This is a genomic window from Ureibacillus galli (assembly GCF_014836845.1).
Taxonomy (GTDB): Bacteria; Bacillota; Bacilli; order Bacillales_A; family Planococcaceae; genus Ureibacillus; species Ureibacillus galli.
Window position 1 is genome coordinate 1 of record NZ_JACSQA010000016.1, and the last position, 57,671, is coordinate 57,671.

Here is a 57,671-nt window from a genome sequence, read left to right on the forward strand (position 1 = left end):
GCCGGTGAAATTTTACTTTTCGTAAAATTTCACCGGCTTTTTTTATTTAGAGGAGGGTTTTTGTCCCAGCCTCTTTTCTATTATCGACCCTGGAAAATGTGAATCAGGTCGTTATTTTGCCCTCTGGCAAAGACATCTGTTCGATTTGGCCCCCAAGAAACAGCAGCAGGAGCACTAGTTAACGTCCCACCAATGGATTCCCAACTATCCCAACGAGATCCATTCCATGAACGTTTATAAAGTCGGTTACCAGTACCTCTAACAAAGACATCCAGTCGATTAGGTCTACGGGAAGAAACTGTAGGAGCGCTTGTTAAAGTACCGCCAAGGTTTTCCCAATCACTCCATCTTGAACCGTCCCACCATTTGTGAATTAATTGGTTATTTTGTCCTCTAGCAAAAACATCGATGCGATTTGGCCCCCAAGAAACAGCAGCAGGTTCAGAAGCTAAGTTACCGCCAAGATCTTCCCAATCTTCCCATCGAGTGCCGTTCCACGTTCTCTTATAAAGTCGATTGTTAGTGCCTCTAACGAACACATCGAGCTGATTTGAACGGCGTGATGAAGCAGCTGGACCGCTTGTTAAAGTACCACCAAGGCTTTCCCAATCACTCCAGCGGCTACCGTCCCACCATTTATGGTAAAGTGCATTATCAGTGCCTCTAACAAAGACATCGATACGATTAGGTCCCCAAGAAACAGCACCAGGGGGAGATGTTAATACACCGCCAAGGCTTTCCCAGTTACTCCATCGAGTTCCATCCCACCAAATATGGTAAAGCGCATTATCGGTGCCTCTTGCAAAAACATCTAAACGATTCGGTTGCCAAGAAGCAACAGCAGGAGCCCCTTGAAGCGTCCCACCTAGGCTTTCCCAATTGGACCAACCTTGGCCTGGACCCGGTGATGGACCTGGACCAGGTTGCGCACCTCTTAGAATATAAAGCGTAATTTCTATAACTCTTGTTAATACTTGGTCAATTGTGTTGACAGGTAAATTCATTGATCGAATAAGTAAATTAAACCAAGGTGTTTCCCTTTGGAATAGTGAATAGATTTGACTAGCAGATTGATTAAGATTTGCTTGATTTCTAGTAAAGTTAATGACGAAGAAAAACATTGCTTCTACTAATTGACGGTCTACCCCAGCTTGTGTTAATTGTGTAAAAAGATTGTTGTTTTCGGAGCGAATTCTTTGCAAAATTTGTTGATCAGTTGGTCGTCCCGTTATTTGAACATATTGGACTGGTACTTGGTTATATGGGGATGGGAAAGGGTTTGTTGGTACAGGATTCATTGGAACCTGTTGAACGTAATAATATGGATATCCATAATACATGATGTTAAAAATCCTCCGTTTTTGATTAGTGTATGCACATTCACTAAATTTGGGAATAAAATATCGGAAGTTAGGCAATGGAACAAGGAAGTGAAAATTTAATTACCTTCTTTTTTACTCGAAAACCATGAACGGATGGGACGCTCTAAAGGGGTGATGTTAATAATGAAGTAACAAATAATTAAAATTAAAATAATTAATGAAAAAATAAGTGTATCGATTGCATGCTCATGATCGACGATGATTAATCTTACCATCGCTGTAATGCCGATATATAAAAAGTAACGAAGGGGAAAGTGATAGTCCTCCTTAAAATACTTTACAATCATCGTAATGAATTCAAAGTATAAAAAGAATACGAGAATATTAGCAAGGAAGAGCTTATAATCACTACCACCATCTAGCAACAGAATTTTATAAAAATCCACCAATTTCTTTATAAGAAGAAAAGCTAAAAAGAAGCTTAAGATAATAAGGCAAAAATTTAAAAACCATTGTAAAACTTTAGGGATCATTTTAACCGATAAATTCCATTCTGCCTTTTTTATTTTCATGCCCTCCTTTGTCACATTTTAAAGTGTTTGAAAGTTGAAAATTGCTATTTTGAAAAACCAACTGGTGTCAAACAGTTTATGAGCAGACGAGCTTCAAAATGAAAGATTGTAGTGAATGCATCACTTAAGTGAAAAGCGGACAAACAGAAACCTTTCTACAACACATATTTACTATTAAAATTGAATAACTTGTATAAACAGTCGAATAGAGTAATACGTAATTGGGATGATGATGCCGGTGAAGAAATAACGAGAATATGGATCTTTGGATTTTTTATGACTTTCTGCGAGGAAGTTTGAGTATGCAAAGTGAGTGATTAATAGATGATTATTTTTAAGCTAATCTTCTATCTTTATATTAATAAAGTATAAGGATATACAGTCTATTATACCGATAAAATCATAAAAATCAAAATTTACTAAAAAATCACACTAGACTAAATAAAAAGAATGTTTTACAATCAGGAAGTCAAATAATCAAATAAAGATGTTGAAGTGGCTATATTATTCAGAATATTTCGATTAACTATTGATGTTAAGTATTCTGAATATTATAATTAGTAGAAAAATAGACTACGAAACAATTTTAGGGGGAGAAATAAATGGCAGAAAAGAGAACACTAAAGAGATTTGCATCCGTATTTCTAGCTTCATCTTTAATCGTTGGGGCGCTTGCAGCTTGTAGCGGTAAAGAAGGGACTTCGACAGCTGGAAACACTTCAGGAGAGAGCAGTGATGTGATTAAAATCGGTGCAAACTTAGAACTTTCTGGTTCAGTTGCTTCCTACGGCTCATCAATTGGACAAGGTGCTGAATTGGCAGTAGAAGAGATTAATGCAGCTGGTGGTATTGATGGAAAGAAAATTGAACTAGTAAAAGTAGATAACAAATCTGATAACGCTGAAGCGACAAACGCTGCAGTTAAACTTGCAACACAAGAAAAAGTAGTGGCAATGATTGCGCCAGCTACATCTGGTAACGTAATTGCAACAACTCAAATTGCCAATCAATATAAAATTCCAACAGTTACAGCTTCAGGTACTGCACCAAATGTAACTGAAAATGAAGATGGTTCAATTAATGAATTTGTATTCCGTACGTGCTTTATCGACCCATTCCAAGGAATTGTAGCAGCCAATTTTGCGACGAAAGAATTAGGTGCTAAAAACGTAGCAATTTATGCAGATAACGCATCAGATTATGCAAAAGGGTTAGCTGCATCATTTAAAGAGCAAATTGAAGCGAATGGCGGAACTGTCGTAGCAGAAGAAGCGTATGTAGCTGATGATACGGACTTTAATTCTACTTTAACTCGTATAAAATCTGCAAACCCAGATTTCATCTTTATCCCTGGATATTATGAAGAAGTAGGTTTAATTGTAAAACAAGCTCGTGAATTAGGTATTGAAGCACCACTTATGGGTGCTGATGGTTGGGATTCTCCAACTTTAGTAGAACTAGCTGGTAGCGAAGCTCTAAACAATACATTCATTACAAACCACTATTCATCCCAAGATCCAGATGAAACAATTCAAGGATTCGTAAAAGCATTTGAAGGGAAAAATAATGAATCGCCAAACGCATTCCATGCCCTTGGTTATGACACAGTTTACTTTATTAAAGATGCGATTGAACGTGCAGATTCAACAGATGGCGAAGCAATTCAAAAAGCTTTAGCTGAAACAAAAGATTTAAGTTTAATTACAGGTACATTCTCAGTTGACGAAAAACACAACCCAGTTAAATCCGCAACAGTTCTAGAATATGTAGACGGTGAACAAAAGTTCAACTCTAAAGTTAATCCGTAATATTGCGATTATAACTATAAAACAAAGGGGGGGCGAACTGGCCTCCCTTTTTATCACTTAAGAAATTAAAGGGCCTTTTATAAATTATCCGAATTGGTTTTTATGAACCAATAGAAGCCTTATTTAAATTGAAAAAAGGAGTGAGAACTCATGGAATGGATTCAACAGTTAGTGAATGGTATATCGGTTGGTAGTATCTATGCACTGATCGCATTAGGATATACGATGGTATACGGTATTATTAAGCTCATTAACTTTGCTCATGGCGATGTATTCATGTTAGGGGCTTTTATTGGCTTTTTCGCCATTACAAGATGGGACGTAGGGTTCCTTCCAGCACTTATCATTTCGATGGTACTATGTGCAATTATTGGTGTCATTATTGAACGAGTAGCGTATAAACGATTACGAAGTGCAACACGAATTGCGGCCCTTATTACTGCAATCGGTGTGTCTTTCTTAATTGAATATACAATGATATTCTTCCGAGGACCGGGACTGGAAACTTATCCGGAAGTATTACCGAATACTTCAATTGACGTTTTTGGTGTAAGTGTTAGCTCAAAATCTATTTTAATTTTAATTGTTACCATTATTTTAATGATTCTATTGCAATTTATTGTACATAAAACCAAAATCGGTAAAGCGATGCGAGCCGTTTCTTTGGATGCTGACGCTGCACGATTAATGGGAATTAATGTTGATAACACGATATCAGCAACTTTTGCCATTGGATCGGCTTTAGCTGGGGCAGCAGGTGTTATTTTCGGAGCATATTACACAAGAATTGAACCATTAATGGGGGTATTACCAGGATTAAAAGCCTTTATCGCAGCTGTACTTGGTGGTATCGGAAATATTCCTGGTGCAATGGTTGGCGGTTTAGTTTTAGGTGTAGTTGAAACGGTTGTTAGTGCTTTCGGTTTTTCGTTATGGCGCGATGCAGCAGCTTTCATCATCTTAATTTTAATACTCATTTTAAAACCATCGGGTCTATTCGGTAAAAATACCCGAGAGAAAGTGTAGGTGACTGGTATATGAAAAAATCAAAAGCCTTTTGGGTTTATATCATTTTTGCACTAGTAATCTATACGATTGTACAAGTAATGATTTCAGGTGGCACATTAGATTTATATTATCAAAACATATTAATCCAAATGTGTATAAATATTATGCTAGCTGTAAGTTTGCATATTGTTATCGGGATAACGGGGCAATTTTCCATCGGACATGCGGGTTTTATGGCAGTAGGAGCTTACTTTAGTGCCATTGCAACAATGAACTTAGGGTTACCATTCTTTGTAGCGTTAATTATTGGAGCAGTAGCAGCAGGGTTCGCTGGGTTACTTGTAGGAATTCCGACATTACGTCTTAAAGGAGACTATTTGGCAATTGCAACCCTCGGTTTTGCAGAAATTATTCGAATTGTCTTTTTAAATATTGATTACGTAGGTGGAGCGGCAGGTATGGTCGTGACAAATATGACTACGTGGACATTTGCCTTCGTTGGTGTTGTTCTAACAATATTCGTTATTGCTAATTTTACAAACTCAAGACATGGTCGAGGAGCTATTGCAATTCGTGAAGATGAAATTGCAGCCGATGCGATGGGGATCAATACAACCTATTATAAAGTCGTTGCTTTTACAATTGGAGCTATTTTTGCTGGTCTTGCAGGAGGAATTTACTCCCACAATTTCTTTATTATTCAGCCGACAACATTTAATTTCTTAAAGTCTTTTGATATTTTAATTTACGTTGTATTAGGTGGTTTAGGAAGCCTTTCAGGGTCTGTTATTGCCGCTATCTTTTTAACGATTGTTTCGGCTTATTTATCGAACTTCCCTGAAACGCGGATGATTATTTATTCTTTAGTATTAATTTTAGTGATGTTATATCGTCCTACGGGATTAATGGGTACAAAGGAAATTACGCACTTATTTAAATTTGGTAAAAAGGGAGGTTCTAAAGTATGACGAGTAACCTTCTTTTACAAGTAGAAAATGTAGGGATTCAGTTCGGTGGCCTTAAAGCGGTACAGAATGTAAATATGCATATGAATAAAGGAGAGTTAGTCGGTTTAATAGGTCCTAATGGAGCGGGGAAAACGACAACGTTTAATATGTTAACGGGAGTGTATCAACCGACGGAAGGGGTCATTACCTTTGACGGGAAAAACTTAAAGGGGCTTAAACCTTACCAAGTAACAAAATTAGGTATTAGTCGTACATTCCAAAATATTCGCTTATTTAAAGACTTATCTGTATTAGATAACGTGAAGGTGGCCAACCATAATCTGGCTAAACATTCTATTCTTTCATCGATTTTTCGGCTACCTAACCATTTTAAAGGTGAAGAAAAAATGGATAGAGAATCGATTGAGTTTTTAAAAATATTTGGTTTAGATGTTTATAAAGATGAGTTGGCAAAAAATTTACCTTATGGAATGCAACGCCGACTAGAAATTGCCCGAGCTCTTGCAGCTAAACCACAACTTCTATTATTGGATGAACCAGCAGCAGGGATGAATCCTCAGGAAACCCACCACTTAATGGAATTAATCGCTTTTATCCGAAAGGAATTTGATTTGACAATTTTGTTAATCGAACATGATATGCATTTAGTAATGGGAATTTGTGAGCGTATTTACGTATTAGATCATGGTCAATTAATCGCAGATGGAACACCGGAAGAAATTCGCAACAATCCAAAGGTAATTGAAGCCTATTTGGGAGAGGAGGTCATTGAATAATGCTTAAAGTAAACAACATTGACGTATTTTATGGAAATATTCATGCATTAAAAGATGTCTCCATTGAAGTAAATGAGAGTGAAATCGTAACGTTAATTGGTGCAAATGGTGCTGGTAAATCAACATTATTAAAAACATTATCTGGCCTATTAAAGCCTAAGAGTGGGACAATTTCTTATCTTTCTCAACAAATTAATGGAAAGCAAGCACAAGCCATCGTAAAAAGTGGCATCTCCCATGTACCAGAGGGAAGAAGAGTTTTTTCGAATATGACAGTAGAGGAAAACCTTGAATTAGGTGCGTACTTACGCAAAGATCGTGATGGAATTAAAAAAGACATAGCCAATGTTTATGATTTGTTTCCTATATTAGGAGAGCGACGTAAACAACAGTCGGGAACATTGTCCGGTGGGGAACAACAAATGTTGGCAATGGGTCGAGCTCTAATGGCAAAACCAAAATTGTTATTATTAGATGAACCTTCCATGGGGCTAGCTCCTTTAATTGTGAAACAAATCTTTGAAATTATTCAAATGGTTAATCAGCAAGGAACAACAGTCTTATTGGTTGAACAAAATGCGAATATGGCATTATCGATTGCTGATCGTGCATATGTGATTGAAACAGGAAAAATTGTTTTATCGGGAACAGCAAAAGAACTTCAAGAAAGTGAACAAGTAAAGGCCGCTTATCTTGGAGCATTATAATCATAGAAAAGGCAGGAATGTTCTTAAATATAAAAACATTTCTGCCTTTTTATTTTTACTTTTTAGGTGCGTAGTTTAATAGTTGAAATAGTTCTACCTTTTCTTTTTCTGTTAAGTCTCTCCACTGGCCAACTTTTAAATTACCAAGATGGATATTCATAATCCGAATTCGCTGTAATCTTTTTACGGAATAGCCAAGGGCAGAACACATCCGACGAATTTGGCGGTTTAATCCCTGTTCTAAAATAATTTTAAATACATGAGATGATACTTTTTCTACTTTACAAGGCAACGTTTTTGTATCTAAAATTTCGACTCCTGACGCCATTTGGTTTAAAAATGATGCTGTAATAGGCTTATCAACTTGGACTACATATTCTTTTTCGTGATGGTTTTCTGCACGTAAAATTTCGTTCACGATATCGCCGTCATTTGTTAGAAGTAGCAATCCTTCAGACTCCTTATCTAGACGACCAATATGGAAAATCCGTTTGGAATGACCAACGAAGTCAACTACATTTCCTTTCACATGTTTTTCGGTTGTACTTGTAATGCCAACCGGTTTATTTAATGCGATATAAACGAGTTCCTCTTCTTTTTTGACAGGTTTTCCATCAACGCAAACAATATCTCCATCTTCCACTTGACTGCCGATTGTAGCCAGTTCTCCGTTAATGGTAATTCTACCTTCTTCAATCCATTTATCTGCACCGCGACGAGAAACGACACCTGTTTCGCTTAAAAATTTATTTATTCTCATAAAGTCTCCTATAAATGTAATAACTTAAGTATACAATAATGATATTTTTTTTGAATGAAACTTGTACTACACAAGGACATTATCCTTCCATCCATACTATTTTCGCCAGTTTTTTTGTTTATAAACTTCTCTATTAAACAACATTTTTTGATCCGAAATTTTTTCTAGTTTATTTAATAAAAAATCTATTTTTCTAGTTCTATTTAAGGAATCTCTAACATATATATGAGTAATACCTTTTGATAGATGGGGGAAGTCAGCACGAAGGGGTATTGGCTTTAAAGATATCATAACAAAGGGGAGAAATTAAAAATGAGCGTACTAACATTGGCTTATGCATTTCCAAACACAGAAGGAGCAATCGTAAATTTCAAAGACAAGTATGACAACTTTATCGGAGGAGAATGGACGCCACCAGTCAAAGGTCAATACTTTGAAAATATAACACCTGTTACAGGAAAAGTATTTACACAAGTAGCACGTTCAACAGAAGAAGATATCGAACTCGCAATTGATGCAGCTCATGCAGCGAAGGAAGCTTGGGGCAAAACTTCCGTTGCGGAACGCGCAAAAATTTTAAATAAAATTGCTGACCGTATGGAAGAAAATTTAGAAATGTTAGCTGTTGCTGAAACTTGGGAAAATGGTAAGGCGGTCCGTGAAACGTTAAATGCAGATTTGCCATTAGCTATTGACCACTTCCGTTATTTCGCGGGAGCAATTCGTGCGCAAGAAGGCGGCATTAGCCAAATAAATGATGATACTGTAGCTTATCACTTCCATGAGCCAATTGGAGTAGTAGGTCAAATTATCCCTTGGAACTTCCCACTATTAATGGCTTGTTGGAAACTTGCACCGGCGTTAGCAGCAGGAAACTGTGTCGTATTAAAACCTGCAGAACAAACGCCTGCTTCTATTATGGTATTAATGGAATTAATAGAAGATTTATTACCACCTGGCGTGTTAAATATCGTAAATGGGTTTGGTCTAGAGGCAGGAAAACCTTTAGCATCTAACCCGCGAATCGGGAAAATTGCCTTTACTGGTGAAACGACAACTGGTCGTTTAATTATGCAATACGCTTCCCAAAATATTATTCCGGTGACCCTCGAATTAGGTGGTAAATCTCCGAATATTTTCTTTGAAGATGTGATGGAAGCGGATGATGAATTTTTAGATAAGGCGATTGAAGGTTTTGTATTATTTGCGTTAAACCAAGGGGAAGTATGTACATGTCCTTCCCGCGCATTAATCCAAGAATCGATTTACGATAAATTTATGGAGCGGGCATTAAAACGTGTAGAAGCAATTAAAACAGGAAACCCGTTAGATCCAAATACAATGATGGGTGCTCAGGCTTCTTCTGAACAAATGGAAAAAATCTTATCTTATATTGATATCGGTAAACAAGAAGGGGCAGAAGTATTAATTGGTGGAGATCGTAATCAGCTAGGTGAAGAATTTGCCGATGGTTATTACGTTAAACCTACTGTATTTAAGGGAGATAACAGCATGCGTATTTTCCAAGAAGAAATTTTTGGACCAGTAGTAGCTGTTACAACTTTCAAAACGAAAGAAGAGGCATTAGAAATTGCTAACGATACGCTATACGGTTTAGGTGCAGGTGTTTGGACACGGGATATTAACAACGCTTACCGTTTTGGTCGCGCAATCGAAGCAGGCCGTGTATGGACGAACTGCTACCACGATTACCCTGCCCACGCAGCATTCGGTGGTTATAAAATGTCTGGTGTAGGACGTGAAAATCACTTAATGATGTTAGAGCATTATCAACAAACGAAAAACTTACTTGTTAGCTATAGCCCGAATAAGCTAGGCTTCTTCTAAACCATCCAACTTTGAAAGGGGTTTTCATGTGGTTGAACGTGTCATCGCTACAGATGCTGCCCTTGAATTAATTGAAAAGTTAAAAGAAAAACATGGGCCGATTATGTTTCATCAATCGGGTGGTTGCTGTGATGGTTCTTCCCCTATGTGTTATCCTGAAGGTGACTTAATCATTGGGAATGCCGATGTATTACTCGGCGAAATTGGTGGAGTGAAGTTTTACATGCATAAAAACCAATTCGATTATTGGAAACATACACAACTCATCATTGATGTTGTGGATGGTCGTGGAGGTATGTTTTCGTTAGAAGGAGTCGAAGGGAAACGTTTTTTAACTAAGTCTAGAGCATTTAATGCTGAGGAATTAGCCCAATTAAAATAATGGATAGGTCTTTTGCTAGAGATTTCTAGTAAAGGGCCTTTTCTTTTTGAAACGATTTCCCCCTTCATATCGTACTAAATGTAAGGAGTGATAAATAATGAATGACGAGCAATTTATAAAGGCATTTATAGACAATTATAATCGGGTTTTTAATTATACAGGCGGTCAGGATCCACAACTTACTATGTTTCTTGCAAGTACATATACATTTTCAAAAAAACAGTTTAGTGGCGTAATCCTTCAAAAGATCATTGACCAAATAGAGGAAAAAACACGATCCTCTTCAATACGACTTGATTTGAAAATGAAGTATAAAATAGCCTTTCAATTTTTACAACAAAGTAATATTGATGAAGGGGTTCAATCATTAATAAAAAAGATCAAATGTTAAAGGAGGCTAAATTCAGAAATACCTCCCACCGCGCTTTAGGTGCTCTTTTTTTACAGGAAGATGAGAGGGAACATGCCATTAGAGCAAGGCAACTTTTTGATGAAATGAATCGCAATCAACGAATTTTGACATCCAATGAGGACATTCCTTTTGTAGTTTATTTAACTTCAAATCATTCAGAACAACCGAAAGCACAAGCAGATACGATTGTAAAATACTATAACGAATTAAGAAAATATCATTTTACGATGGGGAATCCACTTCAGGCTTTAGCACAAATTATGACTGCTTATAGTTCCGACTATAATGAAGTTTTGTTACAATATGTCGTTCAATTACGGGAAGAATTATTGAAACGGGAAATTAAAGTAAAGAGAATGCATTACCCGTATTTAGGTGTATTAGCGCTCGCTGCTACCAATGAAATGAAAGTGGACGCAATTGTTTCATTATATAATCAGTTAAAAGAGGATAAAGATATTAAACCGTACGCCCTTATTATCGCGATCAAAAAGGTGATCCAAGATGTCCTTGAAATACAAGAATTAATCGAAATGACGCCATTATCGGATCTTTCTGGACTGTTAGATATCGCAGACATTCTTGTAGATTTGGTTGGAATTTTCCCCCCTGGCATATCAGATGTAGTGGATTTTTTTAATTAACTACAAACTATAGAAGAAGTGGATATTACTGAACAGTGTTACAATGGGATTATAACGATGGGGAGAGTGGTATCTATGGAAAAAACAAAATTATGGATCAATGGTGTTTGGACAGATGCTCAAGATGTTTATACATTAACAGCTCCTTATTCAGGAGAACCTATTGCAAAAGTGGCGAAAGCTTCTGTAGAGGATGTAGAACGAGCAATCGATGGTGCTCATAAAGCATTTCAATCTTTTAAAAAGACAACTGCTTATGAGAGAGCAGAAATTTTATATAAAGTGGTAGACATAATGCGAGGTCGTAAAGAGGAGCTTGCAAAAATTTTAGCTTCCGAAGCCGGAAAGCCTTTAACGACGGCTTTAACTGAAATTGACCGAACAATTTCGACGTATCAATTTTCAGCAGAAGCAGCAAAACAATCAATGGGTGAAACTGTCCCCCTTGATGCTGCACCAGGTACAAAGGATCGAATTGGCTATACAAAACGGGTTCCGATTGGTGTTGTTTCGGCGATTACGCCCTTTAATTTCCCTTTCAACTTAGTTTCTCATAAATTAGGACCTGCCTTTGCTGTAGGGAATACAGTAGTGTTAAAGCCTGCTACTCAAACACCTTTAAGTGCATTAGTCATGGCAGAGATTTTTAAAGATGCTGGGTTACCAGATGGGGCTTTACAAATAGTTACAGGGTCAGGAGGAGAATTAAGTGATGCATTAGTTACTCATCCCCTTGTGAAAAAAGTGACGTTTACTGGTAGTAGTGCTGTAGGACTTAAAATAAAGGAAAAAGTTGGATTGCGTAAAGTGACATTAGAACTTGGTTCAAATTCAGCACTTATTGTTGAACCTAGTACGCCAATTGAAAAGGTTGTTTCTCGATGTGTCGGAGGAGCCTTTGGATTTTCAGGGCAAGTTTGTATTTCGCTACAAAGAGTATATGTACATGAGTCTATATATGAACCATTTACGAAAGCATTTGTGGAAGAAACGAAGAAGTTGAAATTAGGAGATCCTTTAGATCCAGCAACAGATGTGAGTGCAATGATCAATCCTTACGAAGTAGAACGTATCAAACAATGGATTGAGGAGGCAAAAGCAGCAGGAGCTGTTGTAGCAACAGGTGGAGAATTTACAGAACGTACGTTAACACCAACAGTTATGACGAGCGTTCAACCAGATATGAAAATCGTCTGTCAAGAAACCTTTGCACCAATCGTTTCCATTGTACCTTATCAAACATTAGATGAGGCGATTGCATTAGTGAATGAATCCGATTTTGGCCTAAACGCTGGGATTTATACGAATGTTTTAACGGATGCGATGAAAGCTGCTGATGAAATAGAAGCTGGTACAGTTGTAATCAATGATATCCCAACTTTCCGGGTTGATAATATGCCTTATGGTGGTGTGAAAAGTAGCGGTTATGGTAGAGAAGGGGTCAAATATGCCATTGAGGAAATGACCGAATTGAAATTCATTACAATTAAAACGACTATTTAATTAAAAGTACGCCACTATCGTTTTTTTAGGGTAAAATGAAAAAGGTTATCGAAAAAATAAACATCAAGAGAGTAGTAACTATGGAGGTTTTATCATGAGCAATGCAGTGCCGATGAGTCATTCTCGTTCTTTTCAAACACACTTAGTTTTACCACCTGATACAAATCATCATCAATCTATTTTTGGCGGAAGAGTATTAGCTTATATCGATGAAATAGCAGCGATTACCTCTATGAAACATGCAAGATCTGAAGTAGTAACAGCATCCTTTGATTCGGTTGATTTTATCTCTCCAGCTTATGCAGGGGATATTTTAGAACTGGAAGCAATGGTTACTTCCACAGGGCGGTCATCAATGGAAGTTTACGTTCGAGTAATGTCACGAAACATTAAAACAGGAGTAGAAAAATTAACGACTGAATCCTTTGTGACAATGGTTGCTGTTAATAAGGAAGGGAAACCAATCCCGGTACCAAGCGTTTACCCGGAAACGGAAAGGGAGAAGCAACTGTTTGAAACAGGTCTTACTCGCAGACAATTACGACAAGCGAAAAAAGAAAGTACAAAAAAGCGCCGCTCCCTTTTTGAAAGTGAATAAAAATAAGGACCTTCTCAAGAAGGTCCTTTTTCTATTTAATCTGTTAATTCGTGAACGATATTCAGTAATGAATCGGAAGAGGCGGACACTTGATCAACACTTTCGGTTAATTCATGAATTAGTCTTGAAATTTCAGTGATGTCCTTTGTTGTGTTTGTATATTGCTCTTTAATCCCTGACACAGCTTTGGCAATAGAATTAAAGGATTCCTCAAGACTACGTTGGGTTTGTACACTCCTTTGTACTTGTTCATCAACGTTTCCTACAGAGGAAGTCATATTTTCGATATTTTCTTCTGTTTCGCGAATTAAGTGAGAAACATTTTGAACTGCGCTTTTCGTCTCTTCGGCTAGTTTTCGAACCTCTTCAGCAACTACCGCAAAGCCTTTTCCATGCTCACCAGCCCGTGCTGCTTCAATGGAAGCATTTAATGCTAGTAAGTTTGTTTGATCGGCGATTCCTGTTACTAAACCAACGATTTCTGTTATTTTCTGAGAAGAAGCTCGTAAGTTAATCATCGATTTTTCTAACATATTGACTCGTTCTAAAATAACATTCATTAACTCTGTTTGTGTTTCAATATGCGCTTTACCATAATTTGATTTTTCTTCTGTATCCGCTACAAAATCTAGTCCTTGTTTTGTTGCTGTAGCAATACTTCCAGATTCCGAAGAAATGGCATGTAATGAAGCAGTCGTTTCTTGGCTAATAGCATGTAATTCTTCAGCAGTATTTTGTACTGTGTTTAATAAGGAATGTTTCATATCTTCCACAATCTGACGAATTCGTTGTTGTTCAGCATCATAGGCTTGAATAACTAATTGTTGTTCTAAGTTAATGATTTTTGAAAAGGCGTTAATGGCCTTCGTCGTATCTTCTTTTGAAATCTCTAAACCATTTACAAATTGGATAAATGTCGTCATTAAAGATTGGAATGAACTAATATACCATTGGGATTCTAACCCAATACGGACATGGGTAGCGGCAATTTTTTTCCGTTCTTCTATATAGTTGCTATTAATACGACTTTCAAAAATATCGGTAATATGTTTTGTAAGGGTTACTTTTAATCGTTCAATTTTTGAATGTTGGTTAATAATACCCATCAAATGATCACTTTGCATAATTGCTTCATAAAATTGATTTACCATCTCGGGTATAAATTGAGAAGTAAAAGGCTTTAGTTGTCTTAATATCGCTAACTCTTCTTTTGTTAAATGAATTAATTGTATTTGTTTTGTTAAATCTGGATAGTTAGAAACATTTAATTCGACTTCATTTATGTATTTTTCTACATCAAAATAGTTAGTTACTACTTTTTGTGAATTACTTCTGAAAATAGCCATACTTTTCTCCAATCCATTTTGTATTTACTTATATTATCGTTCTAAATTCATAGATTATAACTATAACATATTGAAAATATTATGAAATTTTACATAGATTGTTAATGAATATAAATTAGGCGAAAGTATTATATAAACACTCATTTGTATTTTGTTTTCATCCCATGTAAAATACGAGTAGTTTAAGAACGGAAAATTAGTGGGAAAATCGAGTAAATATTTTAGTAAAGGAAGTTTAAAATGGAAAAACGCCGCTTTAAATTTGTTATCCCGACAATGGTTATAGTTGCTGTAGGTTCTATATTCATGTTAAGAAACTATTTTGAAGAAGTTTCAACTCGTGATAGTGTGTTGCTTGTTGTGATAGCAACTATTTTTTCGGGAATGATTGCTTATTTATTATTTCCGCATAATGATGAAGAAAAACCGGATCCAAAGCCGGAAAATCGTAAGAAAAAGGCTTTGAAGTAATAGATAAATGGATAAACCGCTAGTTATTGTACTAGCGGTTTTATTTTTTTAATGGGGATTATTCATTTGAAAAAAGTGAAACTATTTAGTACGAACACCGTAAATAAACTATATAAATAAAAATCGAAAACGAAAGGTTGATCTATAAATGGATAATAAATGGGCAAAGGTAATTATACATGCAAGTGCCTTTATAATGCCTGTACTTATTCCAGTTTTATTCTGGTTATTAAGTTCAGAACAGGAAATCAAAAGAATTTCGATTCAAGCTTTACTATTCCAAGGAGTTATGTGGATTTTAATTACCATTTCAATAATCTTTAGCTTTTTAATTATTGGAATTCCGTTTTTAATCGTCTTCGGAATTATGACATTCGTTGTTCCGATCATTGGAATCGTGAAAGCGTTAATGGATGAAAATTGGAATTACCCGATTGTTGGTCGTTGGGTATAAAAAAAGGTTTAGTTTAAGTGAATAAAAGGAATACTAAGAAATAAATCCAAAATTACCCAAATTGGTATGGAGACTATTTCTTTATCCTGCTTAATATGAAGCCTCGAGCTGAAATTAAGGTGGTCTCAAGTACAAATGAGGCCGCCTTTTTTTTGACATAAAAAAATAGGGTCAATATACAAATGCAAATTTTGAAATTCAATAGCACTAAAAAGTATGGGCGTTTAATTTGCATTTTGATATTGATGTTAATATAATATAGTCAAAGATAGTCAAAGTCAGAAATGGATGGGGTGAGGTATAAAAATGAGAAATATATCTGACATCATTGAAGGGTATTTGAAACAAGTTATCGAATTAGGTGGTCAAGGACATATTGAGATCAAACGAAGTGAATTGGCGGATAAATTTCAATGTGTACCCTCACAAATCAATTACGTTATTAATACAAGATTTACCGCCGAAAGAGGCTACTTAGTTGAAAGTAAACGTGGTGGTGGGGGATATATTCGAATTTTACGAGTAAGAGCTCATTCTAAAATTGATTTGATTGAAGATATGATAGACCAAATTGATAACGGTGCTACCCAAGCAATGGCAGAAGGTATTATTTATCGTTTAATCGATGAAGAAGTTATTTCTAAACGGGAAGCGAAATTAATGCTTGCTGCAATAGACCGGTCTACCCTTCGAATACAATTACCGACAAGGGACCAATTGAGGTCATTAATTTTAAAGTCAATGTTAACAACATTAAAATATGATAAATAGGAACAATAAGGAATTCCATTACTTATTTTTACTTTCTAATACTTATTTGATAAAAGAGGTGAGGTCATGAATTGTGAACACTGTAAGGAACGTCAGGCTACAGTAACGGTTACACAAGTAATTAATGGCCAAAAAAGTGAAAAACATTATTGTGAGGTATGTGCACAAAATTTTCATCCTTTCAATTTAGATTTTCATAAGGAAGAACAAATTCCAATTCATCAACTCGTTTCCAATTTATTTGGTTTACCAGTATGGAATAACGGGGTAGAAAAAGTACAATCAACAAGCCAGAAAGCAACCCAATGTCCAAAATGCGGTTTTACTTTTCGTAAATTTTTGAATGAAGGGAAGCTTGGTTGTCCACAATGTTATGAAACTTTCAGTACACAGCTTCCACAAGTATTAACGAAAATTCAAGCTGGGACCAAACATAGCGGTAAAGCCCCGGGCACACCAAGTCATCATAACGAATGGATAAAAAAACAAATCGAATCGACTCGGGAACAATTACAATTAGCGATTGCAGACGAACGATTCGAAGATGCTGCCAAGCTGCGGGATGAAATCAGGGAAATGGAACGCAAGCTTGACCGTGGAGGTGTGGATACACCATGAATTTAGAACATTTTTTGAAAAGTGAGGCGCCAGGCTGGATGGATGTTAAAGGTCTTGATGCAGATATTGTATTAAGTACACGCATTCGATTAGCAAGAAACTTAGATGGTTATCGTTTCCCTTTAAGTTTTACAGATGGGGAAGCACAACAAATTGATGATGTTGTCACACAAGCTTTAATGGCAATCAATAACGAGCATAAATTTTCCCACTTTATGATAAAAGAAATGCCATCGTTACAACGTCAAGTATTAGTTGAAAAACATTTAATTAGCCCTCTTTTAGCTAAAAAAGAAAAGTCGGCTTCCGTTCTTATTTCAAATGATGAAACAATCAGCATTATGGTGAACGAAGAAGATCATTTGCGAATCCAATGTTTAGCTCCAGGATTACAGCTTTTAGAAACATATGCAGAAGCTTCAAAGCTGGATCATCAATTGGAAAAACATTTACCATATGCGTTTAATGATACTTTTGGTTATTTAACAAGTTGTCCTACTAATGTGGGAACAGGACTTCGTGCGTCCGTCATGATGCATCTTCCAGCCCTTACAATGTCTAAACAAATTAAAGTTGTTACCCAAATGCTAGCCCGCTTGGGAATGGTTGTAAGGGGGATATATGGAGAAGGTAGTGAAAATCTAGGAAACATTTATCAAATCTCCAACCAAGTAACCCTTGGAAAATCGGAAGAAGAAATTTTAGAAGACTTACAAAATGTGGTCGTCCAAATTATTAAAAATGAACGAGGCGCACGTGAGGCATTATTCAAAAATTCTCGAATAGTATTAGAAGACCGATTTAATCGCTCATTAGGTATTTTAAAATATGCGCGTATTATGACGAGCGAAGAAGCAGCTGCTTGTTTATCAAATGTTCGTCTTGGAGTGGATTTAGGAATCATTAAAGAAGTTCCTTTACATGTTTTGAATGAGTGTATGATCCTAATACAACCAGGCTTTGTACAACAATATGCAGGTACAACTCTTCAAGCAAGTGAACGCGATATGTATAGAGCAAAACTTTTACGTGAAAAGCTTAATACGAATAATCAAAAGTTAATGGGAAAAGGAGAGGAAAGATATGATGTTTAACCGTTTTACTCAACGTGCACAAAAAGTATTACAATTAGCACAAGAAGAAGCTATTCGCTGGAAACACGAATCAATAGGTACAGAGCATATTTTACTGGGCCTAATTCGTGAAGGCGGTGGAATTGCAGCGAAAGCATTAGAAGCAATCGATGTCAGCCCACAAATTATCGAATCCGGCATTGAAGAATTAGTTGGTAAAGGTTCCAAAGATGTCGGTCCAATCGTTCATTATACACCAAGAGCTAAAAAAGTAATTGAGTTATCCGTTGATGAGTCTAGAAAATTAGGTCATGCATATATCGGAACAGAACATATATTACTTGCTTTAATCCGTGAAGGTGAAGGGGTAGCAGCTCGAGTATTAGCAAACGCAGGGGTTAGCTTAAACAAAGCTCGTCAACAAGTTCTTTTATTACTTGGCAACAACGATGCAGCTCAAAATTCAACAAATCCAACTCAATCTGTAAATACGCCAACTTTAGATGGATTAGCGCGTGACTTAACGGCAATTGCCCGTGAAGGTTCATTAGATCCTGTAATTGGGCGAAGCAAAGAAATTACACGAGTAATTGAAGTATTATCCCGTCGTACGAAAAACAACCCTGTATTAATTGGTGAACCAGGGGTAGGGAAAACGGCAATTGCAGAAGGTCTAGCACAACAAATCGTCAATAATGAAGTGCCACAAACTCTTCGTGACAAACGAGTCATGACATTAGATATGGGTACTGTTGTTGCGGGTACTAAATATCGTGGTGAATTTGAAGATCGTTTGAAAAAGGTAATGGATGAAATACGCCAAGCTGGTAACGTTATTCTTTTCATCGATGAATTACACACATTAATCGGTGCTGGCGGTGCAGAAGGTGCTATTGATGCATCGAATATTTTAAAACCTTCTTTAGCACGTGGTGAACTGCAATGTATTGGTGCTACAACATTAGATGAATACCGTAAATACATTGAAAAGGATGCAGCGTTAGAACGTCGTTTCCAACCAATTCAAGTAGATGAACCAACTGTAGATGAAACAATTCAAATTATTAAAGGTTTAAGAGATCGTTATGAAGCGCATCACCGTGTGAAAATTACGGATGAAGCAGTAGAAGCGGCAGCAAAATTATCTGATCGATATATTTCCGATCGTTTCTTACCAGATAAAGCGATTGACTTGATTGATGAAGCAGGTTCAAAAGTACGCTTACGTTCTTTCACAGTGCCACCAAATTTAAAAGCTTTGGAAGATAAATTAGAAAATGTTCGTAACGAAAAAAATGCGGCAGTTTCAAGCCAAGAGTTTGAAAAGGCAGCAGCCCTTCGCGATACAGAACAAAAAATTAAAGATGAATTAGAGCAAACAAAGAAAACATGGAAAGAAAAACAAGGTAAAGAAGAGTCTAAAGTGACTGTTGAAGACATTGCAATGGTTGTTTCCATGTGGACTGGAATTCCTGTTTCAAAAATTGCCCAAGAAGAATCAGCAAAATTACTAAACTTAGAAGAAGAATTACACAAACGTGTCGTTGGTCAAGGAGAAGCGGTTGAAGCGATTTCTCGTGCTATCCGCCGTGCTCGTGCAGGCTTAAAAGATCCAAAACGTCCAATCGGTTCATTCATCTTCTTAGGTCCTACTGGTGTTGGTAAAACAGAACTTGCCCGTGCCCTTGCAGAAGTAATGTTCGGCGATGAAGATGCAATGATTCGAATTGATATGTCTGAATACATGGAGAAACATTCGACTTCCCGTCTTGTAGGTTCACCTCCAGGTTACGTTGGATTCGATGAAGGCGGACAGTTAACGGAAAAAGTTCGTCGTAAACCATACTCTGTTGTATTACTGGATGAGATTGAAAAAGCTCACCCAGATGTGTTCAACATTTTACTTCAAGTATTAGACGATGGTCGTTTAACGGATTCAAAAGGTCGTACAGTAGATTTCCGTAACACAGTGGTCATTATGACTTCTAACGTCGGTGCAGATGCCCTTAAATATCAAAAATCTTTAGGTTTTGGATTTGGGGACAACTCTGCTAACAAATATAAAGATATGAAAGGCACAATGCTGGAAGAATTGAAAAAAGCATTCCGTCCTGAATTCTTAAACCGTATCGATGAAATGATTGTGTTCCACTCTCTAGAAAAAGACGAGTTAAAACAAATTATTTCATTAATGGCAAACTCTTTAACAACTCGTTTAAAAGAGCAAAACATCGAGCTTGAGTTAACAGATGCTGCCTTAGAGAAAATTGCCGAAGAAGGATACGATCCACAATATGGAGCACGTCCATTACGTCGTGCCCTTCAAAAACATGTGGAAGACCGATTATCTGAAGAATTATTAAAAGGTACAATTTCAACAGGTCAAAGTGTAGTGATTGACTATGTTGATAATGAATTTATCGTGCTGCCAAAAAGTGAAGTTCTTTCAAACTAATGTATAGTCGAAAGTGGTTGACTTGTTTTACTAGTCAACCACTTTTTTATATGGAAGGATATACGTAGGGAAATATAAGGAACTTTCAAAGGTTGTCATGTACAATGAACATAAGATTACTAATGAAGGAGAGACGATATGGTAAAAAAGAAAACAAAATTCTGTTGTAACTCCTGCGGTTATGAATCTCCAAAATGGATGGGGCGTTGTCCAGGTTGTGGTGGATGGAATACGATGACAGAGGAAGTAGAAGTCATAACGAAAGGTCCTCGGGGAGCCTTTCAACATTCCCATTCTGTGTCGCAAAAAGCCACACCTATTATTAATGTAGAGACTTCGGATGAACCGCGGGTAGAAACGGGAATGGAAGAGTTAAATCGCGTATTAGGGGGAGGAATTGTTCCTGGTTCCCTTGTATTGATTGGTGGAGATCCTGGAATAGGGAAATCAACATTACTGCTTCAAGTATCAGCCCTCCTATCCAATAAAGGTCATCGTTTACTGTACATATCAGGGGAAGAATCGATGCGACAAACAAAGTTGAGAGCAGCGAGAATTGGCGTAAAATCTCCTGAGCTTTTTATACTTTCCGAAACGAATTTAGAATTAATTAATCAGTCGATTGAGGAAGTACAACCGAAATTTGTCATAGTCGATTCTATTCAAACGATCCATCATCCAGAAGTCACAAGTGCTGCTGGTAGTGTCTCTCAAGTTCGTGAATGTACGTCAGAGTTAATGCGTATTGCAAAAACGAAAGGGATCGCGATATTTCTAGTTGGTCACGTAACGAAGGAAGGGCAAATTGCCGGCCCAAGGTTACTAGAACATATGGTAGATACTGTTCTATATTTCGAAGGGGAACGTCATCATACGTATCGAATATTACGCAGTGTAAAAAATCGTTTTGGCTCTACGAATGAAATCGCTATTTTTGAAATGGTGCATGCAGGTTTAAAAGAAGTATCTAACCCTTCTGAGTTATTTTTAGAGGAACGTTCCCATGATGTAGCAGGTTCAACTATTGTTGCTTCTATGGAAGGAACACGACCGATTCTAGTCGAGATTCAATCGCTAATTACTCCAACTAGTTTTAATTACCCAAAACGGATGGCTACAGGGGTAGAGCAAAATCGGGTGCAATTACTCATGGCCGTTCTAGAAAAACGTATGGGAATGCTTTTACAAGCCCAAGACGCCTATATAAAAGTAGCGGGCGGAGTTAAGCTAGATGAGCCAGCGATTGATTTAGCTGTCTTAACTTCCATTGTGTCCAGTTTTAAAGATCAACCAGTTAAAGGAACAGATTGCTTTGTTGGAGAAGTTGGGCTGACAGGTGAAGTAAGACGCGTATCAAGAATTGAACAACGGGTTCAAGAAGCAGCAAGACTTGGCTTTAAACGCGCCTTTATTCCTGCATCGAATTTAGGGGGATGGGATTATCCGAGTGGTATTCAAGTCGTTGGAGTAGAAACAATCAATGAAGCTTTAAGAGCGTGTTTCCAAGACTTGTAATCAATCCCTTTCGTAAAATCATATAAATGGCGTATGCCTATACAATCATTTTTGATGTATAGGCATTTTTCCGTTTGATTTTGGTTAGAAATAAACATAACTTAACATATAAGTAAAACAGTAGCTATTTTTTTCCAAAATGAAAATTAGCTGAAGTATTTATAGGGCAAACTATATTGGAACTATGTATAATTGTTATTAAGAAAAGGAGGTGGAAGTATGTTAAAAAGAGTAATACAAATTGCTTTCCTATTAATTGGAGGGGCGTTAGGCTTTGTTTTTTTACCGCCATTATACGAATTCATTAATTTATCATCTAATCCTTGGCTTAACAATCCATATGTTTCCATATTGTTAGGGGCAGTCTTATTATTCCTTTTATCATTCTCGTTATCTGACTACTTTGTCAAGTTGATTGAGTGGATGGAAAACGTGTTATTTAAAATCCCGGCTGCGGATTTATTGTTCGGGACATTCGGACTTATTATTGGGTTAATCGTTGCGTATTTAGTTGGATTTGCTATTGAACGTATTAAAATTCCAATTATTACGGAGTTTATACCAGTATTATTATCGATTATCCTTGGTTATTTAGGTTTCCGTGTAGGGTTTACCAAACGTGATGAACTAACACAAATGTTTTCGAAATCAAGCTCACTTCCTAGGAAGAAACAACTGGACGCATCGGCATCCCAAGCAAATGAAGTGAAGGTCATGTATAAATTGCTCGATACAAGCGTCATTATCGATGGGAGAATTGCTGATATTTCATCAACGGGATTTATTGAAGGTGTGCTTGTTGTACCCCAGTTCGTTTTAACTGAACTACAGCATATTGCTGATTCTTCTGATACGTTAAAGCGTACTCGCGGTCGAAGGGGTCTCGATATATTGAAAAAACTTCAAGATGAACGGGCAACAACGGTACAAATTTCAGAGGAAGATTTTGAGGATGTCCAGGAAGTGGATTTAAAACTAGTACGTTTAGCGAAAAAGATGGGAGCACAAATTTTAACGAACGATTTTAATCTTAATAAAGTTTGTGAGTTACATCATGTGGAAGTACTCAATATAAATGATTTAGCAAATGCCGTAAAACCGGTTGTCATTCCTGGAGAAGAAATGAAGGTTGTTGTTATTAAAGACGGTAAAGAGCACAATCAAGGTGTTGCATACTTAGATGATGGTACGATGATTGTCGTAGAAGGTGGCCGTAGTTACATTGGCCAATCGATTACTGTTACGGTAACGAGTGTCCTGCAAACTTCTGCAGGGCGTATGATATTTGCAAAACCTAAGGACGAACAAGTGGCATAAAGATAACTTCGGTTTTTGAAGATTAGGAAGTGAGTATGTGGATTATGAAGTAGTACTCCCTGCAGCTGGTAGTGGAAAACGAATGGGCGCAGGACAAAATAAATTATTTTTATCCCTTGGGGGTAAGCCAATCTTAATTCACACTTTGGAAGTATTTCAAAGTGATGAAAATTGTACAGGTATTTGGCTAGCGGTAAAGGACGAGGAACGGCAATATATTCAACAATTGTTAGAGAAATACGGCATTACAAAGGTAAAAGGATTACCGAATGGAGGCGAGGAGCGACAACATTCTGTTTACGCGTGCATTAAAGAAATGCAACAAGTGGATATTGTACTCGTACATGATGCTGCTAGACCATTTATTACAAAACCAATTATTTCTCGTCTCGTTAAGGAGGCCTATGAAAAAGGGGCAGTAATTGCTGGGGTAAAGGCAAAAGATACGATGAAAAAAGTAAACGATGGTGTTATCGTTGAAACTGTTGATCGTGAAAGTTTATGGATGATTCAAACACCGCAAGCTTTTCGTTTTGACTTATTAAAGCAAGCAGAAGAAGCTGCTGAAGAAGTCGGCTTTTTAGGAACAGATGAGGCAATGCTAGTTGAGCGTTTAAATCATCAAGTATATATTGTAGAAAGCACTTATGAAAATGTAAAAATAACTACAAAAGAAGACTTAGTTTTCGGAGAAGCGATATTAAAGCACCGTAACGAGCTAGGAGGACAATGATGTTTAGAGTAGGACAAGGATTTGACGTTCATGCATTTGCAGAAGGGCGACCATTAATTTTAGGTGGGATTACAATTCCCCATGATCGAGGATTATTAGGGCATTCTGATGCGGATGTTTTGTTACATACTGTAACAGATGCAGCTTTAGGAGCAATTGGAGAAGGAGATATCGGACATCATTTCCCTGATACAGATCCGGCGTTTAAAGATGCGGATAGTGCGAAATTGTTACAGTATATTTGGAAAATCGTTGAGGACAAAGGTTATGTTTTAGGTAACGTGGACTGTACCATTATGGCTCAACGTCCGAAGCTTGCACCATATATTGAGCAAATGCGGAATCGAATTGCCGAACTGTTAAAAGCTGAACCTTCACAAGTAAACGTAAAAGCAACAACAACTGAAAAATTAGGGTTTACTGGGCGTGAAGAAGGAATTGCAGCGATGGCAACGATTTTATTAATTAAAAAGTAAAAGTTTGACGTGGCTAGTTTGGAGATAGATCCCTATCATGTTTAATCTTAATGACTAGATATAACTTTCCAACTGACTTCCTTTTCATTCTTATTTTAGAGTGGTAAAATGTACAAGATTAATCAAGGACGTTCAGTTTTTCAAATGGTATCGTTTTATAAAAAATGGTTATAACTGAACCAATTTAGGAGGCACTTATTTTATGACGAAGGAAGTTCGCGTTCGTTATGCGCCAAGTCCAACGGGTTTTTTACACATTGGTGGGGCACGTACAGCGCTATTTAACTATTTATATGCAAAACACCATAACGGTAAATTTATTGTACGTATTGAAGATACAGATATTGAACGTAATGTAGAAGGTGGGGAAGCATCCCAATTAGATAACTTACGTTGGTTAGGAATTACTCCAGATGAGTCGATTGACATTGGTGGGCCTTATGCACCTTATCGTCAAATGGAACGTTTAGACATTTATAAAAAACATGCTGAAGAATTGTTAGAGCGCGGCATTGCTTATAAATGTTTCTGTACATCTGAGGAATTAGAAGCTTCCCGTGAAGCACAACGAGCAAAAGGGGTTGCTGCACCTACTTATGATGGGAAATGCCGTCACTTAACAAAAGAAGAAGTAGCTGCAAAAGAAGCGGAAGGTATTCCTTATACAATTCGTATGCGTGTACCTGAAAACACGACTTATCGTTTTACGGATTTAGTACGTGGTGATGTTACATTTGAATCAAAGGATATTGGTGATTGGGTTATTGTAAAAGCGAATGGTATTCCAACATACAACTACGCTGTTGTGTTAGATGACCACTTTATGGATATTACCCATGTATTCCGTGGGGAAGAACATTTATCGAATACACCAAAACAGATGATGATTTTTGATGCCTTTGATTGGGAATACCCACAATATGGTCATATGACATTAATTGTTAACGAAGATCATAAAAAATTATCTAAACGTGATGAATCCATTATTCAATTCGTTTCCCAATATAAAGAACTTGGGTATTTACCAGAAGCGATGTTCAACTTCTTTGCCCTTTTAGGTTGGTCACCTGAGGGAGAAGATGAAATCTTTACAAAAGAACAATTCATCGAAATTTTTGATGAAAAACGCCTTTCGAAATCACCATCTATGTTCGACAAAAATAAACTAACATGGATGAACAACCAATATATTAAAAAGCTTTCCCTTGAGGAAGTAGTAGAATTATGTTTACCACATCTTCAAAAAGCAGGTTTACTTCCAGAACAATTAACAGAAGAACAACAAGCTTGGGCTACTGCATTAATCTCTCTATATCATAACCAAATGAGCTTTGGTGCTGAAATTGTAGAATTATCTAGCCTATTCTTTACTGATGAAATTGAATATGATGAAGCTGCGAAGGAAGTTTTAGCGGGTGAACAAGTTCCTGAAGTGATGACGGCATTTAAAGCGCAACTTGAATCATTGGAAAGTTTTGACGCACCATCCATTAAAGCGGCAATTAAAGCTGTCCAAAAAGAAACAGGTCATAAAGGGAAAAACTTATTTATGCCAATCCGTGTTGTAACGACTGGTCAAACTCACGGGCCTGAACTTCCAGATTCAATTGCTTTAATTGGTAAGGAAAAAGCGATTGCCCGTATTGGAAAATTCGTTAAGTAATCGTTTTGCATTTTAGTTGACTTTTCAATCACCTATTGTAAAATGTATTTAACTTTGTACGAAGAAACTTACGTTAGAAGATATACATTATATTTATTAAAGCGTTGATAAGGAGAAGTACGTAAAAGATGTTTTAAAGAGAGGGTCATCACCGGCTGAAAGTGACCTAGACCGCTTTTTTACGGAAATGCACCTTTGAGCACTTAGCTGAATTGTAGTAGGCTAGTCGGTTCGTCACCGTTAATGGACTTTTGAGCGGAAAGTAGGGACTTCTATTATGGGTATCTTGCTTTCAATCAGAGTGGAACCGCGCAGTAGCGTCTCTGTCTTTCTTATGGAAAGATAGGGGCGTTTTTATTTTGGGGGAAATATCAAAACTATAAAATGAGAATGGTAAGGGGTGTTCATCGTGTTTAAAAGAATTAAAGAAGATATTGATAACGTATTTGAAAACGATCCAGCAGCTCGTAGTGTGTTAGAGGTTGTATTAACTTATTCAGGTCTCCATGCAACTTGGGCTCACCGCATTGCCCATTGGTTTTATAAAAGAAGATTTTTCTTTATTGCACGTGCTATTTCACAAATTAGTAAATTTTTCACCGGCATTGAAATTCACCCTGGTGCAAAAATTGGTCGCCGTTTCTTTATTGACCATGGAACAGGTGTCGTTATTGGTGAAACATGCGAAATAGGTGATAATGTTATTTTATATCAAGGTGTAACATTAGGTGGTACAGGGAAAGAAAAAGGAAAACGGCACCCAACTTTAAAAGATAATGTATTAGTTGCTTCAGGTGCTAAAGTACTGGGATCGATTACAATTGGTGAAAATAGTAAGGTGGGAGCAGGTTCGGTTGTGTTAAAGGATGTGCCTCCAAATGCTACTGTTGTTGGAATTCCAGGGAAAGTCGTTATACAAGATGGTGTGAAAACAACAACAAATAAAAAGCTTGATCATCAAAATGTCCCTGACCCAATAAATGATCGTTTTGTGAAGCTTGAAAAGGAATTAGAAGTATTAAAACAACAGCTAGTGGAATCTCAAAAGGAGAGATAGAATTGACTATTCAAATATTTAACTCTTTAACGAGACAAAAAGAACCTTTTGTCCCGCTTGAAGAAGGAAAAGTGAAAATGTACGTATGTGGTCCAACAGTATATAACTTTATTCATATTGGGAATGCTCGTCCTGTTATTGTATATGATACTGTTCGCCGTTATTTCCAATACAAAGGATATGATGTGAAATATGTTTCCAACTTTACAGATGTAGATGACAAAATCATTAAAGCAGCAAATGAATTGGGCGAGGATGTTTTTGAACTAACAAATCGTTTTATTAATGCTTACTTTGAAGATATTTCAGCTCTTGGTTGCCAAAAGGCAGATGTCCATCCTCGTGTAACAAATCATATGGATGACATTATTTCGTTCATCGGTGTTTTGATTGAAAAAGGATTCGCTTATGAATCTCAAGGGGATGTATATTACCGTACACGAAAATTTGATGGCTATGGTAAACTGTCCCATCAATCTATTGACGATTTAAAAGTTGGTGCGCGTATTGAAGCGGGAGAGAAAAAAGAAGATCCGCTTGATTTTGCATTATGGAAAGCCGCAAAACCAGGTGAAATTAAATGGGAAAGCCCTTGGGGAGCAGGTCGACCAGGTTGGCATATTGAATGTTCTGTCATGGCTCGTGAACATTTAGGCGACACAATTGATATCCACGCAGGTGGTCAAGATTTAACATTCCCGCACCACGAAAATGAAATCGCCCAATCGGAAGCTTTTACAGGGAAAACATTTGCGCGTTATTGGATGCATAATGGGTACATTAATATCGACAATGAAAAAATGTCGAAATCACTAGGTAACTTCGTATTAGTCAATGACATTCGCCAACAAATTGACCCGCAAGTTTTACGTTTCTTTATGTTATCTGTACATTATCGTCATCCCATTAATTTTGCTCAAGATTTAGTAGAGTCAGCCCGTTCTGGTCTAGAACGTCTACGTACAGCCTATTCCAATGTACAATATAGACTGACATCTTCAACAAACTTGTCCGATAATGGTGATGCCTATATCGAGAAAATTAATGAAGTGAAAAAACAATTTGAATTGGCGATGGATGATGATTTTAATACTGCCAATGCAATTTCTGCATTATTTGAACTTGCTCGTATTGCCAATACTTATTTAAACGAAAACAATACAGAGGAACGCATTTTAACTGCATTTATTGAAACCTTTGATGCACTAGGTGGCGTCCTAGGTATTAAATTCTCTACAGAAAACGAACTATTAGATGAAGAAATCGAGGCATTAATTGAAGAACGAAATATGGCACGTAAAAATCGTGACTTTGCCCGTTCTGATGAAATTCGAGACCAACTGCTAGAGATGAATATTATTCTAGAAGATACTCGTCAAGGTACACGTTGGAAACGAGGTTTGTAGTATGACGCAACTTCGGATAGCGGATGTAAAGCAATTAAATGCATTAGCATTAGCTTATATGGGAGATGCTGTTCTTGAACAACGAGTTCGAGAACATCTTCTCTTAAATGGGAGAGCAAAACCAAATCGATTGCATAAAGAAGCAACGAACTATGTTTCTGCTAAAGCCCAATCAATGGTTGTTCATCGTTTAATCGAAGAGCAATATTTAACAGAAGAAGAGGTAGCTGTATTTAAGCGAGGACGCAATGCGAAATCAGGATCTGTTCCAAAAAATACAGATGTTCAAACGTACCGTAATAGTTCTGGTTTTGAAGCGGTTTTAGGAAGTCTTTATTTAACGAAGCAATATGAAAGAGTAAATGAAATCATTGATTATGCCATAACAATCGTTGAGCAATCGAAGGGAGCATCTTAACATGAGTGAACACAACGGCGAAATGATTGCTGGGAAAAATCCAGTTCTTGAAGCGCTTCGGTCTGGACGTGAAATTAATAAATTATGGATAGCTGAGGGAGTCAAAAAAACTGGAGTCAATGAACTGTTAGACTTAGCCCGCGAGCGCGGTGTATTAGTTCAATTTGTTCCAAAGAAAAAGGTAGACCAATTATCGGATGCGAATCACCAAGGGATAGTAGCTTCTGTAGCAGCTTATAAGTATGCAGAAATTGAAGATTTATTTAATGCAGCTAAAGCAAAAAATGAAGATCCGTTTTTTCTCATTCTCGATGAATTGGAAGATCCCCATAATTTAGGTTCGATTATGCGTACAGCCGATGCAATAGGGGTTCACGGTATTATTATTCCGAAAAGACGTGCAGTTGGTTTAACTGCAGTTGTTGCAAAAGCTTCGACTGGCGCAATTGAACATGTACCAGTTGTTCGTGTAACGAATTTGGCTCAAACAGTAGATGAGTTGAAAGACCGTGGTGTTTGGATTGCGGGAACGGATGCGAAAGGGTCTGTAGATTATCGCAAGATGGATGCAACATTACCGTTAGCTGTCATTATAGGTAGTGAAGGCAGAGGGATGAGTCGATTACTGAAAGAAAAATGTGATTTCTTATATCACTTGCCGATGATCGGTCATGTAAATTCATTAAATGCTTCTGTTGCTGCTGCCCTATTAATGTATGAAGTATACCGTAAGCGACAAGAAAAGAATGGATAAGACTTATGCAAACGATTTTGATTGTTGATGGTTACAATATGATTGGAGCGTGGAAAGAATTGCGGCCTCTTCGGGAAACAAACTTTGAAGAAGCCCGCAATCACTTGCTCGATCTTATGGCAGAATACAAAGCTGCCCTTGGCTGTCGAGTGATAGTTGTATTTGATGCCCATCTAGTTCCAGGTGCTCAACAAAACTATGTAAAAAATGCAGTTGAAATAATTTATACTAGAAAAAACGAAACTGCCGATGAATGTATTGAAAAGTTAACGAATGAATTAAAGGGAAGAAAAGTTCAAATTTATGTTGCCACTTCCGATTTAACAGAGCAAAATGTTATTTTCGGAAATGGCGCTTTACGTAAATCGGCCCGTGAATTAGAAATTGAAATGGCTATTATTAAATCGAACATCTCTCAAGAAGTAAAAAAAATGACCCATGAAGAAAAACCGAAATCTAGAATTCAATTATCAGAAGAAGTAGAATTAGCTTTTGAAAAATGGCGACGGGGTTTGAAATAACTGATTGACCTATATTTTCCAATTCCGTTATACTGTTCCTATGACAATACAGAACGTTCTGGGGTGAGGCCAATGCTAAAGAGTAATCAGACACAGGTGTTGCAACGATTTGAAGACCTTTCAGATGAACAGCTGATTGAAGAAGTGCATCAAGGTAATACAGAAGCGTTAGATTATTTAATTACGAAATATCGTATGTTTGTCAAAGCGAAGGCACGCTCTTATTTTTTAATTGGAGCAGATAAGGAAGATATCATTCAAGAAGGAATGATAGGTTTATATAAAGCGATAAGAGATTTTAAAGGGGACAAGTTATCGTCATTTAGAGCTTTTGCGGAACTTTGTATTACTCGTCAAATTATTACCGCTATAAAAACAGCAACGAGACAAAAACATATTCCGCTAAATTCCTATGTATCTCTCGATAAACCAATCTATGACGAAGAGTCAGATCGTACGTTAATGGATATTATTACAAGCTCTGAATCGGATGATCCAGAACATTTAATGATTAATCGTGAGGAATATTCCCATCTTGAAGAAAAAATTGGCGAAATATTAAGTGAATTAGAACAACAAGTATTATCCCTATACTTAGATGGACAATCCTACTTTGAAATATCAGAAGAGTTAAATCGTCATGTGAAGTCGATCGATAATGCTCTTCAACGTGTAAAACGCAAATTAGAGCGTCATCTTGAAATAGGGGAAATAAGCTAACAGTACAGTACCGCTTGTTGACAGCAAAACTTTTAGGTGGTAGTCTTTAAAGGACAAAATGCCGAAATAGGTGAATTTTCAAAATGGCAAAGAAAATAGTTTTATGTTGTGAAAAATGTAGCTCTCGAAACTATTCGGTTCCTGAAAGAGTTGGCTCAACTGAACGACTAGAATTGAAAAAGTTTTGCTCACATTGCAACGAACACACTGTACACAAACAAACGCGATAATTATGTAGTAAATTCAATTGAAACATAGAATAGATGATTTGTTCGGAGGTTAAGCTAAAATGGGCAAGATTAAACAGTTTTTTCAAAATGTAACGTCTGAAATGAGAAAGACAAGCTGGCCAAAAGGTAAGGAGCTTACAAAATATACAATTGTCGTAGTTTCAACAGTAATCTTTATGGCAATATTTTTTGTGTTAGTTGACTTAGGCGTTTCAGAATTATTCCGTTGGTATATAGATCTATAATAATACGATGTTAATATTTCGAAAATAGCCCGTCTTTCAATGTTAACGGGTTTTTTTCATTTGTTTTGTTAATTGTATTTATTTGTGGTAAACCATTTATAAGACTTCGTCAGTGTATATGCGATAAATGAAGGAGGGACGGACGACTAGTCCGAAAACGTTATGGAGAAAAGATGGTATGTAGTTCATACTTATTCAGGATATGAAAATCGTGTAAAGGCAAACCTTGAAAAACGTGTAGAAACAATGGGGATGCAAGATAATATTTTCCGTGTAATCGTTCCTGAACATGAAGAAACAGATTTAAAAGATGGTAAAAAAAGAACAGTAATGCGTAAAGTTTTCCCAGGTTATGTATTAGTAGAGATGATTTTAACGGACGAATCGTGGTATGTAGTGCGTAATACACCAGGTGTAACAGGCTTTATCGGTTCTTCTGGTGGTGGCGCAAAACCAACGCCGTTATTACCTGAAGAAGTAGACCGTTTATTACGCCAAATGGGGATTACGAAGAAAACGGTTGGCGAGCTAGACGTTACTGTTGGTGAAGTGGTCGAAGTTTTAGATGGACCGTTTGCGCACTTCCAAGGTAAAGTGGAAGAAATCGACGCGGATAAAGGTAAAATTAAAGTAACAATTGATATGTTCGGTCGTGAAACGAAAATGGAACTTGACTTCGAACAAATCCAAAAAATTTAGGTTGGAAACTAAAGTTGGCAACTTACTTTATGCTATAGAAAATCGCCATAATAATTGGGATGTTAAACTATTGAAAAGTAACGTTGCCGAAATTGCTTTATAATTTCACTTGCTTATATAAATTAAAAGTGGTATCATTTCATAGGTCAGACCGTCTAAATGATAGTTTGTCATATTAAAGTTAATCTTTTAATGTTATCGGCAATTAGCTGACAGACAGATATTTGAGTGGGAGGGGCAACCCAATTACCACATCACGGACTTAAGGAGGTGTGTCTCGTGGCTAAAAAAGTTATTAAAATTGTAAAACTTCAAATCCCTGCTGGTAAAGCTAACCCAGCTCCACCGGTTGGTCCTGCATTAGGTCAAGCAGGTGTAAATATCATGGGATTCTGTAAGGAGTTCAACGCTCGTACTGCTGATCAAGCTGGTTTAATCATTCCAGTTGAAATCACAGTTTTCGAAGACCGTTCTTTCACTTTCATTACAAAAACTCCACCTGCAGCAGTATTACTTAAAGTTGCAGCAGGTATCCAATCTGGATCAGGTGAACCAAACCGTAAAAAAGTTGCAACGGTTAAACGTGATAAAGTTCGCGAAATCGCTGAACAAAAAATGCCAGACCTAAACGCTGCATCAGTTGAAGCAGCTATGGCGATGGTTGAAGGTACAGCACGAAGCATGGGTATTGTTATCGAAGACTAATCGTTAACAAGTCCTGGTTACTTGATGATGAAGGCTTTTGTTTTGGAGGTTGCGGTATGTTCTTTTTTGAACTCGCAACCTCTATTCGTGGGAGGAATATCCGCTAAAACCACAATCAAGGAGGAAAATATAATGGTAAAAAAAGGTAAAAGACTGCAAGAAGCAGCTAAATTAGTTGACCGTTCTAAATTATATAACGCTGAAGAAGCTATCGCTTTAGCAAAACAAACAAGCACAGTAAACTTCGACGCTACAGTTGAAGTTGCTTTCAAACTTGGTATCGATACTCGTAAAAATGACCAACAAATCCGTGGTGCAGTAGTACTTCCAAACGGAACTGGTAAAACTCAACGTGTATTAGTATTCGCTAAAGGTGAAAAACTTAAAGAAGCTGAAGCTGCAGGCGCAGACTATGTAGGCGATGCAGAATATATCAATAAAATCCAACAAGGTTGGTTCGATTTCGATGTAATCGTGGCAACTCCAGATATGATGGGTGAAGTTGGTAAACTTGGTCGTGTATTAGGACCTAAAGGTTTAATGCCAAACCCTAAAACTGGTACAGTTACTTTTGATGTAACAAAAGCGATTCAAGAAATTAAAGCTGGTAAAGTTGAATACCGTGCTGACAAGGCTGGTATCATCCATGCTCCAATCGGTAAAGTTTCTTTCGATACAGAAAAATTAGTAGAAAACTTCTTAGCTGTATTTGATGTTGTTCAAAAAGCTAAACCAGCTGCAGCTAAAGGTACTTACATGAAGTCTGTTAATGTAACAACTACAATGGGACCATCTGTAAAAGTTGATACTGCTAGTGTAACTGTACGATAATATAAATCGTTTTAAATAAAAATTATATAGGTTGACAACGTTCCTCTTTCTTGGTAAGATGGATGACGTTGTGAATATCCATTTGTACCGTAGACAGTAGGGGTGCTTGCACTTAATTATCCTACCGAGGACATCGAAATCGGATTCTTTTTAGATGATGAATTTTCCGCCTCTAGTCTACTTTTCGACTAGAGGCTTTTCTTTTGTCGGTATAAATGACCCATTCTAATAGGAGGTGTCAATCATGGGCAATGCAATTGAAACAAAAAAAGTTCAAGTACAAGAAATCGCTGAAAAATTCCAAGCTGCTTCTTCTGTAGTAGTAGTGGATTACCGTGGTTTAACTGTTGCTCAAGTTACAGAACTTCGTAAACAACTTCGCGAATCAGGTGTTGAGTTCAAAGTTTACAAAAACACTTTAACTCGTCGTGCAGCTGAAATCGCTGGTGTTGATGGAATCAACGAATTCTTAACTGGTCCAAACGCTGTTGCGTTCTCTAACGAAGACGTAGTAGCTCCAGCGAAAATCATTAATGAATTCGCTAAAAAGAACGAAGCGCTTGAAATTAAAGCTGGTATTATCGAAGGTAACGTTTCTTCTGCTGATGACGTTAAAGCACTTGCAGAACTTCCATCACGCGAAGGTTTACTTTCAATGCTTTTATCAGTACTTCAAGCTCCAGTGCGCAACTTCGCACTTGCAACAAAAGCTGTTGCAGAACAAAAAGAAGAGCAAGGCGCTTAATAGTAGCCTAAACTTCGAACAAATCATTTTCGGGCAAGTAGCCTAATAAAATAACCATATCCATATAGGAGGAAAATAAAATGAACAAAGATCAAATCTTAGAAGCTATCAAAGCTATGACAGTTCTTGAGTTAAACGATTTAGTAAAAGCAATCGAAGAAGAATTCGGTGTAACAGCTGCTGCTCCTGTAGCAGTAGTAGGTGGCGCTGGTGCAGCTGCTGCTGAAGAAAAAACTGAATTTGATGTAGTACTAGCTAGCGCTGGTGACCAAAAAATCAAAGTTATCAAAGTGGTTCGTGAAATCACTGGTCTTGGCTTAAAAGAAGCTAAAGAAGTTGTAGATAACGCTCCAAAACCATTAAAAGAAGGCGTATCTAAAGAAGAAGCTGAAGAAATTAAAGCTAAACTTGAAGAAGTTGGCGCTTCAATCGAAGTTAAATAATTTCTCCACTTACCTATTTTCAATAAATAAAGAAAGCTCGTCTATATTGACGGGCTTTCTTCATTTTCTTTGAGGAGGGCACGGTTCGATGTCTGAACATTATTATTCAAAAAAGCCTCAAACTGAAAGTAAACCACGCCAATGGAAATTTACATTACTCGGACATACTTTCTTATTTGAAACTGATTCGGGTGTTTTTAGTAAAAGCGAAGTAGATTTTGGATCCCGTGTTTTAATAGAAACTTTTCAACTTCCTGAAGTAGAGGGTGCTGTTTTGGATGTTGGCTGTGGATATGGCCCAATCGGGTTATCAATTGCCAAACAAAATCCGGAACGTCCAATTTATATGATGGATATTAATGAAAGGGCAGTTGCGCTAGCAAATAAAAATGCGCAAATAAACGGAGTTCAAAATGTACGTATTTTTGAAAGTGATGGTCTTGCTGCTGTTGAAGAAGGATTACCTATTGCCGCAATTTTAACTAACCCACCGATTCGAGCTGGTAAGAATACAGTCTTTAAATTTTATGACGGTGCTTATGGGAAATTATCAGTTGGTGGAGAATTATGGGTCGTAATTCAAAAGAAACAGGGAGCTCCATCTACAGTAAATCATTTAGAAGAAAAATTTGCGGAAGTAGAAATAGTCGAAAAGAAAAAAGGCTATTGGATTATTCGGGCAAAAAAATAGACCATTCTTAAGAAGAATGGAAATAAATGAGTATCAGATATAAAATATTGACTTGACAAAATGGCTATGATAACATAATAAAATGCAAAATTATTATTTTGTGGGAGTTTGCCCTTTTGTATGCAATTTATTTTATGTGGGTATACTTACCATGAATAAGTTTAGTTTAACCGAAAATGAGATCTAAGAAAAGACTCGTTTTCTTTTTGTCTTTCGAAATCATACACTATTTAGTTGATTTTGCAAAGACCTATTATCGCTTTAATGAGGGGTGAATGAGTTGACAGGTCAACTAGTTCAGTACGGACAACACCGCCAGCGTAGAAGCTTTGCGCGTATTAAAGAGGTGCTGGAGCTTCCGAATTTAATTGAGATTCAAACAGCATCTTACGAGTGGTTCCTTGAAGAAGGGTTGCGTGAGATGTTCCGCGACATTTCTCCAATCGAAGATTTTACAGGCAATCTTTCACTTGAATTCATCGATTATAGTTTAGGTGAACCTAAATATGATGTAGATGAATGTAAAGAACGCGACGTTACTTATGCTGCACCATTGCGCGTAAAAGTACGTCTCCACAACAAAGAAACAGACGAAGTAAAAGAGCAAGACGTCTTCATGGGTGATTTCCCATTGATGACAGAAACGGGCACATTTGTAATCAATGGTGCCGAACGTGTTATTGTTTCACAATTAGTTCGTTCTCCAAGCGTTTACTTCCACGATAAAACTGATAAAAATGGTAAAAAAGGCTTTGGTGCAACTGTTATTCCAAACCGCGGTGCTTGGTTAGAGTACGAAACTGATGCTAAAGATGTAGTTTATGTACGTATCGATCGTACACGTAAACTTCCAGTAACAGTATTATTACGTGCTTTAGGGTTCGGTTCAGATCAAGAAATCATCGATATTCTTGGTGATAACGAGTATTTACGAAACACGCTTGAAAAAGATAACACTGATAGCACTGAAAAAGCGTTATTAGAAATCTATGAGCGTCTTCGTCCGGGTGAACCACCAACAGTTGAAAGTGCAAAAAGCTTATTATATTCACGTTTCTTCGATGCTAAGCGTTATGATTTAGCAAACGTTGGACGTTATAAAATGAACAAAAAGCTTCACATTAAAAATCGTTTATTCAATCAAACGGTTGCAGAAACTCTTGTTGATCCAGAAACAGGAGAAATTTTAGTTGAAAAAGGTACTACACTTGATCGTCGTACGTTAGACCGTATTATTCCTTATCTTGAAAATGGAATTGGTTTCCGTACACTATCCCAAGTTGGTGGGGTACTTGAAGAAGATGTAACAGTTCAATCAATTAAAATTTTCGCGCCAAATGATGAAGCGCAAAAAGAAATCAATGTTATTTCAAACGCTTATGTTGATGAAGAAGTAAAAAATATCACACCAGCTGATGTGATCGCTTCAATGTCTTACTTCTTCAACTTATTACATGGTGTAGGAAATACAGATGATATCGACCACTTAGGTAACCGTCGCTTACGCTCAGTAGGTGAATTGTTACAAAACCAATTCCGTATCGGTTTATCCCGTATGGAACGTGTTGTACGTGAACGTATGTCTATCAATGACACTGCGTCTATCGTACCTCAACAATTAATTAATATTCGTCCAGTAATTGCATCAATTAAAGAGTTCTTTGGTAGCTCTCAATTATCGCAATTTATGGACCAAACAAACCCGTTAGCTGAGTTAACTCACAAACGCCGTCTTTCTGCTTTAGGACCTGGTGGTTTAACACGTGAACGTGCAGGAATGGAAGTACGTGACGTTCACTACTCTCACTATGGCCGTATGTGTCCGATTGAGACTCCAGAGGGGCCGAACATCGGGTTAATTAACTCACTTTCTTCTTTTGCAAAAGTCAATAAATTTGGTTTCATTGAAACTCCATACCGTCGTGTTGATCCAGAAACTGGTCAAGTAACGGATCAAATTGACTACTTAACTGCTGACGAAGAAGATAATTATATTGTTGCGCAAGCGAACTCTAAGTTAAATCCAGATGGAACTTTCGCAAATGATGAAGTTTTAGGTCGTTTCCGTGGGGATAACACAGTGTTCAAAAAAGACCGTGTTGACTATATGGACGTTTCACCTAAACAAGTAGTATCTGCTGCCACAGCGTGTATTCCGTTCTTAGAAAACGATGACTCTAACCGTGCACTTATGGGTGCGAACATGCAACGTCAAGCTGTTCCTTTATTAAACCCAGAAGCACCATTTGTTGGTACTGGAATGGAACACGTTAACGCTCGTGACTCAGGGGCTGCTGTAGTAAACAAATACCACGGTATTGTAGAACACGTGGAAGCACGTTCTATTCATGTACGTCGTATTGAAGAAATTGATGGTAAAGAAGTAAAAGGTGAATTAACGAAATACAAACTTCAAAAATTCACTCGTTCCAACCATGGTACTTCAATTAACCAACGCCCAATCGTAAAAGTTGGCGATCGTGTTAAACCGAAGGACATTTTAGCTGATGGTCCATCAATGGAAAAAGGTGAACTTGCCCTTGGACGTAACGTTTTAGTTGCCTTCATGACATGGGAAGGGTTCAACTATGAAGATGCCGTTATTATGAATGAACGCTTAGTAAAAGACGATGTTTATACTTCTGTTCATATTGAAGAATATGAATCAGAATCTCGTGATACAAAATTAGGACCTGAAGAAATCACTCGTGATATTCCGAATGTCGGGGAAGATGCACTTCGCAACTTAGACGACCGTGGAATTATCCGTATTGGTGCTGAGGTTCGTGATGGCGATATTCTAGTAGGTAAAGTTACACCTAAAGGGGTAACGGAGTTAACTGCTGAAGAGCGTTTATTACATGCTATCTTCGGTGAGAAAGCTCGTGAAGTTCGTGATACTTCATTACGTGTGCCTCATGGTGCTGGCGGTATCGTTCTAGATGTTAAAGTCTTCAACCGTGAAGATGGCGATGAGTTACCACCAGGTGTTAACCAATTAGTTCGTGTTTATATTGTTCAAAAACGTAAAATCCGCGTTGGGGACAAAATGGCCGGACGTCACGGTAACAAAGGGGTAATTTCACGTATTTTACCTGAAGAAGATATGCCGTTTATGCCAGACGGAACTCCTGTTGATATCATGTTAAACCCACTTGGTGTACCATCTCGTATGAACATCGGACAAGTTTTAGAGCTTCACTTAGGTATGGCTGCTCGTTACTTAGGTCTTCATATGGCTACTCCAGTATTTGATGGAGCGAACGAAGAAGATGTATGGGAAACAATGGAAGAAGCAGGTATGAACCGTGACGGTAAAACAATTCTTTATGATGGTCGTTCGGGTGAACCATTCGACAACCGAGTTTCAGTTGGTATCATGTACATGATCAAATTAGCTCACATGGTTGACGATAAACTTCATGCTCGTTCAACTGGACCTTACTCACTCGTTACGCAACAACCACTTGGTGGTAAAGCGCAATTTGGTGGTCAACGTTTCGGTGAGATGGAAGTATGGGCACTTGAAGCTTACGGTGCTGCTTACACACTTCAAGAAATCTTAACGATTAAATCCGATGACGTTGTTGGTCGTGTGAAAACTTATGAAGCAATTGTAAAAGGTGAAAGTGTTCCAGAACCAGGCGTTCCAGAGTCTTTCAAAGTATTAATTAAAGAGCTTCAATCATTAGGCTTAGATGTAAAAATGTTAACAGTTAATGACGAAGAAGTTGAACTACGTGATTTAGATGATGAAGATGAACTTCAACCAACAGATGCATTAAACATCTTACCAGCTAGTGAAAAAGAAGATGCAGTAGAATCAATGGAATAATTATAATAATCGGGCAGGAGAAATCATTTCTGCCTGCCCATTATTTAAATACATTATTAATTTTTAAAATTAATGTTGAGCTTCGGAAAGTCTCAGAGGACTTATACTAAAGGGAGGTAGGCTCCTTGATAGATGTTAATGAATTTGAATATATGAAAATCGGTTTAGCTTCACCGGATAAGATTCGTTCATGGTCATATGGAGAAGTAAAAAAACCTGAAACTATTAACTATCGTACTTTAAAACCAGAAAAAGATGGTCTGTTCTGTGAACGTATTTTCGGACCTACAAAAGACTGGGAATGTCACTGTGGTAAATACAAACGTGTTCGCTATAAAGGCGTAGTTTGTGACCGTTGTGGTGTAGAAGTTACTCGTGCAAAAGTTCGCCGTGAACGTATGGGGCATATTGAACTTGCAGCACCTGTATCTCATATTTGGTACTTCAAAGGAATTCCAAGCCGTATGGGACTTATCCTTGATATGTCTCCACGTGCATTGGAAGAAGTGATTTACTTTGCATCATACGTTGTAATCGAAGCTGGTGATTCTAGCTTAGATAAAAAACAACTTTTATCTGAAAAGGAATACCGTGCATACCGTGAAAAATTCGGTAATAGCTTCGAAGCAGCAATGGGTGCAGAAGCAATTAAAAAACTTCTTGAACAAATCGACTTAGAAGAAGAAACAACTTCTTTAAAAGAAGAGTTGAAAACTGCTCAAGGTCAACGTCGCACTCGTGCAATCAAACGCCTTGAAGTAATCGAATCATTCCGTAACTCTGGTAACAAGCCAGAATGGATGATTTTAGACGTACTTCCAGTAATTCCACCAGAGCTTCGTCCGATGGTGCAATTAGATGGTGGCCGTTTTGCTACTTCTGACTTGAACGATTTATATCGTCGAGTAATTAACCGTAACAACCGTTTAAAACGTCTACTTGACCTTGGTGCTCCAAGCATTATTGTTCAAAACGAAAAACGTATGTTACAAGAAGCGGTTGACGCATTAATTGATAATGGTCGTCGTGGTCGTCCTGTTACAGGACCTGGTAACCGTCCTTTAAAATCCCTATCACATATGTTAAAGGGGAAACAAGGTCGTTTCCGTCAAAACTTACTTGGTAAACGTGTAGACTATTCTGGTCGTTCCGTTATCGTAGTAGGTCCAAACTTAAAAATGTACCAATGTGGTCTTCCAAAAGAAATGGCGATCGAGTTATTCAAGCCTTTCGTTATGAAAGAACTTGTTGAACGTGGTCTAGCTCATAACATTAAAAGTGCAAAACGTAAAATTGAGCGTATGCACAATGAAGTATGGGACGTTTTAGAAGATGTCATCCGTGAACATCCAGTGTTACTTAACCGTGCACCGACTCTTCACAGACTTGGTATTCAAGCATTCGAGCCTACATTAGTAGAAGGTCGTGCGATTCGTTTACACCCATTAGTATGTACAGCATACAATGCTGACTTCGATGGTGACCAAATGGCGGTCCACGTTCCATTATCAGCTGAAGCACAAGCAGAAGCTCGTTTACTTATGTTAGCAGCTCAAAACATCTTAAACCCGAAAGATGGTAAACCAGTTGTTACTCCATCTCAAGATATGGTATTAGGTAACTATTACTTAACGCTTGAGCGTGCAGGTGCTCGCGGTGAAGGTTCTGTATTCTATGGTACTGACGAAGTATTAATTGCATACCAAACTGGTAATGTACATTTACACACTCGTATTGCTGTAAAGGCAAGTTCATTAAATAACCCTACGTTTACAGAAGAACAAAATAAACAGTTCTTATTAACAACAGTAGGTAAGGTAATTTTCAACGAAATTCTTCCTGAATCATTCCCTTATATTAATGAACCGACAGCTGTGAATTTAGAACAAAAAACACCTGAGAAATACTTCACAACGTTAACAATTGATGAAGAAACATTAAAAGAACTAGAGGCAACGGAAGGTTACAATGATCTTTCAGAAAGTGAAAAAGTAGAAGCGCAACGTCAAGCTGTGTTACAAAAACACTTTGCTTCTGTTAAAACAATTAGCCCATTCCGTAAAAAATTCTTAGGAAATATCATTGCGGAAGTATTTAAACGATTCCATATTACAGAAACGTCTAAAATGCTTGACCGTATGAAAGACTTAGGATTTAAATATTCAACTAAAGCTGGTATTACGGTTGCTATCTCAGATATCGTTGTATTACCTGAAAAAGTTGAAATTTTAGAAGAAGCACAGAAAAAAGTAGATAAAGTAATGGTTCAATTCCGCCGTGGTTTAATTACGGAAGAAGAACGTTATGATCGTGTTATCTCAAGTTGGTCTGCTGCCAAAGATGAAATTCAGTCTAAACTGATGGACTCTTTACCGGATACAAACCCAATCTTCATGATGAGTGACTCCGGTGCCCGTGGTAACGCATCTAACTTTACGCAACTTGCGGGTATGCGTGGATTAATGGCCAACCCAGCTGGACGTATCATTGAACTTCCAATCAAATCTTCATTCCGTGAAGGTTTAACAGTATTGGAATACTTCATCTCTACTCACGGTGCTCGTAAAGGTTTAGCCGATACAGCATTAAAAACTGCGGACTCAGGTTACTTAACTCGTCGTTTAGTAGACGTTGCCCAAGATGTCATCGTACGTGAAGACGATTGTGGTACTGACCGTGGCTTAACAATCGGTGCTTTAATGGAAGGTACTGAAGTAATTGAAACTTTAGAAGAGCGTATTATTGGTCGTCATACGAAGAAAACAATTCGTCACCCAGAAACAGGTGCGGTTATTTTAGAGCGTGATCAATTAATTACTCAAGATGCAGCTCGTGAAATTGAAGATGCTGGCATTAAAGAAGTGACAATTCGTTCTGCATTCACATGTAATACAAAACATGGCGTATGTAAAAAATGTTATGGTATCAACTTAGCAACTGGTGAAGAGGTTGAAGTAGGTGAAGCGGTAGGTATTATCGCTGCTCAATCAATCGGTGAACCAGGTACACAGTTAACAATGCGTACATTCCATACAGGTGGGGTTGCTGGTAACGATATTACACAAGGTCTTCCACGTATTCAGGAGATTTTCGAAGCTCGTAATCCTAAAGGGCAATCTGTTATCTCTGAAATTTCAGGTACTGTTTCTGAGATTGAAGAAATTCGTGAAGGCTTAAAAGAAATTACAATCCAAGGTGAAATCGAAACACGTAAGTACCAAGCGCCGTACAACGCTCGCTTAAAAGTACAATTAGGTGATGCGATTAAACCTGGTCAAGTTTTAACTGAAGGTTCTATCGATCCAAAACAATTATTAAAAGTTAAGGACGTAGCAACTGTTCAAGAATATTTATTAAAAGAAGTGCAAAAAGTATACCGTATGCAAGGGGTAGAAATTGGAGACAAACATATCGAAGTAATGGTACGACAAATGCTTCGTAAAGTTCGTGTTATTGAAGCGGGTGATACGGAGTTATTACCAGGTTCATTACTTGATATCCACCAATTCACTGAAGCAAATAAGGATGCGATTATTAACGGTAAAGTTCCTGCAACTTGTCGTCCTGTCATCCTTGGTATTACAAAAGCATCTCTTGAAACAGAATCATTCTTATCCGCTGCATCGTTCCAAGAAACAACTCGTGTATTAACGGATGCTGCTATTAAAGGTAAACGTGATGAGCTTCTTGGTCTGAAAGAAAATGTTATTATCGGTAAACTAGTTCCGGCTGGTACTGGTATGCAACGTTATCGTCAGATTCGTATTGAGGAAACAGAAGCGGTAGAAGAATTGACATCTGCAGAATAAATATACAATTCAAATGTATATTGATATAAAAATCCCCCGGGAGAAGACAATTCTCCCGGAAGGATTTTATAAAAATATTTGACAGTTTAAATTGATAGTGTTAATATACTTAAGGTTGATAGTTAACTGTCTGTACTTTGGAGGATATGAAAATGTCTTATGAAAGAGTAGAACAGGCTAGTAAAACAATCATAGGTACAAAGCAAGCAGTGAAAGCAATCCGCGCTGGTCAAGTTATAGAGCTTTTTGTAGCACTTGATGCAGACAGTTGGGTAACCGATCCAGTAATTGTTCTTGCGAAAGAAGTCGGCGTACCAGTGAGTCTCGTCGAGTCTAAAAAAGAACTTGGCAAAGCTTGTGGTATTCATGTTGGAGCTGCGGTTGTTGCAATTACTGCAAGATAGTTTTTGTGTAAAAAACACAAAGACTTTGTTTTTACCCTAAAAATGAACCACCTGGATGTGTGGTATTAAGGAATAAATGAAGGGAGGAAAAACCGATGCCTACAATTAACCAATTGGTACGTAAGCCTCGTAAATCCAAAGTAACGAAATCAAATTCACCAGCGTTAAACAAGGGATATAACAGCTTTAAAAAATCTTTAACAGATGTTAATTCTCCTCAAAAACGTGGGGTTTGTACTCGTGTTGGTACTATGACACCTAAAAAACCAAACTCAGCGTTACGTAAATATGCTCGTGTACGCTTAACTAACCAAATCGAAGTTACAGCTTACATTCCTGGTGAAGGTCACAACTTACAAGAACACAGCGTAGTATTAATCCGCGGTGGACGTGTAAAAGACTTACCAGGGGTACGTTACCATATCGTACGTGGTGCTCTTGATACTGCTGGTGTAAACGGCCGTATGCAATCTCGTTCTCTATATGGTACAAAACGTCCAAAAGAGAAAAAATAATTTAATTGCTTGAAATAAATGTATGCCTTTTTCGTCGTAATGGGTTTTGAATTATTTAACGTGCGCACGGTTCATAATCCAAACGAAATAAAAGAGCGACTTGATACTATAAAAATAGATAATCGTTGAAAGGAGGAAAACACATGCCTCGTAAAGGTCCTGTTTCCAAACGTGACGTGTTACCAGATCCAATTTATAATTCAAAACTAGTAACTCGTTTAATCAATAAAATGATGATTGATGGTAAAAGAGGTACTTCTCAAAAGATCTTATACGGTGCGTTCGAATTAGTAAAAGAACGTTCTGGTAAAGATCCAATCGAAGTATTTGAAGCTGCATTAAATAACGTAATGCCAGTTCTTGAAGTACGTGCTCGCCGTGTTGGTGGTTCTAACTACCAAGTACCGGTTGAAGTTCGTCCAGAACGTCGTATTACTTTAGGTCTTCGTTATTTAGTTAACTATTCTCGTCTTCGTGGTGAAAAAACGATGGAAGAACGTTTAGCTAACGAAATTCTTGATGCATCTAACAACACTGGTGCTTCAGTGAAAAAACGCGAAGATATGCATAAAATGGCAGAAGCAAACAAAGCATTCGCACACTATCGTTGGTAATTTAGACTACGTGCTAGCTGTTAGCTAGTACGTAGGTTTAAATATATATTCAACAATTAGTCGAAACCCAATATGGAAGGAGAAAATTTCCTATGAAACGCGAATTCTCACTAGAGAATACACGTAATATTGGGATCATGGCTCATATTGATGCTGGTAAAACAACAACAACTGAGCGTATCCTTTATTACACTGGTAAGATTCACAAAATCGGTGAAACTCACGAAGGTGCTTCTCAAATGGACTGGATGGAGCAAGAACAAGAACGTGGTATTACAATCACTTCTGCTGCGACAACAGCTCAATGGAAAGGTAACCGCGTAAACATCATCGACACACCAGGACACGTAGACTTCACTGTAGAAGTTGAACGTTCATTACGTGTACTTGATGGTGCAGTAACAGTACTTGATGCTCAATCTGGTGTTGAGCCACAAACTGAAACTGTATGGCGTCAAGCTACAACTTATGGTGTTCCTCGTATCGTTTTTGTTAACAAAATGGATAAAATCGGTGCGGATTTCTTGTACTCAGTGAATACTCTTCACGATCGTTTACAAGCAAACGCTCACCCAATTCAATTACCAATCGGTGCTGAGGATGAATTCGAAGCAATTATCGATTTAGTTGAAATGAAAGCTACATTCTATGGAGACGACCTTGGTACTAGTATCGAGGAACGTGAAATTCCTGAAGAATATAAAGCACAAGCTGAAGAATACCGTGAAAAATTAATTGAAGCGGTAGCTGAACTTGATGAAGAGCTTATGGAGAAATACTTCGCAGGTGAAGAAATCACTAAAGAAGAGCTTAAAGCTGGTATCCGTAAAGCAACTTTATCAGTAGAGTTCTACCCAGTTCTTTGTGGTACTGCATTCAAAAACAAAGGTGTTCAATTAATGCTTGATGCTGTAATTGATTACTTACCAGCTCCAACTGACGTTGAAGCGATTAAAGGTGTAGACCCTGATACTGGTGAAGAAATCGTTCGTCATTCAAGTGATGATGAGCCATTCTCTGCATTAGCATTTAAAGTTATGACTGACCCTTATGTTGGTAAATTAACTTTCTTCCGTGTGTACTCTGGTATTTTAGAATCAGGTTCATACGTACAAAACTCTACAAAAGGTAAGCGTGAACGTGTTGGACGTATCCTTCAAATGCACGCTAACTCTCGTGAAGAAATTTCAAAAGTTTACGCGGGAGATATCGCAGCTGCTGTAGGTCTTAAAGATACAACAACTGGTGACACTTTATGTGACGAGAAAAATCTTGTTATCTTAGAGTCTATGGAATTCCCAGAACCAGTTATTGATTTATCATTAGAACCAAAATCAAAAGCTGACCAAGATAAAATGAGCCAAGCTTTACAAAAGCTTCAAGAAGAAGATCCAACATTCCGTGCATACACAAACCAAGAAACTGGCCAAACAATTATTTCTGGTATGGGTGAACTTCACCTTGATATCATTGTTGACCGTATGAAACGTGAATTCAAAGTTGAAGCTAACGTAGGTGCTCCACAAGTTTCTTACCGTGAAACATTCCGTGGTTCAGCTCAAGTTGAAGGTAAATTCGTTCGCCAATCTGGTGGTCGTGGTCAATTCGGTCACGTTTGGATTGAATTCTCTCCAAACGAAGAAGGTAAAGGATTCGAATTCGAAAACGCAATCGTTGGTGGGGTAGTTCCTCGTGAATATATCCCAGCAGTAGAAGCTGGTTTAAGAGACGCTCTTGAAAATGGTGTACTTGCTGGTTTCCCATTAATCGATATTAAAGCGAAATTATTCGATGGATCTTACCATGACGTTGACTCCAACGAGATGGCGTTCAAAATCGCTGCTTCTATGGCACTTAAAAACGCAGTTTCTAAATGTAACCCAGTTCTTTTAGAGCCTGTAATGAAAGTAGAAGTAGTAATTCCTGAAGAATATCTTGGGGATATCATGGGTAACATTACTTCTCGCCGTGGACGTGTAGAAGGTATGGAAGCTCGTGGTAATGCTCAAGTTGTTCGTGCAATGGTTCCACTTTCTGAAATGTTCGGATATGCGACTACTTTACGTTCTGCTACTCAAGGTCGTGGTGTATTCTCAATGGTATTCGATCACTATGAAGAAGTGCCAAAATCAATTGCTGAAGATATCATCAAAAAAAATAAAGGTGAATAATTGAAATTTCATCTTGTATCAAGTATAAATAATTTGTAAGCTATGATTGACTGGCTGAGAAGGGCCCTTATCAGCCAGCAGTTATAACATAAAAAAATAATAAAAACACATATTAGGAGGCTAACTCTAATGGCTAAAGAAAAATTTGACCGTTCGAAAACGCATGCTAACATTGGTACAATCGGACACGTTGACCATGGTAAAACTACATTAACTGCTGCAATCGCTACTGTTCTTTCTAAAAAAATGGGTGGGGAAGCAAAATCATACGCTGATATCGATAACGCTCCAGAAGAAAAAGAACGTGGTATCACAATCAACACTTCTCACGTAGAATATGAAACTGAAACTCGTCACTATGCACACGTTGACTGCCCAGGACACGCTGACTATGTTAAAAACATGATCACTGGTGCTGCTCAAATGGACGGCGGTATCTTAGTAGTATCTGCTGCTGATGGCCCAATGCCACAAACTCGTGAACACATCCTTTTATCACGTCAAGTAGGTGTACCTTACTTAGTAGTATTCTTAAACAAATGTGATATGGTTGACGACGAAGAACTATTAGAATTAGTTGAAATGGAAGTACGTGACTTATTATCTGAGTACGATTTCCCTGGAGACGATCTTCCAGTAATCAAAGGTTCTGCTCTTAAAGCTCTTGAAGGTGAACCAGAATGGGAAGAAAAAATCATCGAATTAATGGACGCTGTAGATAACTACATCCCAACTCCAGAACGTCAAACTGACAAACCATTCATGATGCCTGTTGAGGACGTATTCTCAATTACAGGTCGTGGTACAGTTGCTACTGGTCGTGTAGAACGCGGACAAGTAAAAGTTGGTGACGTTGTAGACATCATCGGTTTAGTTGAAGAACCAAAATCAACTACTGTAACTGGTGTTGAAATGTTCCGTAAATTATTAGACTATGCTGAAGCTGGTGACAACATCGGTGCTTTACTTCGTGGTGTTGCTCGTGAAGAAGTACAACGTGGTCAAGTATTAGCTAAACCAGGCTCAATCACTCCACACACTACTTTCAAAGCTGAAGTTTATGTATTATCAAAAGAAGAAGGTGGACGTCACACTCCATTCTTCTCAAACTACCGTCCTCAGTTCTACTTCCGTACAACTGACGTAACTGGTGTTATTAACTTACCTGAAGGCGTAGAAATGGTAATGCCTGGTGACAACATCGAAATGAACGTTGAATTAATCTCTCCAATCGCTCTTGAAGAAGGTACTAAATTCTCTATCCGTGAGGGTGGACGTACTGTTGGAGCTGGAGTAGTAGCTTCAATCCAAAAATAATTTTAGCCTAGCTAAATCCTTTGACCAATTCGTGGGGACGCCTACGAATTGGTTTTTTTTAACCTTTTATAAATGAAAGGGGTGTAGTAGGTTCAAACTAGGCCGAACAAATGTTACAATGATGGAAAAGGAGGATGATTATGGTATTAAAAGTGTTGTTAATAGAAGATGATCCATCAATTTTTGAAATGATACAGGAACGGTTTGAAGGATGGCAAATGCAAGTCATTGGTCCTCCTGACTTTCAAAAAGTGATGGATTATTTTATAGAAGAGCGACCACATTTAGTGATTATTGATATTCAATTACCTGCTTACGATGGTTTTCACTGGTGTAGAGAAATTCGCGATGTTTCTAAAGTTCCGATTGTATTTTTGTCCTCCAGGGACCATCCAATGGATATGGTAATGGCAATGCAAATGGGTGCCGATGATTTTGTACAAAAACCATTTAATATGGATGTATTATTAGCCAAAGTACAAGCTATCTTACGACGTACATATGACTATGTGGAGGAACAATCAGAGCTTACTCGATGGAATGGGGCAACAGTTGACTATGCAAAAGGTGTAGTCCGTTTTGGTGAGAAGGAATGTAGCTTAACGAAAAATGAATTGTTTATTTTACGGGGACTTCTTCAACATGTTGATAAAGTCGTTTCAAGAGATGATTTAATGCGAATGTTGTGGGATGATGAACGTTTTGTAAATGACAATACGCTTTCCGTAAATGTCAACAGACTTCGGTTAAAGCTTGAAGAGATTGGGTTAGACGATGTAATTATTACGAAAAAAGGGCTTGGCTATATGGCCGTTACTATATGAGGGGGATTATGTTTTTATTATTTTTACGAGAGAAAATGGCATGGATTCTGTTCTTAGCCATACTCATTCTTTGTATTAACTTTCTGTTCTATTTAGACTTTGGTTTTTCAGGGATAAGTGTCTCCTATTTTAATATTGTTATCATATCTCTTATTATCATTTTCTTAATTTGGCGTTATTTAAAAGAGACTCGGGAGTTTAAGAATTTCCTGGGAAATTTGTCGAATTCATCGGATCTAGCATCTTTAGAGAATGTTCACTTATCTCCATTCCAAGAACGGTTCAAGAAACAAGTTTTAGAGGTGTATGAACAAAAGGATTTATTTATAAATGAATCAAAGATTCAACTTCAAGAAAATGTCGATGACCTATTAGCATGGGTTCATGAAGTAAAAACACCTTTAACTGCTATGAAACTAATGATCGAGCAAACAAATGATGAAAAATTACGTAAAAGACTTGAAAGTGAGTGGGTAAGGATTCATCTATTATTAGATCAACAACTTCATCATACAAGGCTTGCGACCATCGAGAAGGATAATCGCTTAGAAAAGATAACTTTGCGGGATATTGTATATAAAGAAATACGGGAATTCCAATCTTGGTGCTTAGAAAAAGGAATCGGTTTTCAAATTGAAGAATTGGAACAAGAAATTACAACGGATAAGAAATGGCTTGCCTTTATTGTTCGTCAAGTTTTATCAAATGCCATAAAGTATAGTCGGGAAAATGAAGAAGTCATTATTTTTACGGAAACAGATGCAAGCGGGCATTTATTACTTCATATTAAAGACTTTGGCATCGGTATCCAACAAGAAGATCTTCCTCGAATTTTTCAAAAGTCATATACGGGGACAATTGGAAGAGAGTCTGTTCAATCGACGGGAATGGGTCTCTATTTAGCAAAAAATGCAGCACTAAAATTAGGCATCCATATTTCTGTGAAATCGCAAATAAATAAAGGTACAACCTTTACACTAAAATTTCCACAACAAAATGAATACCAAAATACGTGGTAGATGACAAAAATGTCACCTACCCTTTTATTTTGTCATCTAGAACGAAGGCAGAAAAACAGTAGGGCAAGTAAAATGATAATAGATAATGAAAGGGGAGAAAAAAATGACAGTTTTAGTTGGTAGAAAAATTAAAAAAACTTATGGAAAAAAATCGACAGCACAAGAAGTGCTGAAAGGTATAGATATAGAAGTAAATAAAGGTGAGTTTGTTGGGATTATGGGTCCATCTGGTTCAGGGAAAACAACATTACTAAATGTTTTATGTTCTATTGATCATCCAACTGAAGGTGTAGTAGAAATCAATGGGAAAAATTTACGTAATATGAAGGAAAAACAACTGGCCAACTTCAGACGGGAACAGCTTGGGTTTGTCTTTCAAGATTATAATTTGCTTGATACATTGACGGTAAAGGAAAATATTTTACTACCGTTATCAATCAGTAAGCTTCCAAGGGCTGTTGCAGAAAGTCGTTTAAAAGAACTAGTAAAGTTATTAGGAATTACAGATATTTTAAATAAATACCCAAATGAAATATCTGGGGGACAAAAGCAACGGACATCTGCTGCAAGAGCTCTAATTTCTTCGCCAACATTAGTTTTTGCTGATGAACCTACAGGAGCACTCGACTCGAAATCTGCAACGTCATTACTAACGAATTTAGAAAATATTAATAAGCAAAAATCGGTTACGATCATGATGGTAACGCATGATTCTGTCGCTGCAAGTTTTTGCTCACGAGTGTTATTTTTAAAAGATGGTGCAATTTATACGGAGTTATATCGAGGAGATAAAACGAGACAACAATTTTTCCAACAAATTTTAAATACGCAAAGTATTCTAGGCGGTGATGGATATGACGCTTAGCCGTCTCGTATTGCGAAGTATGAGGAAAAACGTAAAACATTATTATTTATATTTCTTTGCCTTAATATTTAGTGTTACCCTATGTTATTCTTTTACGACCCTGCACCATAACCCAACGGTTGTAGAAGCTTTAAAAGAAAGTGGTACAGCTGCTGCGGGATTCCAATCAGCAACTTTTGTGTTGTATTTTATCATTACATTTTTTGTGCTCTATGCAAATCATTTATTTATGAAACGTCGAAGTAAAGAGATTGGTCTTTATCAATTAATTGGGATGACGAAAGGGTTAATTGTAAGATTAATTGCTCTTGAAAATATAATTTTATTCATTTTTGCGGTTGCCCTTGGGATGGTTATTGGATTCTTTAGTTCAAGACTATTTGCGATGATCTTAATTAAACTATTGAAACTAGATTTAGTCATTGAATTAGTATTTTCACCTAAAGCATTTACGCAATCTGTCATTATATTTTCAATTCTACTATTAGTTATTTTATTCCAAATGACTTGGATGGTATATCGCGTTACATTACTATCTTTATTCCATGCCTCAAAAAAAGCAGACGAACGCATAAAACGTTTTAATTTTTTCCAAATGACCTTTGGTTTACTTGGTTTGTTGCTCATCGTTTACGGCTACTATGAGTCTTCCATATTATTTGATGCGGAAAAAAGTCTTTTTAAAGATATATTTTTACACATGCTTGTTATTTTAGCATCTACGATTCTTGGAACATTTTTATTCTTTAGATATTCCGTATCCTTTATTATGAATATTTTCAGAGCGAGTAAAAAAGGACATTTAAAGATTCGAGACGTTATGGCAGTTACGCAGATTATGCATCGAATGAAAGGAAATGCGAAGTCGTTAACGTTAATTACCGTATTAACAGGATTAGCCGTTGGGATTATGAGTTTATCGTATATTTCATATTACTCATCCGAAACAAGGGCTCGTCAATTTTCTCCATATGATTATACTTTAGTAAACGATAAAGGAATTAGTTTTTTAGATCGTTTACATCAAGAAGGAATTGAATTTAAAAAGGATACGTATCGTGTGGCGGAAGTTACATTTAACTTTCAAGATTTAGTCGGTGATATTACGAATGAAAATTTAACCTTTTCTACTGAATCATCAATGTATGTGATTTCATTAAGTGATTATAAGCAAGTAGTCCCTGATGCTCAAATAAATGAAGGAGAGACTATTATTACGAGCTACCAGAATATGTTTTCAGAAGTGGTACCTCTTGAAGAAGGAGGAGATTTTTCTGTTCAGTATCATAATGAAGAGGCTAAGTTTGTATTAAAAGAAGTACAAGAAAAATTTATGCTTTCAGGTACAATAACAATGGCAAGTCCAGTACTTGTTGTTACAGATACTGCATTTGAAAATATATCAGCAAATCAAACTTCGGAAAGTTCCTTCAATTACCAGGTCGGAGTGAACTTAGTGAACAGTGAAGATATTCCAAAAGCAGAAGAAATCTATACTGATATACAAGAGGAAAGAAAATTAGTTGTAAATGGACAAGAATATTTACCGCTATCTTACGAAGAAGAGAAGCAAGGTTACTTATCAATCTATGGTACAACGATTTTCATTACCGCTTTCCTTGGACTAGCATTTTTATTAACAACAGGTAGCATTCTTTACTTCAAACAAATGTCAGAAGCTGAAATGGAGAAAGAATCCTACACGACATTAAGAAAGATTGGCTTTTCAACTTCTGACTTAATGAGAGGGATTTATGCAAAACAAGCATTTAACTTTGGGGTACCGCTCGTAATAGGGTTGTTGCACAGTTATTTTGCTGTAAAATCCGGCTGGTTCTTATTTGGAACAGAAATGTTTACCCCGCTTGTCGTAACAATGGTTCTATACGTAGTCATGTATGCAATCTTTGCCGTCATTTCAACACAATATTATAAACGAATAATCAAAGCATCATTATAATAGAAGAAAGCCATTATATTTTCCGAAAATTTCAGGAATATATAGTGGCTTTTTCTTATATTGACTTTTCGTTAAGAAGAGGTTAGACTTTAATACGTTACTAGTTTAATAATTTAGCAGACGAAAGTAAGAGGGATATATAAATGAATGCTGTAATAGTCGCGGTCGTTGTAATGCTCATATTGAGTGTTCTTCGGATCAACGTTGTATTTTCATTAGTTATTGGGGCTGTTGCTGGAGGGATAACAGCAGGGATGTCCCTTGACGATACATTAATGGCTTTTGTAGAAGGTTTAGGCGGTGGAGCAGAAGTTGCGTTAAGTTATGGAATGCTTGGTGGTTTAGCCATTGCCATTTCAAAAACAGGAATATCAGAATTGCTTGTTGTAACGATATTAAAGTTAGTTCAACGTAAAGGGGATTCTCAAAAAAGAGGGTTAATAAAAGCGTTACTATTTTTCGTTATTTTATTAATGTCTATTTTTTCACAAAACCTAATTCCAATTCATATTGCGTTTATCCCATTATTAATTCCGCCGATTATTAAAATATTAAATATGCTAGAAATTGATCGTCGTTTAATTGCATGTATTTTAGCATTCGGCTTAATTACACCATATATGAGTTTGCCTTTTGGTTTTGGACTAGTTTATCAAGGAATTGTAGCAGATAATATTTCAGCTGCTGGTCTTGAAATTACAAAATCCGATGTTTATGGTCCAATGTTAATTCCAGCGCTTGGAATGGTTGTCGGATTAGTAGTCGCGTTCTTTATATTCCGTAAACCAAGGAAGTATGAAGATCGGGAAGTGGAAACTGAAATCAAAGTTACGATTAAAAAGAGAAATGTCGTTTTCACTATTATTGCTCTTATAGCTGCGGTAATCGTTCAAATACCTAGTATTGTACCTTTAACGTCAGGTTCTATGTTTTTCGGAGCCCTTGTCGGAGTTTTAATATTATACATTACAGGTGCATTAAAATGGAGTGAAGCAGATCAAGTACTTACAGATGGTATGCGCTTAATGGCATTTATCGGATTAGTAATGATTGCGTCAAGTGGTTTTGCTTCTGTAGTAACCGCAACAGGCGATGTAGAACAGTTAGTAGAAGCTGCTAATTATATATTAGGTGACAATAAAGGGTTAGCAGTATTAATGATGCTATTGATTGGTTTGCTAATTGATATGGGTATCGGTTCATCTTTTGCAACGATACCGATTATTGCTGCGATATTTGTACCGATTGGTTTAGAGTTCGGTTTGAGCACTGCTGCTATTATTACTTTAATAGGTACAGCAGGAGCTTTAGGGGATGCAGGATCACCAGCATCAGATTCTACATTAGGACCTACTGCTGGGTTAAATGTAGATGGACAACATGATCATATTCGTGATACATGTATACCAACTTTCTTCATATTTAATATCCCATTGATTATTTTTGGATGGGCGGCAGTCATGTTCTTTTCATAAGTAACTTAAAGGGTGTCCCGATTGTGGGGCACCTTTTTTGTATAAAAGAAACAAAAACAAACGGAACCATATATAACCATACATAATTGGTTGATATTGATGAATAGATTCATTATACTTAAAAAGGCTTTGAAACAAGTTGTTGAAAAGCAATGTATAAAAGAATTACAATTTCAAAGAATTTAGCAGAAAATACTTGCTTATTCTTAGTAAATTGTATATACTGTTGAATGTTGGTCTTTGACTGCGATGAAGCGGGAGGTTGCCGACACACCCGGCCGCTTTGCCATGGCGCGTGTGTGGGAAATTTCCGTGGAGAATGTCTAGTAAATAGGCGAAAAAGGAGGGAAAATAATGGCAAAACAAAAGATTCGTATCCGTTTAAAAGCGTATGATCACCGTGTTCTAGATCAATCCGCTGAGAAAATTGTGGAAACTGCTAAACGTTCAGGTGCAAGTGTATCAGGTCCGATTCCGTTACCAACTGAGAAGTCTGTGTACACAATTCTTCGTGCGGTTCACAAGTACAAAGATTCTCGTGAACAATTCGAAATGCGTACGCATAAACGTTTAATCGACATCATTAACCCAACACCACAAACTGTTGATGCGTTAATGAAACTTGATTTACCATCTGGCGTTGATATTGAAATCAAACTTTAATGGTAAAAACAAATAGAACTTTTTTAATAATCACAGGAGGTGTGACAAAATGGCTAAAGGAATCTTAGGTAGAAAAGTTGGTATGACACAAGTTTTCGCTGAAAATGGAGATTTAATCCCTGTAACAGTTATCGAAGCTGCTCCAAACGTAGTTCTTCAAAAGAAAACTGTTGAAACAGATGGTTACGAAGCAATCCAAGTTGGTTTCGAAGATAAGCGTGTGAAGCTTTCAAACAAACCAGAACAAGGTCACGTAGCTAAAGCGAATACTGCTCCTAAGCGCTTCATTCGTGAATTCCGCAACGTTAACGTGGAAGAGTACGAGGTTGGTCAAGAAGTCAAAGTAGAAATTTTCGCAGAAGGCGATGTAGTAGACGTAACAGGTGTTACGAAAGGTAAAGGTTTCCAAGGTGTTATTAAACGTCACGGACAATCTCGTGGTCCTATGGCCCACGGTTCTCGTTACCACCGTCGTCCTGGTTCAATGGGTCCAGTTGCTCCGAACCGCGTATTTAAACAAAAGAAATTACCAGGTCAAACTGGTGGTGTTGTAGTTACGATCCAAAACTTAGAAATCGTTAAAGTTGATGCAGAACGTAACTTATTACTAGTTAAAGGTAATGTTCCTGGTTCTAAAAAAGCATTAGTTACAGTAAAAACAGCTGTAAAATCTAAATAATTTCCCGAAGAAAGGAGGAAACAGGAATGACAAAGGTATCTGTACTTAGTCAAACAGGCGCTTCTGTTGGTGAAATTGAGTTAAACGATGCAGTTTTTGCAATTGAGCCTAACGAAGCAGTATTATTCGACGCAGTAATCGCTCAACGCGCTTCTCTACGTCAAGGTAATCATAAAGTAAAAAACCGCTCTGAAGTCGCTGGTGGTGGTCGTAAACCATGGCGTCAAAAGGGAACTGGTCGTGCTCGTCAAGGTTCTATCCGTTCTCCACAATGGCGTGGCGGTGGTACTGTATTCGGTCCTACACCACGTAGCTACAGCTATAAATTACCGAAGAAAGTTCGTCGCTTAGCTCTTAAATCTGCTTTATCAGCTAAAGTTGGAGAACAAAACTTCGTAGTTCTTGATGCATTACAATTAGATGCACCAAAAACTAAAGATTTCAAAGCAATTTTAGGTAACCTAAACATTGATACAAAAGCATTGTTCGTTACAGCTGAGTTAGATGAAAACGTAGCATTATCTGCTCGTAACATCCCTGGTGTAACTGTTTTAACAGCTGCTGGAATCAACGTTCTTGATCTTGTAGGTCATGACAAAGTTGTTTTCACGAAAGCTGCAGTAGAAAAAGTTGAGGAGGTGCTTGGATAATGGAAGCACGTGATATTCTAAAACGTCCGGTCATTACTGAGCGTTCTTCTGAGCTTATGGCTGAGAAAAAATACACTTTTGAAGTTGATGTTCGCGCAAACAAAACTCAAGTTAAAGATGCAGTAGAAGCAATCTTTGATGTAAAAGTTGAAAAAGTAAACATCATGAACTACAAAGGTAAATTTAAACGTGTTGGTAAATTCGGCGGATACACAAACAAACGTCGTAAAGCAATCGTTAAATTAGCTGCTGATAGCAAAGAAATCGAAATTTTTGATATCTAATTCCGATAAGGAAAGAATCGAAGAATAAAGAAGGAGGGAAAACAAATGGCGATTAAAAAGTATAAACCAACCTCAAATGGTCGTCGTAACATGACGTCATCTGACTTTGCTGAAATTACAACTAATAAGCCTGAAAAGTCTTTATTAGAACCAATTAAACGCAAAGCTGGTCGTAACAACCAAGGTAAAATTACTGTTCGTCATCATGGTGGTGGTCATAAGAAGCAATACCGCGTAATCGACTTCAAACGTCTTAAAGACGGAATTCCAGGACGCGTTGCTACTATTGAATATGATCCAAACCGCTCTGCGAATATCGCATTAATCAATTACGCTGACGGTGAAAAACGTTACATCTTAGCTCCAAAAGGATTAGAAGTTGGTCAAACAATCGAATCTGGTCCAGATGCAGACATTAAAGTAGGTAACTCTTTACCATTAGCAAACATCCCAATGGGTACTACAATTCATAACATCGAGTTAAAACCTGGTAAAGGTGGACAATTGGTACGTTCTGCTGGTACTTCTGCTCAAGTACTTGGTCGTGAAGGTAAATACGTAATCGTTCGTCTACAATCTGGTGAAGTTCGTTTAGTACTTGCAACTTGCCGTGCTACTATCGGTCAAGTAGGTAACGAACAACATGAACTTATCCACATTGGTAAAGCAGGTCGTTCTCGTTGGTTAGGTAAACGCCCAACTGTTCGTGGTTCTGTAATGAACCCTAACGATCACCCACACGGTGGTGGTGAAGGACGTTCTCCAATCGGACGTAAATCTCCAATGACACCATGGGGTAAACCAGCTCTTGGTTACAAAACTCGTAAGAAGAAAAACAAAACTAATAAGTTAATCATTCGTTCTCGTAAAAAATAATGTGATTGTACTACGGTTCGCTAGTCGTACCGTGGTGGAGTCACGG

General features: G+C 37.3%; 57 protein-coding genes and 2 other annotated features. Of the genes, 53 read left to right on the forward strand and 4 right to left on the reverse strand.

Annotation, left to right across the window (positions count from 1 at the left end):
• Positions 1–80: 80 nt before the first annotated feature.
• Positions 81–1,340 carry a sialidase gene (locus H9636_RS11110; RefSeq protein ID WP_191707682.1) on the reverse strand — a complete coding sequence of 420 codons (1,260 nt, stop codon included), beginning with the start codon at positions 1,338–1,340 and terminating at the stop codon, positions 81–83.
• Between the two features lie 98 nt (positions 1,341–1,438).
• Positions 1,439–1,894 (reverse strand): phosphate-starvation-inducible protein PsiE, encoded by a 456-nt coding sequence (psiE, locus tag H9636_RS11115; RefSeq protein ID WP_191707683.1) that lies wholly within the window; start codon positions 1,892–1,894, stop codon positions 1,439–1,441.
• Between the two features lie 602 nt (positions 1,895–2,496).
• On the opposite strand from psiE, the gene H9636_RS11120 reads away from it, so the two are divergent.
• The 5 genes from H9636_RS11120 to H9636_RS11140 all read left to right on the forward strand — a co-directional run bounded on the left by H9636_RS11120 (position 2,497) and on the right by H9636_RS11140 (position 7,161).
• Entirely contained in the window at positions 2,497–3,702 is a 1,206-nt protein-coding gene (locus H9636_RS11120) for an ABC transporter substrate-binding protein (protein ID WP_191707684.1), read from the forward strand.
• 150 nt (positions 3,703–3,852) lie between these two features.
• Positions 3,853–4,728, forward strand: a complete 876-nt coding sequence (locus tag H9636_RS11125; protein ID WP_191707685.1) for a branched-chain amino acid ABC transporter permease — start codon at positions 3,853–3,855, stop codon at positions 4,726–4,728.
• Positions 4,729–4,739: 11 nt separating this feature from the next.
• Positions 4,740–5,678: a branched-chain amino acid ABC transporter permease gene (locus H9636_RS11130; protein ID WP_191707686.1), complete on the forward strand. Its 939-nt coding sequence runs from the start codon at positions 4,740–4,742 to the stop codon at positions 5,676–5,678.
• The gene (locus H9636_RS11135) at positions 5,675–6,454 is read left to right on the forward strand and encodes an ABC transporter ATP-binding protein (protein ID WP_191707687.1); all 780 of its coding nucleotides are present in this window, start codon (positions 5,675–5,677) and stop codon (positions 6,452–6,454) included. The genes H9636_RS11130 and H9636_RS11135 overlap by 4 nt, the downstream gene beginning before the upstream one ends.
• The gene (locus H9636_RS11140; protein WP_191707688.1) at positions 6,454–7,161 is read left to right on the forward strand and encodes an ABC transporter ATP-binding protein; all 708 of its coding nucleotides are present in this window, start codon (positions 6,454–6,456) and stop codon (positions 7,159–7,161) included. The genes H9636_RS11135 and H9636_RS11140 overlap by 1 nt, the downstream gene beginning before the upstream one ends.
• Before the next feature lie 55 nt (positions 7,162–7,216).
• On the opposite strand, the gene rluF is transcribed toward H9636_RS11140, so the two are convergent.
• Positions 7,217–7,921 carry a 23S rRNA pseudouridine(2604) synthase RluF gene (rluF, locus tag H9636_RS11145; protein WP_191707689.1) on the reverse strand — a complete coding sequence of 235 codons (705 nt, stop codon included), beginning with the start codon at positions 7,919–7,921 and terminating at the stop codon, positions 7,217–7,219.
• A gap of 327 nt (positions 7,922–8,248) precedes the next feature.
• Here rluF and adh point away from each other — a divergent pair, with 327 nt between their 5' ends.
• The 6 genes from adh to H9636_RS11175 all read left to right on the forward strand — a co-directional run bounded on the left by adh (position 8,249) and on the right by H9636_RS11175 (position 13,308).
• A complete protein-coding gene (adh, locus tag H9636_RS11150; RefSeq protein WP_318241017.1) occupies positions 8,249–9,769 on the forward strand; it encodes an aldehyde dehydrogenase in 1,521 nt (506 codons plus the stop codon).
• Between the two features lie 28 nt (positions 9,770–9,797).
• Complete coding sequence (locus tag H9636_RS11155; RefSeq protein ID WP_191707691.1) at positions 9,798–10,151, forward strand: DUF779 domain-containing protein; 354 nt, start codon at positions 9,798–9,800, stop codon at positions 10,149–10,151.
• A gap of 97 nt (positions 10,152–10,248) precedes the next feature.
• Complete coding sequence (locus tag H9636_RS11160) at positions 10,249–10,542, forward strand: hypothetical protein (RefSeq protein ID WP_191707692.1); 294 nt, start codon at positions 10,249–10,251, stop codon at positions 10,540–10,542.
• On the forward strand, positions 10,536–11,207 hold the full coding sequence (locus tag H9636_RS11165; protein WP_191707693.1) for a DUF4003 family protein: 672 nt from the start codon (positions 10,536–10,538) through the stop codon (positions 11,205–11,207). The genes H9636_RS11160 and H9636_RS11165 overlap by 7 nt, the downstream gene beginning before the upstream one ends.
• A 75-nt stretch (positions 11,208–11,282) precedes the next feature.
• Positions 11,283–12,710, forward strand: a complete 1,428-nt coding sequence (locus H9636_RS11170; protein ID WP_191707694.1) for an aldehyde dehydrogenase family protein — start codon at positions 11,283–11,285, stop codon at positions 12,708–12,710.
• A gap of 94 nt (positions 12,711–12,804) precedes the next feature.
• Complete coding sequence (locus H9636_RS11175) at positions 12,805–13,308, forward strand: acyl-CoA thioesterase (RefSeq protein WP_191707695.1); 504 nt, start codon at positions 12,805–12,807, stop codon at positions 13,306–13,308.
• A 35-nt stretch (positions 13,309–13,343) separates the two neighbouring features.
• Here the strand turns inward: H9636_RS11175 and H9636_RS11180 are convergent, their stop codons facing one another.
• Positions 13,344–14,654, reverse strand: coding sequence for a globin-coupled sensor protein (locus tag H9636_RS11180; RefSeq protein ID WP_191707696.1), 1,311 nt, complete (start codon positions 14,652–14,654; stop codon positions 13,344–13,346).
• A 240-nt stretch (positions 14,655–14,894) separates the two neighbouring features.
• Here H9636_RS11180 and H9636_RS11185 point away from each other — a divergent pair, with 240 nt between their 5' ends.
• The 42 genes from H9636_RS11185 to rplB all read left to right on the forward strand — a co-directional run bounded on the left by H9636_RS11185 (position 14,895) and on the right by rplB (position 57,625).
• Positions 14,895–15,125 carry a hypothetical protein gene (locus H9636_RS11185; protein WP_191707743.1) on the forward strand — a complete coding sequence of 77 codons (231 nt, stop codon included), beginning with the start codon at positions 14,895–14,897 and terminating at the stop codon, positions 15,123–15,125.
• A 148-nt stretch (positions 15,126–15,273) separates the two neighbouring features.
• Entirely contained in the window at positions 15,274–15,579 is a 306-nt protein-coding gene (locus H9636_RS11190) for a DUF4870 domain-containing protein (RefSeq protein ID WP_191707697.1), read from the forward strand.
• 306 nt (positions 15,580–15,885) lie between these two features.
• Complete coding sequence (locus H9636_RS11195) at positions 15,886–16,350, forward strand: CtsR family transcriptional regulator (protein WP_191707698.1); 465 nt, start codon at positions 15,886–15,888, stop codon at positions 16,348–16,350.
• Between the two features lie 66 nt (positions 16,351–16,416).
• Complete coding sequence (locus H9636_RS11200; RefSeq protein WP_191707699.1) at positions 16,417–16,968, forward strand: UvrB/UvrC motif-containing protein; 552 nt, start codon at positions 16,417–16,419, stop codon at positions 16,966–16,968.
• Complete coding sequence (locus H9636_RS11205; protein WP_191707700.1) at positions 16,965–18,062, forward strand: protein arginine kinase; 1,098 nt, start codon at positions 16,965–16,967, stop codon at positions 18,060–18,062. The genes H9636_RS11200 and H9636_RS11205 overlap by 4 nt, the downstream gene beginning before the upstream one ends.
• Positions 18,052–20,496, forward strand: coding sequence for an ATP-dependent Clp protease ATP-binding subunit (locus tag H9636_RS11210; RefSeq protein WP_191707701.1), 2,445 nt, complete (start codon positions 18,052–18,054; stop codon positions 20,494–20,496). The genes H9636_RS11205 and H9636_RS11210 overlap by 11 nt, the downstream gene beginning before the upstream one ends.
• A 138-nt stretch (positions 20,497–20,634) precedes the next feature.
• Positions 20,635–22,011 carry a DNA repair protein RadA gene (gene radA / locus H9636_RS11215; RefSeq protein WP_191707702.1) on the forward strand — a complete coding sequence of 459 codons (1,377 nt, stop codon included), beginning with the start codon at positions 20,635–20,637 and terminating at the stop codon, positions 22,009–22,011.
• Positions 22,012–22,230: 219 nt separating this feature from the next.
• A complete protein-coding gene (locus H9636_RS11220) occupies positions 22,231–23,328 on the forward strand; it encodes a PIN/TRAM domain-containing protein (RefSeq protein ID WP_191707703.1) in 1,098 nt (365 codons plus the stop codon).
• A gap of 37 nt (positions 23,329–23,365) precedes the next feature.
• A complete protein-coding gene (gene ispD, locus H9636_RS11225; RefSeq protein ID WP_191707704.1) occupies positions 23,366–24,061 on the forward strand; it encodes a 2-C-methyl-D-erythritol 4-phosphate cytidylyltransferase in 696 nt (231 codons plus the stop codon).
• The gene (ispF, locus tag H9636_RS11230) at positions 24,061–24,537 is read left to right on the forward strand and encodes a 2-C-methyl-D-erythritol 2,4-cyclodiphosphate synthase (RefSeq protein ID WP_191707705.1); all 477 of its coding nucleotides are present in this window, start codon (positions 24,061–24,063) and stop codon (positions 24,535–24,537) included. Before ispD ends, ispF begins: the two co-directional genes overlap by 1 nt.
• Positions 24,538–24,739: 202 nt before the next feature.
• Positions 24,740–26,200: a glutamate--tRNA ligase gene (gene gltX / locus H9636_RS11235; RefSeq protein WP_191707706.1), complete on the forward strand. Its 1,461-nt coding sequence runs from the start codon at positions 24,740–24,742 to the stop codon at positions 26,198–26,200.
• Positions 26,201–26,295: 95 nt separating this feature from the next.
• Positions 26,296–26,528, forward strand: a binding site (T-box leader).
• 81 nt (positions 26,529–26,609) lie between these two features.
• Positions 26,610–27,257, forward strand: coding sequence for a serine O-acetyltransferase (cysE, locus tag H9636_RS11240; protein WP_191707707.1), 648 nt, complete (start codon positions 26,610–26,612; stop codon positions 27,255–27,257).
• Between the two features lie 2 nt (positions 27,258–27,259).
• Entirely contained in the window at positions 27,260–28,663 is a 1,404-nt protein-coding gene (gene cysS, locus H9636_RS11245; RefSeq protein ID WP_191707708.1) for a cysteine--tRNA ligase, read from the forward strand.
• Between the two features lies 1 nt (position 28,664).
• Entirely contained in the window at positions 28,665–29,081 is a 417-nt protein-coding gene (locus H9636_RS11250; protein ID WP_191707709.1) for a Mini-ribonuclease 3, read from the forward strand.
• 1 nt (position 29,082) lies between these two features.
• Complete coding sequence (gene rlmB, locus H9636_RS11255) at positions 29,083–29,835, forward strand: 23S rRNA (guanosine(2251)-2'-O)-methyltransferase RlmB (RefSeq protein ID WP_191707710.1); 753 nt, start codon at positions 29,083–29,085, stop codon at positions 29,833–29,835.
• A gap of 5 nt (positions 29,836–29,840) precedes the next feature.
• Positions 29,841–30,356 carry an NYN domain-containing protein gene (locus H9636_RS11260; protein ID WP_191707711.1) on the forward strand — a complete coding sequence of 172 codons (516 nt, stop codon included), beginning with the start codon at positions 29,841–29,843 and terminating at the stop codon, positions 30,354–30,356.
• A 72-nt stretch (positions 30,357–30,428) separates the two neighbouring features.
• Positions 30,429–31,076: an RNA polymerase sporulation sigma factor SigH gene (sigH, locus tag H9636_RS11265; RefSeq protein WP_122971253.1), complete on the forward strand. Its 648-nt coding sequence runs from the start codon at positions 30,429–30,431 to the stop codon at positions 31,074–31,076.
• Positions 31,077–31,159: 83 nt separating this feature from the next.
• Entirely contained in the window at positions 31,160–31,306 is a 147-nt protein-coding gene (gene rpmG, locus H9636_RS11270) for a 50S ribosomal protein L33 (protein ID WP_122971254.1), read from the forward strand.
• A gap of 59 nt (positions 31,307–31,365) precedes the next feature.
• A complete protein-coding gene (gene secE / locus H9636_RS11275; RefSeq protein ID WP_122971255.1) occupies positions 31,366–31,551 on the forward strand; it encodes a preprotein translocase subunit SecE in 186 nt (61 codons plus the stop codon).
• 162 nt (positions 31,552–31,713) lie between these two features.
• The gene (gene nusG, locus H9636_RS11280; RefSeq protein ID WP_122971256.1) at positions 31,714–32,250 is read left to right on the forward strand and encodes a transcription termination/antitermination protein NusG; all 537 of its coding nucleotides are present in this window, start codon (positions 31,714–31,716) and stop codon (positions 32,248–32,250) included.
• A gap of 279 nt (positions 32,251–32,529) precedes the next feature.
• On the forward strand, positions 32,530–32,955 hold the full coding sequence (rplK, locus tag H9636_RS11285) for a 50S ribosomal protein L11 (protein ID WP_141396955.1): 426 nt from the start codon (positions 32,530–32,532) through the stop codon (positions 32,953–32,955).
• 132 nt (positions 32,956–33,087) lie between these two features.
• Positions 33,088–33,786, forward strand: coding sequence for a 50S ribosomal protein L1 (rplA, locus tag H9636_RS11290; RefSeq protein ID WP_191707712.1), 699 nt, complete (start codon positions 33,088–33,090; stop codon positions 33,784–33,786).
• A 69-nt stretch (positions 33,787–33,855) separates the two neighbouring features.
• Positions 33,856–33,997: a sequence feature (ribosomal protein L10 leader region), on the forward strand.
• Positions 33,998–34,030: 33 nt separating this feature from the next.
• Positions 34,031–34,531: a 50S ribosomal protein L10 gene (rplJ, locus tag H9636_RS11295; RefSeq protein WP_191707713.1), complete on the forward strand. Its 501-nt coding sequence runs from the start codon at positions 34,031–34,033 to the stop codon at positions 34,529–34,531.
• Positions 34,532–34,611: 80 nt separating this feature from the next.
• Complete coding sequence (gene rplL, locus H9636_RS11300; protein ID WP_191707714.1) at positions 34,612–34,974, forward strand: 50S ribosomal protein L7/L12; 363 nt, start codon at positions 34,612–34,614, stop codon at positions 34,972–34,974.
• An 88-nt stretch (positions 34,975–35,062) separates the two neighbouring features.
• The gene (locus tag H9636_RS11305) at positions 35,063–35,665 is read left to right on the forward strand and encodes a class I SAM-dependent methyltransferase (protein WP_191707715.1); all 603 of its coding nucleotides are present in this window, start codon (positions 35,063–35,065) and stop codon (positions 35,663–35,665) included.
• Between the two features lie 271 nt (positions 35,666–35,936).
• Positions 35,937–39,500 (forward strand): DNA-directed RNA polymerase subunit beta, encoded by a 3,564-nt coding sequence (gene rpoB / locus H9636_RS11310; protein ID WP_191707716.1) that lies wholly within the window; start codon positions 35,937–35,939, stop codon positions 39,498–39,500.
• Positions 39,501–39,625: 125 nt separating this feature from the next.
• Positions 39,626–43,309: a DNA-directed RNA polymerase subunit beta' gene (rpoC, locus tag H9636_RS11315; protein ID WP_191707717.1), complete on the forward strand. Its 3,684-nt coding sequence runs from the start codon at positions 39,626–39,628 to the stop codon at positions 43,307–43,309.
• A gap of 152 nt (positions 43,310–43,461) precedes the next feature.
• Positions 43,462–43,713, forward strand: coding sequence for a ribosomal L7Ae/L30e/S12e/Gadd45 family protein (locus H9636_RS11320; RefSeq protein WP_122971263.1), 252 nt, complete (start codon positions 43,462–43,464; stop codon positions 43,711–43,713).
• 95 nt (positions 43,714–43,808) lie between these two features.
• Positions 43,809–44,228 carry a 30S ribosomal protein S12 gene (gene rpsL / locus H9636_RS11325; protein WP_122971264.1) on the forward strand — a complete coding sequence of 140 codons (420 nt, stop codon included), beginning with the start codon at positions 43,809–43,811 and terminating at the stop codon, positions 44,226–44,228.
• A gap of 143 nt (positions 44,229–44,371) precedes the next feature.
• Complete coding sequence (rpsG, locus tag H9636_RS11330; RefSeq protein ID WP_122971265.1) at positions 44,372–44,842, forward strand: 30S ribosomal protein S7; 471 nt, start codon at positions 44,372–44,374, stop codon at positions 44,840–44,842.
• Between the two features lie 92 nt (positions 44,843–44,934).
• Entirely contained in the window at positions 44,935–47,013 is a 2,079-nt protein-coding gene (gene fusA / locus H9636_RS11335; protein WP_191707718.1) for an elongation factor G, read from the forward strand.
• A 129-nt stretch (positions 47,014–47,142) separates the two neighbouring features.
• Positions 47,143–48,330 (forward strand): elongation factor Tu, encoded by a 1,188-nt coding sequence (gene tuf / locus H9636_RS11340; RefSeq protein ID WP_191707719.1) that lies wholly within the window; start codon positions 47,143–47,145, stop codon positions 48,328–48,330.
• Positions 48,331–48,470: 140 nt separating this feature from the next.
• Positions 48,471–49,154 carry a response regulator transcription factor gene (locus H9636_RS11345; RefSeq protein WP_191707720.1) on the forward strand — a complete coding sequence of 228 codons (684 nt, stop codon included), beginning with the start codon at positions 48,471–48,473 and terminating at the stop codon, positions 49,152–49,154.
• A gap of 8 nt (positions 49,155–49,162) precedes the next feature.
• Entirely contained in the window at positions 49,163–50,173 is a 1,011-nt protein-coding gene (locus H9636_RS11350; RefSeq protein WP_191707721.1) for a sensor histidine kinase, read from the forward strand.
• Positions 50,174–50,276: 103 nt separating this feature from the next.
• Positions 50,277–51,038, forward strand: coding sequence for an ABC transporter ATP-binding protein (locus H9636_RS11355; RefSeq protein WP_191707722.1), 762 nt, complete (start codon positions 50,277–50,279; stop codon positions 51,036–51,038).
• Complete coding sequence (locus H9636_RS11360; protein WP_191707723.1) at positions 51,028–52,998, forward strand: ABC transporter permease; 1,971 nt, start codon at positions 51,028–51,030, stop codon at positions 52,996–52,998. Before H9636_RS11355 ends, H9636_RS11360 begins: the two co-directional genes overlap by 11 nt.
• Positions 52,999–53,141: 143 nt before the next feature.
• The gene (locus H9636_RS11365) at positions 53,142–54,473 is read left to right on the forward strand and encodes a Na+/H+ antiporter family protein (RefSeq protein WP_191707724.1); all 1,332 of its coding nucleotides are present in this window, start codon (positions 53,142–53,144) and stop codon (positions 54,471–54,473) included.
• Positions 54,474–54,827: 354 nt separating this feature from the next.
• A complete protein-coding gene (rpsJ, locus tag H9636_RS11370) occupies positions 54,828–55,136 on the forward strand; it encodes a 30S ribosomal protein S10 (protein ID WP_036172433.1) in 309 nt (102 codons plus the stop codon).
• A 49-nt stretch (positions 55,137–55,185) separates the two neighbouring features.
• On the forward strand, positions 55,186–55,815 hold the full coding sequence (rplC, locus tag H9636_RS11375) for a 50S ribosomal protein L3 (RefSeq protein ID WP_122971273.1): 630 nt from the start codon (positions 55,186–55,188) through the stop codon (positions 55,813–55,815).
• A 26-nt stretch (positions 55,816–55,841) separates the two neighbouring features.
• Positions 55,842–56,465 (forward strand): 50S ribosomal protein L4, encoded by a 624-nt coding sequence (gene rplD / locus H9636_RS11380; RefSeq protein WP_122971274.1) that lies wholly within the window; start codon positions 55,842–55,844, stop codon positions 56,463–56,465.
• Entirely contained in the window at positions 56,465–56,749 is a 285-nt protein-coding gene (gene rplW / locus H9636_RS11385; protein WP_122971275.1) for a 50S ribosomal protein L23, read from the forward strand. Before rplD ends, rplW begins: the two co-directional genes overlap by 1 nt.
• A gap of 45 nt (positions 56,750–56,794) precedes the next feature.
• Entirely contained in the window at positions 56,795–57,625 is an 831-nt protein-coding gene (gene rplB, locus H9636_RS11390; RefSeq protein ID WP_191707725.1) for a 50S ribosomal protein L2, read from the forward strand.
• The last annotated feature ends 46 nt before the right edge of the window (positions 57,626–57,671 follow it).

Coding starts and splice junctions, on each gene's coding strand:
- rpmG (WP_122971254.1), top strand. CDS start 31,160: ATGGCAAAGAAAATAGTTTTATGTTGTGAAAAATGTAGCTCTCGAAAC.
- H9636_RS11125 (WP_191707685.1), top strand. CDS start 3,853: ATGGAATGGATTCAACAGTTAGTGAATGGTATATCGGTTGGTAGTATC.
- rplW (WP_122971275.1), top strand. CDS start 56,465: ATGGAAGCACGTGATATTCTAAAACGTCCGGTCATTACTGAGCGTTCT.
- H9636_RS11180 (WP_191707696.1), bottom strand. CDS start 14,654: ATGGCTATTTTCAGAAGTAATTCACAAAAAGTAGTAACTAACTATTTT.
- H9636_RS11170 (WP_191707694.1), top strand. CDS start 11,283: ATGGAAAAAACAAAATTATGGATCAATGGTGTTTGGACAGATGCTCAA.
- rplC (WP_122971273.1), top strand. CDS start 55,186: ATGGCTAAAGGAATCTTAGGTAGAAAAGTTGGTATGACACAAGTTTTC.
- H9636_RS11190 (WP_191707697.1), top strand. CDS start 15,274: ATGGATAATAAATGGGCAAAGGTAATTATACATGCAAGTGCCTTTATA.
- H9636_RS11165 (WP_191707693.1), top strand. CDS start 10,536: ATGTTAAAGGAGGCTAAATTCAGAAATACCTCCCACCGCGCTTTAGGT.
- H9636_RS11195 (WP_191707698.1), top strand. CDS start 15,886: ATGAGAAATATATCTGACATCATTGAAGGGTATTTGAAACAAGTTATC.
- sigH (WP_122971253.1), top strand. CDS start 30,429: ATGCTAAAGAGTAATCAGACACAGGTGTTGCAACGATTTGAAGACCTT.
- radA (WP_191707702.1), top strand. CDS start 20,635: ATGGTAAAAAAGAAAACAAAATTCTGTTGTAACTCCTGCGGTTATGAA.
- rpsL (WP_122971264.1), top strand. CDS start 43,809: ATGCCTACAATTAACCAATTGGTACGTAAGCCTCGTAAATCCAAAGTA.
- H9636_RS11365 (WP_191707724.1), top strand. CDS start 53,142: ATGAATGCTGTAATAGTCGCGGTCGTTGTAATGCTCATATTGAGTGTT.
- rplB (WP_191707725.1), top strand. CDS start 56,795: ATGGCGATTAAAAAGTATAAACCAACCTCAAATGGTCGTCGTAACATG.
- rplL (WP_191707714.1), top strand. CDS start 34,612: ATGAACAAAGATCAAATCTTAGAAGCTATCAAAGCTATGACAGTTCTT.
- H9636_RS11110 (WP_191707682.1), bottom strand. CDS start 1,340: ATGTATTATGGATATCCATATTATTACGTTCAACAGGTTCCAATGAAT.
- ispF (WP_191707705.1), top strand. CDS start 24,061: ATGTTTAGAGTAGGACAAGGATTTGACGTTCATGCATTTGCAGAAGGG.
- H9636_RS11305 (WP_191707715.1), top strand. CDS start 35,063: ATGTCTGAACATTATTATTCAAAAAAGCCTCAAACTGAAAGTAAACCA.
- H9636_RS11210 (WP_191707701.1), top strand. CDS start 18,052: ATGATGTTTAACCGTTTTACTCAACGTGCACAAAAAGTATTACAATTA.
- rplJ (WP_191707713.1), top strand. CDS start 34,031: ATGGGCAATGCAATTGAAACAAAAAAAGTTCAAGTACAAGAAATCGCT.
- H9636_RS11185 (WP_191707743.1), top strand. CDS start 14,895: ATGGAAAAACGCCGCTTTAAATTTGTTATCCCGACAATGGTTATAGTT.
- H9636_RS11220 (WP_191707703.1), top strand. CDS start 22,231: ATGTTAAAAAGAGTAATACAAATTGCTTTCCTATTAATTGGAGGGGCG.
- gltX (WP_191707706.1), top strand. CDS start 24,740: ATGACGAAGGAAGTTCGCGTTCGTTATGCGCCAAGTCCAACGGGTTTT.
- H9636_RS11260 (WP_191707711.1), top strand. CDS start 29,841: ATGCAAACGATTTTGATTGTTGATGGTTACAATATGATTGGAGCGTGG.
- rpsJ (WP_036172433.1), top strand. CDS start 54,828: ATGGCAAAACAAAAGATTCGTATCCGTTTAAAAGCGTATGATCACCGT.
- H9636_RS11360 (WP_191707723.1), top strand. CDS start 51,028: ATGACGCTTAGCCGTCTCGTATTGCGAAGTATGAGGAAAAACGTAAAA.
- H9636_RS11140 (WP_191707688.1), top strand. CDS start 6,454: ATGCTTAAAGTAAACAACATTGACGTATTTTATGGAAATATTCATGCA.
- H9636_RS11320 (WP_122971263.1), top strand. CDS start 43,462: ATGTCTTATGAAAGAGTAGAACAGGCTAGTAAAACAATCATAGGTACA.
- psiE (WP_191707683.1), bottom strand. CDS start 1,894: ATGAAAATAAAAAAGGCAGAATGGAATTTATCGGTTAAAATGATCCCT.
- rluF (WP_191707689.1), bottom strand. CDS start 7,921: ATGAGAATAAATAAATTTTTAAGCGAAACAGGTGTCGTTTCTCGTCGC.
- tuf (WP_191707719.1), top strand. CDS start 47,143: ATGGCTAAAGAAAAATTTGACCGTTCGAAAACGCATGCTAACATTGGT.
- rlmB (WP_191707710.1), top strand. CDS start 29,083: ATGAGTGAACACAACGGCGAAATGATTGCTGGGAAAAATCCAGTTCTT.
- H9636_RS11135 (WP_191707687.1), top strand. CDS start 5,675: ATGACGAGTAACCTTCTTTTACAAGTAGAAAATGTAGGGATTCAGTTC.
- H9636_RS11175 (WP_191707695.1), top strand. CDS start 12,805: ATGAGCAATGCAGTGCCGATGAGTCATTCTCGTTCTTTTCAAACACAC.
- H9636_RS11120 (WP_191707684.1), top strand. CDS start 2,497: ATGGCAGAAAAGAGAACACTAAAGAGATTTGCATCCGTATTTCTAGCT.
- H9636_RS11160 (WP_191707692.1), top strand. CDS start 10,249: ATGAATGACGAGCAATTTATAAAGGCATTTATAGACAATTATAATCGG.
- fusA (WP_191707718.1), top strand. CDS start 44,935: ATGAAACGCGAATTCTCACTAGAGAATACACGTAATATTGGGATCATG.
- H9636_RS11250 (WP_191707709.1), top strand. CDS start 28,665: ATGACGCAACTTCGGATAGCGGATGTAAAGCAATTAAATGCATTAGCA.
- H9636_RS11205 (WP_191707700.1), top strand. CDS start 16,965: ATGAATTTAGAACATTTTTTGAAAAGTGAGGCGCCAGGCTGGATGGAT.
- H9636_RS11350 (WP_191707721.1), top strand. CDS start 49,163: ATGTTTTTATTATTTTTACGAGAGAAAATGGCATGGATTCTGTTCTTA.
- H9636_RS11200 (WP_191707699.1), top strand. CDS start 16,417: ATGAATTGTGAACACTGTAAGGAACGTCAGGCTACAGTAACGGTTACA.
- H9636_RS11345 (WP_191707720.1), top strand. CDS start 48,471: ATGGTATTAAAAGTGTTGTTAATAGAAGATGATCCATCAATTTTTGAA.
- rplA (WP_191707712.1), top strand. CDS start 33,088: ATGGTAAAAAAAGGTAAAAGACTGCAAGAAGCAGCTAAATTAGTTGAC.
- nusG (WP_122971256.1), top strand. CDS start 31,714: ATGGAGAAAAGATGGTATGTAGTTCATACTTATTCAGGATATGAAAAT.
- rplD (WP_122971274.1), top strand. CDS start 55,842: ATGACAAAGGTATCTGTACTTAGTCAAACAGGCGCTTCTGTTGGTGAA.
- H9636_RS11130 (WP_191707686.1), top strand. CDS start 4,740: ATGAAAAAATCAAAAGCCTTTTGGGTTTATATCATTTTTGCACTAGTA.
- rpsG (WP_122971265.1), top strand. CDS start 44,372: ATGCCTCGTAAAGGTCCTGTTTCCAAACGTGACGTGTTACCAGATCCA.
- H9636_RS11355 (WP_191707722.1), top strand. CDS start 50,277: ATGACAGTTTTAGTTGGTAGAAAAATTAAAAAAACTTATGGAAAAAAA.
- secE (WP_122971255.1), top strand. CDS start 31,366: ATGGGCAAGATTAAACAGTTTTTTCAAAATGTAACGTCTGAAATGAGA.